Source organism: Phocaeicola fibrisolvens (assembly GCF_025567125.1).
In the GTDB taxonomy this organism is placed as follows: Bacteria; Bacteroidota; Bacteroidia; order Bacteroidales; family Bacteroidaceae; genus Phocaeicola; species Phocaeicola fibrisolvens.
In genome coordinates this window covers 1-42,802 of the sequence record NZ_JAOQJI010000034.1, presented here as the reverse complement: position 1 = coordinate 42,802, position 42,802 = coordinate 1, and the positions used below count along the sequence as shown (strand labels likewise).

The 42,802-nt window shown below is 42.0% G+C and carries 37 protein-coding genes; 5 read left to right on the top strand and 32 right to left on the bottom strand.

Annotated elements, in window-relative coordinates:
- Positions 1 to 134: 134 nt before the first annotated feature.
- The 23 genes from OCV81_RS12785 to OCV81_RS12675 all read right to left on the bottom strand — a co-directional run bounded on the left by OCV81_RS12785 (position 135) and on the right by OCV81_RS12675 (position 24,583).
- Entirely contained in the window at positions 135 to 2,498 is a 2,364-nt protein-coding gene (locus OCV81_RS12785; RefSeq protein ID WP_148330315.1) for a GumC family protein, read from the bottom strand.
- Between the two features lie 31 nt (positions 2,499 to 2,529).
- Positions 2,530 to 3,321, bottom strand: coding sequence for a polysaccharide biosynthesis/export family protein (locus OCV81_RS12780; RefSeq protein WP_148330314.1), 792 nt, complete (start codon positions 3,319 to 3,321; stop codon positions 2,530 to 2,532).
- Between the two features lie 55 nt (positions 3,322 to 3,376).
- Entirely contained in the window at positions 3,377 to 4,246 is an 870-nt protein-coding gene (locus OCV81_RS12775; RefSeq protein WP_262640356.1) for a phosphoenolpyruvate carboxykinase, read from the bottom strand.
- A gap of 20 nt (positions 4,247 to 4,266) precedes the next feature.
- Positions 4,267 to 5,397, bottom strand: coding sequence for a nucleotidyltransferase domain-containing protein (locus OCV81_RS12770; protein ID WP_148330312.1), 1,131 nt, complete (start codon positions 5,395 to 5,397; stop codon positions 4,267 to 4,269).
- Positions 5,370 to 5,645, bottom strand: a complete 276-nt coding sequence (locus OCV81_RS12765; RefSeq protein WP_239464742.1) for a PqqD family protein — start codon at positions 5,643 to 5,645, stop codon at positions 5,370 to 5,372. The genes OCV81_RS12770 and OCV81_RS12765 overlap by 28 nt, the downstream gene beginning before the upstream one ends.
- Before the next feature lie 36 nt (positions 5,646 to 5,681).
- Positions 5,682 to 6,353, bottom strand: a complete 672-nt coding sequence (locus OCV81_RS12760; RefSeq protein ID WP_394802542.1) for a sugar transferase — start codon at positions 6,351 to 6,353, stop codon at positions 5,682 to 5,684.
- The gene (locus OCV81_RS12755) at positions 6,343 to 7,473 is read right to left on the bottom strand and encodes a glycosyltransferase family 4 protein (RefSeq protein WP_148330311.1); all 1,131 of its coding nucleotides are present in this window, start codon (positions 7,471 to 7,473) and stop codon (positions 6,343 to 6,345) included. Before OCV81_RS12755 ends, OCV81_RS12760 begins: the two co-directional genes overlap by 11 nt.
- An 18-nt stretch (positions 7,474 to 7,491) precedes the next feature.
- Entirely contained in the window at positions 7,492 to 8,727 is a 1,236-nt protein-coding gene (locus tag OCV81_RS12750; RefSeq protein WP_148330310.1) for a glycosyltransferase, read from the bottom strand.
- Positions 8,724 to 9,863: a glycosyltransferase family 4 protein gene (locus OCV81_RS12745; protein WP_148330309.1), complete on the bottom strand. Its 1,140-nt coding sequence runs from the start codon at positions 9,861 to 9,863 to the stop codon at positions 8,724 to 8,726. The genes OCV81_RS12750 and OCV81_RS12745 overlap by 4 nt, the downstream gene beginning before the upstream one ends.
- Positions 9,860 to 11,176 (bottom strand): hypothetical protein, encoded by a 1,317-nt coding sequence (locus OCV81_RS12740; protein ID WP_148330308.1) that lies wholly within the window; start codon positions 11,174 to 11,176, stop codon positions 9,860 to 9,862. Before OCV81_RS12740 ends, OCV81_RS12745 begins: the two co-directional genes overlap by 4 nt.
- 11 nt (positions 11,177 to 11,187) lie before the next feature.
- Positions 11,188 to 12,165 carry a glycosyltransferase family 2 protein gene (locus OCV81_RS12735; RefSeq protein ID WP_262640355.1) on the bottom strand — a complete coding sequence of 326 codons (978 nt, stop codon included), beginning with the start codon at positions 12,163 to 12,165 and terminating at the stop codon, positions 11,188 to 11,190.
- A 12-nt stretch (positions 12,166 to 12,177) separates the two neighbouring features.
- Positions 12,178 to 13,050 carry an alpha-1,2-fucosyltransferase gene (locus OCV81_RS12730; RefSeq protein WP_148330306.1) on the bottom strand — a complete coding sequence of 291 codons (873 nt, stop codon included), beginning with the start codon at positions 13,048 to 13,050 and terminating at the stop codon, positions 12,178 to 12,180.
- 14 nt (positions 13,051 to 13,064) lie between these two features.
- Positions 13,065 to 14,009, bottom strand: coding sequence for an acyltransferase family protein (locus tag OCV81_RS12725; protein ID WP_148330305.1), 945 nt, complete (start codon positions 14,007 to 14,009; stop codon positions 13,065 to 13,067).
- Positions 14,010 to 14,029: 20 nt separating this feature from the next.
- Positions 14,030 to 14,962 carry a glycosyltransferase family 2 protein gene (locus OCV81_RS12720; protein WP_148330304.1) on the bottom strand — a complete coding sequence of 311 codons (933 nt, stop codon included), beginning with the start codon at positions 14,960 to 14,962 and terminating at the stop codon, positions 14,030 to 14,032.
- Positions 14,963 to 14,985: 23 nt separating this feature from the next.
- A complete protein-coding gene (locus OCV81_RS12715) occupies positions 14,986 to 16,608 on the bottom strand; it encodes a DUF6056 family protein (RefSeq protein ID WP_148330303.1) in 1,623 nt (540 codons plus the stop codon).
- Positions 16,609 to 16,613: 5 nt separating this feature from the next.
- Positions 16,614 to 17,549 carry a glycosyltransferase family 2 protein gene (locus OCV81_RS12710; RefSeq protein ID WP_148330302.1) on the bottom strand — a complete coding sequence of 312 codons (936 nt, stop codon included), beginning with the start codon at positions 17,547 to 17,549 and terminating at the stop codon, positions 16,614 to 16,616.
- Positions 17,546 to 17,920 (bottom strand): GtrA family protein, encoded by a 375-nt coding sequence (locus tag OCV81_RS12705; protein WP_148330301.1) that lies wholly within the window; start codon positions 17,918 to 17,920, stop codon positions 17,546 to 17,548. The genes OCV81_RS12710 and OCV81_RS12705 overlap by 4 nt, the downstream gene beginning before the upstream one ends.
- Before the next feature lie 303 nt (positions 17,921 to 18,223).
- A complete protein-coding gene (locus tag OCV81_RS12700; RefSeq protein WP_148330300.1) occupies positions 18,224 to 19,216 on the bottom strand; it encodes a glycosyltransferase family 2 protein in 993 nt (330 codons plus the stop codon).
- Between the two features lie 296 nt (positions 19,217 to 19,512).
- Positions 19,513 to 19,611, bottom strand: coding sequence for a hypothetical protein (locus OCV81_RS12695; RefSeq protein ID WP_317259227.1), 99 nt, complete (start codon positions 19,609 to 19,611; stop codon positions 19,513 to 19,515).
- A gap of 52 nt (positions 19,612 to 19,663) precedes the next feature.
- Positions 19,664 to 20,734 (bottom strand): polysaccharide pyruvyl transferase family protein, encoded by a 1,071-nt coding sequence (locus tag OCV81_RS12690; protein ID WP_148330299.1) that lies wholly within the window; start codon positions 20,732 to 20,734, stop codon positions 19,664 to 19,666.
- A gap of 6 nt (positions 20,735 to 20,740) precedes the next feature.
- Complete coding sequence (locus tag OCV81_RS12685; protein ID WP_148330298.1) at positions 20,741 to 21,928, bottom strand: Coenzyme F420 hydrogenase/dehydrogenase, beta subunit C-terminal domain; 1,188 nt, start codon at positions 21,926 to 21,928, stop codon at positions 20,741 to 20,743.
- Positions 21,929 to 21,991: 63 nt separating this feature from the next.
- Positions 21,992 to 23,533, bottom strand: coding sequence for an MATE family efflux transporter (locus OCV81_RS12680; protein ID WP_148330297.1), 1,542 nt, complete (start codon positions 23,531 to 23,533; stop codon positions 21,992 to 21,994).
- A 6-nt stretch (positions 23,534 to 23,539) separates the two neighbouring features.
- The gene (locus tag OCV81_RS12675) at positions 23,540 to 24,583 is read right to left on the bottom strand and encodes a transcriptional regulator (protein ID WP_148330296.1); all 1,044 of its coding nucleotides are present in this window, start codon (positions 24,581 to 24,583) and stop codon (positions 23,540 to 23,542) included.
- An 827-nt stretch (positions 24,584 to 25,410) separates the two neighbouring features.
- On the opposite strand from OCV81_RS12675, the gene OCV81_RS12670 reads away from it, so the two are divergent.
- The 3 genes from OCV81_RS12670 to OCV81_RS12660 are packed head-to-tail and all read left to right on the top strand — an operon-like array spanning position 25,411 to position 29,253.
- On the top strand, positions 25,411 to 26,598 hold the full coding sequence (locus tag OCV81_RS12670) for a DUF3696 domain-containing protein (protein WP_148330295.1): 1,188 nt from the start codon (positions 25,411 to 25,413) through the stop codon (positions 26,596 to 26,598).
- On the top strand, positions 26,595 to 27,683 hold the full coding sequence (locus OCV81_RS12665) for a hypothetical protein (protein ID WP_148330294.1): 1,089 nt from the start codon (positions 26,595 to 26,597) through the stop codon (positions 27,681 to 27,683). The genes OCV81_RS12670 and OCV81_RS12665 overlap by 4 nt, the downstream gene beginning before the upstream one ends.
- Before the next feature lies 1 nt (position 27,684).
- Entirely contained in the window at positions 27,685 to 29,253 is a 1,569-nt protein-coding gene (locus OCV81_RS12660; protein ID WP_262640354.1) for a DUF262 domain-containing protein, read from the top strand.
- Between the two features lie 55 nt (positions 29,254 to 29,308).
- Here OCV81_RS12660 and OCV81_RS12655 read toward each other — a convergent pair whose 3' ends face one another.
- The 9 genes from OCV81_RS12655 to OCV81_RS12615 form a co-directional block, all read right to left on the bottom strand.
- Entirely contained in the window at positions 29,309 to 29,983 is a 675-nt protein-coding gene (locus OCV81_RS12655) for a GNA1162 family protein (RefSeq protein WP_148330292.1), read from the bottom strand.
- On the bottom strand, positions 29,980 to 30,327 hold the full coding sequence (locus OCV81_RS12650; RefSeq protein WP_148330291.1) for a DUF4810 domain-containing protein: 348 nt from the start codon (positions 30,325 to 30,327) through the stop codon (positions 29,980 to 29,982). The genes OCV81_RS12655 and OCV81_RS12650 overlap by 4 nt, the downstream gene beginning before the upstream one ends.
- Positions 30,324 to 30,662: a hypothetical protein gene (locus OCV81_RS12645; RefSeq protein WP_022353747.1), complete on the bottom strand. Its 339-nt coding sequence runs from the start codon at positions 30,660 to 30,662 to the stop codon at positions 30,324 to 30,326. The genes OCV81_RS12650 and OCV81_RS12645 overlap by 4 nt, the downstream gene beginning before the upstream one ends.
- 2 nt (positions 30,663 to 30,664) lie before the next feature.
- Positions 30,665 to 31,603, bottom strand: coding sequence for a CsgG/HfaB family protein (locus tag OCV81_RS12640; protein ID WP_148330290.1), 939 nt, complete (start codon positions 31,601 to 31,603; stop codon positions 30,665 to 30,667).
- Positions 31,604 to 31,750: 147 nt separating this feature from the next.
- Positions 31,751 to 32,782, bottom strand: coding sequence for a BACON domain-containing protein (locus OCV81_RS12635; RefSeq protein ID WP_148330289.1), 1,032 nt, complete (start codon positions 32,780 to 32,782; stop codon positions 31,751 to 31,753).
- 13 nt (positions 32,783 to 32,795) lie between these two features.
- Entirely contained in the window at positions 32,796 to 34,073 is a 1,278-nt protein-coding gene (locus OCV81_RS12630; RefSeq protein WP_148330288.1) for a DUF4302 domain-containing protein, read from the bottom strand.
- 15 nt (positions 34,074 to 34,088) lie between these two features.
- Positions 34,089 to 35,000 carry a zinc-binding metallopeptidase gene (locus tag OCV81_RS12625; RefSeq protein WP_148330287.1) on the bottom strand — a complete coding sequence of 304 codons (912 nt, stop codon included), beginning with the start codon at positions 34,998 to 35,000 and terminating at the stop codon, positions 34,089 to 34,091.
- Between the two features lie 19 nt (positions 35,001 to 35,019).
- On the bottom strand, positions 35,020 to 36,609 hold the full coding sequence (locus tag OCV81_RS12620; RefSeq protein ID WP_148330286.1) for a RagB/SusD family nutrient uptake outer membrane protein: 1,590 nt from the start codon (positions 36,607 to 36,609) through the stop codon (positions 35,020 to 35,022).
- A 17-nt stretch (positions 36,610 to 36,626) separates the two neighbouring features.
- Positions 36,627 to 39,947, bottom strand: coding sequence for a SusC/RagA family TonB-linked outer membrane protein (locus tag OCV81_RS12615; protein ID WP_148330285.1), 3,321 nt, complete (start codon positions 39,945 to 39,947; stop codon positions 36,627 to 36,629).
- Between the two features lie 560 nt (positions 39,948 to 40,507).
- Here OCV81_RS12615 and OCV81_RS12610 point away from each other — a divergent pair.
- Together OCV81_RS12610 and OCV81_RS12605 are read left to right on the top strand one after the other, a co-directional pair.
- The gene (locus OCV81_RS12610) at positions 40,508 to 41,722 is read left to right on the top strand and encodes an AAA family ATPase (protein WP_148330284.1); all 1,215 of its coding nucleotides are present in this window, start codon (positions 40,508 to 40,510) and stop codon (positions 41,720 to 41,722) included.
- 2 nt (positions 41,723 to 41,724) lie between these two features.
- Complete coding sequence (locus tag OCV81_RS12605) at positions 41,725 to 42,351, top strand: RloB family protein (protein ID WP_148330283.1); 627 nt, start codon at positions 41,725 to 41,727, stop codon at positions 42,349 to 42,351.
- The last annotated feature ends 451 nt before the right edge of the window (positions 42,352 to 42,802 follow it).

Below are 42,802 nucleotides of genomic sequence, written 5' to 3'. Positions count from 1 at the left end.
TATGGTGATTCTTATTGCTTGTGGATTACACAACTTCAGAATCACGCACAAAATGAGTCATATAATAAATTAATCTATATAAAGTCTATTCTTTGTTTCTCTCATTTTTTGATTTTTACTCTCTGTTCTTTTCTTTACCTTTTCCATATTGATTTAAAAATTGAACTTTTCTTTTTCTTATGGCCGTAGCCATAACCATAGCCATAGCCGTAACCGTATCCATAGCCGTATCCATAGCCATGGCGTTCCGGATTGGCGCCATTCAATACCAAGGCCATGTTCTTCAGCTTTTTCTCCTCATACAGCTGCTCGATATCCGGAAGCTGCCGGCGATCCAGCTTGCCCGCCCGCACCACAAAGATGGTCAGGTCGGCCACACGGTTGGCAATCGTAGCATCCGCAATCAGTCCCACGGGCACATTGTCGGCAATGATATAGTCATACCGCTTGCGCAGTTCGCTTATCAGTTCGTCCAGGCGTTCATCCATCAGTAGTTCAGCCGGATTCGGAGCAACCGCACCCGAAGAAATAATATCAAATTTTTCTCCTTTCTGAATGATATCATCCACGCGGACCGTATTGTCCGACAGATAATTGGTGACGCCCACCCGGTGATGTCCCAAATGGCGGCTCAACGTACCTTTACGGATATCCAAGTCCACCATAATCACCCGTTTCTTAGTATACGCCAGACTCATAGCCAAGTTTCGTGAAATAAACGTCTTTCCGGCACCCGCATTAAAAGAAGTAAACGTGATTACCTGCATCGGTTTGTCTTTCTTGGCCAGGAAAGCCATGTTGGTACGCAAAATGCGGAAAGCCTCCGACACGATGTCGTCCCCCTGTTCTTTCACCGACATGCTGTCTTTCTTGCGGTTAGCATATTCCTTGTCCAGCGGAATTTCCCCCAAATAAGGCACACTTACCGCACCTTCCAAATCTTTCCGTCCGTGTACACGCGTATCCAGGAAAAGAATCATCAGGAAGGCAGCTCCCGGCAAGGCAATTCCCACCAGCAAGCCCAACAGCAAAATGCGGTTGCGGCTCGGAGCAATTGGTGCATTGCTACCGTCGGCACTGTCAATCACGCGCGCATTGTTGTCGGCCATGGCCTGCGACAATGCATTTTCCTCCCGGCGGTTCAGCAAGAAGAGGTAAAGGGCCTCCTTGATTTTCTGCTGACGCTCAATAGACAACATCTTGCGTTCCTTGGTCGGGATAGAAGATACCCGCACCTGCGCCTGCTGTTCCCGGCTTTGTGCGTCCCGCAGTTTCACATTGATGCTCACAATCATGTTGTCCACCGCCCGGATGATGTTCTGCTTGAGGGCCCGAAGGGAGTTGTTCAATTCTTCCACCACCGGGTTCCGTTCGCTACTGTCCGTAATCAGCTTGTCACGCTTCAGTTTGGCCACATTATATTGGTTAATCTGCGTCTCGATGTTCATGTCGCTGATACCCGTATTGGCCGGAATCAGGTCGGTTTCCTTTTTCGGGTCGGTCAGGTAATCCTTGATGTAACTGGCCAGACGGAGCTGGGTTTCAAGTTCCAGTGCATCGGTGTTGTACTTCTGCGTTTCGCTCATATACATACTAGCCGAAGAAGAGATGTCCACCACCTGGTTGTCACGCTTGAATGTTTCCAGGTTCGATTCCACATCACCGAGCTCCTGCCCGATGATGACCAAACGTTCGTTGATAAACTCGGCCGTATTTACAGCCACCTGGTTCTTGTCCTTGATGGCTTCTTCGTTATACACCGTAATCAGCATGTTCAGCACATCCTCTGCACGGGCCGCCGACGCATCCTTCATCGAGAGCGTCAGAATGGAAGACTCGTCCTCTTCCTGACGGATACCGATATTTCCCTGATAATAAGCCACCATCGCATCAATCGGCAGTTTCCGCACATGCACCTTCTGTCCCTTCCACTTGTCGCCGTAGAAGTTGGTAGCCGTCACCACGATTCTTCCCGTCGAAAGGAGAAGGGTGTCGTTCAACGCCACCGTATAACTTTCCTTGTCTTCTTTCGAGGCAAAGTCTGTAATCACCACTTGCTTTTTATTTTGTGGAATCACCGTAAAGGCCATTCCCTGTTCCTTGGTGGCATCCACAAAACTGACGCTTACTGGGGCCAAGCTGTAAAGTTCGTTCATCCGGAGCCCGTCTTTCACCTGATAGCTCACATCGGCATGCGTCCGCTGAATCACTTCCCGCAGCAGTTCCTTCGAGCGAAACTGAAGGATTTCATTTGCCACGTTCACCTTATTAATATAGTTGTCGTATCGGTCCAAACCCGCCGTACTCGTTTTGTTGGAAGGGTCTTTGATAATCACCGTAGCCGAACGGAAATACACGAAAGGTGCCCGGGCATACTTCAACCACGCCACTCCCACGCATATCACGATGGAAATCAGAAACCATTTCCATTTGGAGACCAAATACATGGTCAAATCTACCACGTTCAGGCTCTGGCTGTTCTTATTCGTTGTCTGCATCTTTTCTTAGTTTAGTTTCACACACCATTCGTTATTTTGTGGCCCACATAATGGAACAGACTGCAGTTACCAACGACAGCAAAGTCGTAACCACCTGCCATCCACGGTCCTCCGTATCTTTCTTGCGGTACTTCGGCTCCACATACACGATGTCGTTCTGCTGCAAATAGAAGCAAGGCGATTCAAACACATCCGTACTGCGCAGGTCGTGCATGAACATCTGCCGTTCGTTGCCCACTTCGCGAATTACAGCCACCCGGTCAATCCGAGCCTTCGAGGTCAAATCGCCCGCATTGGCAATGGCCTCCAGCAGAGTGACACGGTCACCGTCCACACTGAATGTGCCGTTGCGTCCCACGGCTCCCAACACCGTATATTTGAAATTCAGGAATTCAATGGAAATAATCGGGTCCTTGATATAGTTTCCTTGTACAATCCGGTCCCGGATCAGTTTTGTCACTTCGCTCACGGTCAGTCCCTCCACATGGAGTTTTCCCAGAATCGGGAAATCAATTTCTCCGTTCACATCCACACGGTACCCCTTTTCCTTTCCGGAAGCGACTCCCGAAGAAGATACATTACTTTCCGAATCAATCTGGAAGACTCCACCCTGGATGTTGAACGGGATGGCCAGTTCCGGATTCTTACAAGACACCACGATGCCCAACCGGTCGTCACGGTGTACCACCGCCTCGTGCTTCGTATCCATAGGATAACCTTCGCCCATCTGCATATCCTGCAAATAGACAAAGTTCTTGCGTGAAGCACACGAAGACAACAGCAAGGCAAACAGTAAGCTCAAAAATACAAGTTGCTTGTTCATTTCTCTCTTTTTATAATAATTGTTTTGATTTTAGTCAGACAGTTATTTTTCACAGTTATTTTCCACCGTTCCGGATGCCTTCCCGGCACACCTCCGCAGCTTCTTCTTCGGGCAGACATTCCAGTCTTCCCACCGGTACACGCTCTACTATTTGTGACAAAGTGTCATACAATCCGTCGCACAGACGCCCGTCCTGACGAATCACCGCACATCCCGGGAAAAGAGCGACAAACGCATTGACTTCCTTCAGCGGAGTAAACCGGTTGAACGGTGCCTGCACCAGCTTCACCATCCCTCCTACCGGAAAACACAGGTTCTTGTAACAGGGTGTTTTTCCACTCCACGGTGTACCGTAGGCCACGACTTTTCCGCCTTCCACACGCACCGTTGGATTGTCATCGTTCAGCAAGTCTGTCCCCCCAAAATGCTTCATCCACAAAGCCGAATGCGTACTTTTTCCCGTACCGCTTTTCCCTAGAAATAGATAGGCATATCCCTCCTGATATACTGTCGATGCATGAAGCGACACCGCTCCCTGCAGAAGCACCGCCTGCGAATACACGATTCTCAGCAGTGAAGTACAGACACAACTGACGTATGGATCCTCCCACTGAATATAGGCTACGGCAGAGGTAAAGTCACGGCTGGTTTTCATCACGTGCTGCGGACTTTGAGCGGTGTAATGCATATCGATGCGATACCCCTCTTTCTCCCTCCACAGACTCACATGGCCCAGGTCGTTGAAGCTTTCTTCCAGCAAGGCGGTCTTCTCGTCCTTCCCGGGAACCGGTCCCGACACAGCCTGCCATCTGAAAAGTAGCTTGCCCCCTTTGTCTGTTTCGCATCTGAATGGCAGGAACGAAGGCAGCAGCCGTTCAATATCCGTTTCTGCCGGAACCGACACACTGAAAACGAATCCAGCCACACAGAAAAACCATTCAGTACTCATCTCACTTGTCCCCTTACTAAGTCCATAATCGTCCAAAAGGATTCTCTTATTACAAACTTACAAGAAAATTTGACATTCTGCAAGAAAAAAAGAAAAGTTTGTAACTTTCTTTTCCATTTTTTTTGTGAAGAGCAGACTCTTTCCTCCGAATGCCAGCCGAAATTTCCTCCCCTCCACACAATTTCGGACAACGGAGTCGAATTATAATTCACTGATTTACAATATATAAATTCATCCGCTAATCCCAATTGCTCTTTCAGAAAGGCATAAAGCAGGTTGCTCCATTTGCGGATGCCCGCACGGCGGTACATCTCACAAACTTTCTCTGAATCAACCTCTTTTTCCAGCACCCGACAGGCACGCGCCATGTCGCACAACTGCCGCAGACCGACGCCCCATCCCATGGCATGTTTCATGATATGGGCATTCAGCATCAACAAGTTCAACTCCGGCGCAGGGACGGTCACCGTCCCTCCCTGATACAAGCTGACCTCACGGAAACCGGCTGTCTCTTCCAGGTGGCGAAGGTATTTCTGTGCCCACGGATTGCAGATGTCCAGCAGGCGGACGTGGTGTTCCACTTCCACTCCCCGCCATCGATAATGCACGCTGCCGTCGGCAGCCCGCTGTACCTTCACCCCTTTCCGGGCCAGCAACTCCACCGCCCGTTCACTTTCCTGCTTGTCGGGGAAATAGAAATCAATGTCGCCGCATTCCCGCCACAAAGGCTTCTCGTAGAAGAGTGCCACCCCCTGGCCTTTCTGCAGCACCACCCGCAGTCCTTCCCGGCGGAACCAGTCCTGCAGTTCCATCACCACCCGGTTCATCAAACGGTTCTTCCGTTCAATGCCGTCGACCACTGCCACCCAGCGTACCAGCACCTTTCCCGGCGGCATCCACTCGTCGGGTAAGTAACTGATACCCTGCCACACGAGTCCTGTCACCGTCTGCCGGCGGGCCAGCAGATACACCTCCTCCCATTCCGCTTCCGACAAAGGGAAAAGCGAAAGGCCATCGGGCATCTGCTCCCACAGTCCGGCACGCAGCAACGACAGCAAAGCCGCCGGCTCCCTCCGATTCCAGAAAGCTTTTTCCTTTTCTACTGCACCAGTCCGAGCTTCTTCCATTCTTCCAGTTGCCGGGTCACATCCTTCCGTGCCTGTTCCTTTCCCACTTCATATTCCTCACACAACTTGTCGGCCAGCCCTTCCACATCCAGTGCCTGTTCGCCCAGCCACTGCCATATCCGTGCCGCCGTCTCATTCAGTTCAAACACTTTCGTCATGTTCACACTTCCGTGGCAAGTATCCACAATCATATACTGACTGCCAATCTTGCGCAACTGCAAGTCCGGTTTCGGTCTCATTGTCTCCATCTTGTTTTTTGTAATCAAATTAATTCATACTATTTTTCAGAATTTCTTTCCCAGCAAAATATATGCCACCGTCAGAAAGATAATCTTCAAATCCAGCCACAACGAACGCGTAGCCAAATACTTCAAGTCCATCCGCAAGCGTTCCAGCATCTTTTCCATAGTATCCGTATAGCCGTTGTAAAGCGTAGCCGGCGAAAACAATCCCGGCCGCAGCTGATACAACAGCTCATAATCCGGATTGATGGCCCGAATCTGGTCTACGAAATATTTCCGTTCCGGGCGCGGCCCTACAAAGCTCATTTCGCCCTTCAGCACGTTCCACAACTGCGGAAGCTCGTCCAGGTGGTGTTCACGCAGGAAACGTCCCACCCGCGTCAGCCGGTCGTCCTCCTTCTGGCAAAGTTTCGGAATCCCGTCTGCTTCCGACGTCACCTTCATCGAACGGAATTTATACAGCATAAACGTCTTTCCGCGATAACCCACCCGTTCCTGCTTGAAAATGGCAGGTCCATGGTCTTCCAGCTTGATCAACGCCCCGATAACCAATATCACAGGAGAAAAGACAACCAGTCCCATCAGACTCAGCGTCACGTCAAATCCCCTTTTTACCCAACAAGCTACCGGCGACATTGCATCCTTGTAGCCCCCTTTCTTTTCAGTCGCATGGTCATTCGATAATAACATAGCTCTCACTTCTTCATTGCTCATAGTAATTCAAATAAATCTTCAAACAGTTTTCTATCATCTTTTCTTTCGTAAAGTGTTCCTGATAGCGTTTGAATGCCCCTTCCGCAAATGCTTTGTACCGACTTCCCTCGCCGGTCACCTTCCGGATAGCCTCGGCCAGTGCCCTGGCGTCTTCCGGTTCCACGTTGATGCCCGACACTCCGTCCCGGTTTACCCACGACACTCCCGACTGGGGAATCTTCGTAGCCACCACCGGCTTGCCGCACGACATGGCCTCAATCTGCACAATGGCAAAAGCCTCGGTTTTCTGCACGCTGCTCAAGCAAAACACCTCGCAAGCTCCATAATATAAAGGAAGATCTTCTTCACTAACCCTTCCCAAAAGCTCTACCTTTCCCCGTAGTCCGAGATGCTCGATCTCAGCCTCCAGTGTGTCCTTCAACGGTCCTGTTCCCCCAATCAACACCACATAGTCATCGCCCAGGTAACGGGCCGCTTCCACCAAATACTTGTATCCCTTGTAAGGAACCAGTCTTCCCAGCGAAAACACGATTTTCTTTCCTGCGTACCGTTGTTTCATCGCTTCCACTCCTTCTTCCGAGGGGCATATCCGCTCCACTCCGATGGGCAAAGCCACCGTTTTGGTCTGCACCCCCTTCAAGAAGGGAGATTCTGCCAGATACACCGGGGTAGTCCCCACAATCCGGTCCGCTCTCGCAATCAGCCACTGCTGCAACGGCTTGTAGAGTTGCAGCAAAAAGCGCTGTTTCTGGATGTCGCTGTGCCAGTGCAGGACAACCTTTCCTTTGTAGCCGGAAAGAAACAACGCCAGCGCCGCCATCGGGTCCGGATGATGCACGTGGATAATGTCGTATCCGCGGCATATCTTCCGCAGTTTGAAAATCATGGCCGGTGAAATCATCGTAGCCGCCGCTTTCAGCAACGTCTTGCAGCACATCAGCGTGGCATGTCCGTTGACTTGCGTCACACTGTCTTCCCCTTCCCAGGCCGCGCACAGCATGTCGCAGTCCACTCCGCGTTCCGACAGTCCTACCATCAAATCATACATCACTTTTTCCACCCCGCCTCTCACCGGGTAAAACTTACCTAATTGTAGAATTTTCAGTTCTTTGTTCTTCATACCAACCTTTTTGTCATATCATCCTTTTCGGATTTTCCTTTCATATAAATCCAGGTAATCCAAGTATCGGTCTTCTTTCCGGAAATGCTTCAACGCATATTCCCGGCACGGTGCCTGATAAAACGCCTTTCCCCGCCGGGTTATGGCGCGGGCCGCTTCCAGCAGCCCCCTCACGTCACCTTGTTCCACGATGCACCCCGTTTCCACGGTCACCGCTTCCACGCTTCCCCCTGTGCGATACGTCACCACCGGTGTGCCACAGGCAATCGCCTCCAGGTTCACCGTCGGATAATTATCCTGCCAGGTAGGATTGACAAAAGCCTCAGCCGCCGCATACAGCTCTGCCAGCTGACGGATATTCTCCGTCCGTGCTATTCCTACGACGTTTCCCGGCAAAAGCTTCCGCTCCTCCGGTTTCACGCCCACCAGCACAATCACTTCTTCTGCATTCAGCATGTCGGCCATCTGAATAAAGTCGTACAACCCCTTTTCACGGCTCCAGATGCTGGCCATTCCCAAAAAGATGCGCTTCCCTTCCAGCTGATACCGGCGACGGACTTCCCCGGCGTCGTACACCTGGAACACATCCGTATTGATTCCGTTGTGAATCACCTGAAAAGGATACTCCTTCAGGAACGACTGCTGCATCTCCCCCTTTATCCATTCCGAAACCGGCACGATGGTAAGCTGGTCCTTTCCCAGCCGCGTAAAGGCCTCCCGCTTGTCGGCAAAGTTCCGCCGCGAACGGTCGAACAGCCAGCTAGCCGGAAACTCCTTCTTCTGCGGACAGTCGTGACAGCCCGTTTTCCATCGGTCACATCTCGCAAATGAATAATAATAACAATGCCCTGTATACAGCCAACAGTCGTGCACCGTCCAGATTACCGGAACGCCGCTCCCGGCCAGGTAATCGAACAAAATCGGATAATTCAGGAAATACCCATGAATGTTGTGAATATGCACCACATCCGGTTGAATTTCCTCCATCCTTTTCACAAACTGCCGCGTAGCCCCTTTCGATGCCAGCCCGTGACGGTCGAACAAACGGGTTTCCACTCCATGCCAGAGCGTACTCCACTTGTTGCCCACCGGCACAATCTCCGACTGGCACTCCCGGATGCCGTCGCGTCCCTTGCTGTAAGCCATATATGTCTTCCAGCCATGCCGGGCAGCCAATTCCCCAATTTCCTGCATGATGCGGCCTGTCGATGTATTCTGCCGCAACACCGGATTTATCTGTAATAGTTTCTTCATCTTCTTGTCAGTTCTTCGAACAAACGCAGCCACCGGGCCATCACCGCCTGTTCCGAATACGTATCTACCACCGCTTTTGCATTCTCCGAAAGCATTTTCCGATAATCGTCATCCGCCATCACTTCCATCATGGCATCCGCCAATCCGTCCACGTCCCCGTTGTGCACCAACAGACCGTTTTCTCCCTGACGGATGATATCCTTTGGTCCACATTTAAAGTCAAACGACACCACCGGCAATCCGCAAGCCATCGCTTCAATCATCACCATCGGAAACCCTTCGTAGTTCGAACTCATCACCAGCAGGTCACTCTTCACATACTCCTCACCAATCTGTTTTGTAGGACGATTGATTCGTGCGGCGGATTGTAAACCTGCCTTATTTATCATCTGCTGAAGCATCTCCTGCCATTCCCCCTGTCCGAAAATATCCAGTGTCCAGTCCTTGAACCGCCCCGTAGACTGCACCCTCTGCCAGGCCTGAATCAGTCGGTCGAACCCCTTCTGGTAATCCAACCGTCCCACCGCAATGACCCGTTTGTTTTCTACGTCAGAATAACGGTCGCTCACGTGCATGGCCGCATTGGGAATCACCTCGATATTCGGCAGATTTCCCCAGTAGCCCCGGTCCTCATTGGTCAGCACCACAAACTTGTCAAACCGACGGACAATCCGTTCATCCTGTCGGGTACGCCAGCGGTCAATCCAACCAATAATGCCACTACGTCCATACTGCAAACGAAAATATTTGTTGAAGTGCAATTCCAGTACCTTCTTGCTGCCATCCTTTATTTCCGGAATAAAAGACGACTCCGACGGATAAAGCGACACCACGATGTCCGGGCTTTCCCTTTCCAGCAAGGCCGTCAGTTTCCGTTTGTGCTCCTTCCTCTTGCGGAGGTATCCCACAATTTTCTTCCAGGTCCCCTTGTCATTATCCTCCGAATAATTAATCCCCAAATCCGTCATCCGCACCTTTTCCGGAAACGGATAAAAAGGAGGACGCTGATGCTGGTCGGTAGTCACCACAGAGACCTCCCATCCCGGAAGCTGAGAAAAGTACGTTACCTTATTTAAAAGTACACGTTCCATCCCGCCAGGATTGTATGTGGAATGAGTGCAATAAATGATTTTCATACCATACCAATTTTAGACTCTGACAATCTATATTCTTCTGCCTCTTTTTCCTCTTCCAAACTGACGCACAAGAAAATAGCAAAAACAAGGAAAATATCTGTAGAAACCTTAAACCATCCTATATAATTCACCAGCAATATCATTAAAAACATCATCTTATATCCTTTGAAGCGATTTATACAGATTAATGCAGCTTTCAACATAAAACCAATAAATACAAGAGTTCCTGTCACACCAAAATAAAAGATATAACGCAGATAACCAATATCTGTATCCATATAATATCCACCATAAGTAGGTCCTATATAATAAGGATCAGCATAAGAACCTATACTAGGATTTGCAGCATATCCATCCCCAATAATCCATGTATGCCAAGTTTCTGGAAATACGACCATTGATTTCAATAATATATCATTTGAAGAAACTTCCCATTTTCCTGTTTCCCAAAGGGAAAAAAATCCTTCAAATGCAAAACGTAAATTCTTATAAAAGGTTGTATCTGTATTATACAAGTATATAACGAAAGGTAAAACCACACACAATATTCCACCTAGCCAAATCCACAATCTCTTATTTTCTGTGTACTGACGCAGTATAAAACTTGAATAGCACCAATAGATTAATGCTAAAATAACTCCTAATGTTGTTGTACGAGACATCATATTCCCAATAACAGCAATTACCAAAAAAGATAATATATATATTATAACTTTCTTTTCACTCATTTGGCTCGTTTTAGACAATAAATAACCTATCATTACAGATACTGCAGCGAAGCGAAGACCCGCTACATCCAAAGCTGCACCAATTCCATACAGTCGCCCCTCTGTTTTTCCCATAAATCCTTCTCCTCCAAGAAAACCATCTACGAAATCTCGCAAGGGATGATACACGTCCATCATAAAAGCAATTATACATTGGGCTACACAGACCGCAATTAAATGGTTGCATACCAATTCAACAGACACATGAGCATAAACCATTTTCAACCATCTTATGACAGTATATGCTCCCCCCATCCAAACCCACATAGATATAAAATAGGTCAAAAAAGAATCATCTTTTGTTTCATTTACTGTCATAGTTATCAAACTAATTAAAGATATAGCAAATGCCAATAAAGATAAAAAGAAGAAGTCTCGGTCTATCTTTCCCATCCCTTGCTGTGCCAGCCTTTTTCCTAATATAATCAAACCCACCCCAGCTAACATCATTTTTGTATTAATCCCTGGTAAAAAAAGAAATTCAAAAGGGAAAAAATACATGGACGTAATTATGACGGAAAATATATTTATCAAAATTCTATTCATACTACTATAAATTATCTATATAAGATTCCATATACTACACGACATACCAATTGATAATACAACCACACCAACCAATATTGATTCTTCCAAGCAAACCATTGCAGCATACGATTCCGAGAGGATATATTTTTATTCCGCAAAATATACTGATTTGCTTCTGGATACCATTCCTTCCATAGCTTGTATAGCTTTGTATCCCCAATAATCAAGAAAGGAAATTTTGCCTCCAACTTCAGAAAAGCAATTTCTTGGTCCAAAGAACTACCATAAATTGCTTGAAGCATTTCTGTCGTTCTGGTTACATTATGCTTTAATTCTTCCCAATAACGAGTAGAATGAGCCTGACTATAAGACGATGTATTCATCTTTACATAATGATAAAAAGCCTTAGGCACATAGGCAACCTTTTTTGCATAGGCAAAGAGACACATCATCGTCATATCCTCTCCCATTCCATATCCGGCAGGAAACAAAATATGGTTATCCGTGTACAAACTGCGTTTCACCAATTTATTCCAGACATTATATTTCATTCCTCCCCCTAACATGGCTTTTAACGCCGCCTCAGGTGTATCAAAAGAAGGTTGCTTCATGTATCTCTCATTCTTTTCAAACGAAAGATACCAATCACACCATACAATATCCGCTTCTTTCTCCTTCGCTGCACAATACAAAGTCTCTAGCATATCCGGCTCCACAAAATCATCACTGTCACAATGAAAAATATATTCTCCTTGTGCCAAACCTAATCCCGTATTTCTAGCAGCAGGCAATCCCTTGTTTATCTCATGCGTGGCTATTGTCACTTTCTTTTCCGGATGAGAATCTAATACATTCTGAAGCATTTCCATACTATGGTCTGGAGTCGCATCATTCACAAAAATATATTCCACTCCCTCCAATGTCTGTGCCATCAATGATTCAGCACAGCGAGATATAAACTTTTCTACCTTATATATAGGAATAATTACCGATACTTTATATTCCATAGATCTCTTCATTTATACAGCCAACCAATCTCTGCAAAGCGTCCTTTCTGAAGTAAATTCTTCACAACTCCCTGGACTAAACCACACTTTAGGACCAATGACAATTTTCCCAGAATGAGTATTTAAAAACGCACTCCACCAACTGTAGGTACTGTTCGAAATGATATTGTGTTTACACACACTCATCAACTGCATGTCAAAATGACTTCCCCAACCACTGGGCGGGTTTCCTTCCACCAGCGTATATTCCATGTCTTTAAAATTTTCCTTTACCCATTCCGGATTATCCGTAAAGACATAAAATTTCGGATTGCTCACCTTATTCATTATCACCTCCACAGCTTTTTTATAATAATCTACCGGACAAGTATTCCGATACCACACCCGCTGCATATAGTCTTTTCCTTTCCGGACATGTATGGCCACCGACTCACAAGCTTCCATCTCTCTTTCGAGCTTCTGATTCCTTTCATCGACAAAAGGCTGGAATGTGAAACAACGTTTCACCTCCTCTTCCACGTCCTCTACCATCTTCGCATTTTGAAATACACCAATTATATATTGACTTTTTCTGCTATTGACAGGCAACTCTGCATCAAAAGCAGTCGGCATACTTACTACTCCAGAAAGGAACGGTAAATAGTTCCTACGAATTTTCGAAAAAAGATCCGTTCCTCCTCCTAATCTAAAAACCTCTAAAGAGGATGCCTGCACAATCTTAGCTTCAGGAAAGATATCATTCCATGCTACTTTCTCATGAGCCAATTTTGCAGACTGATAAAAATCTACCTGCACATCATATCCCTTTTGTTTCAAAAAAAGATAATAGCTATACTGAAACATCCGATTGGCTAATCCGCAGGCCATATTCACAATCACTTTCATGACAATTACTCCATTTATTTTCCGTACATAATCTTATGTAAAAACGGATAGGTTTCTATCACTTTCTGAATTCCTATACACACTAAGGCAATACTCAAAGATAGAAGCAACAGCCCTACAAATTGAGTTAATAAATTACATTCATTCACTATTCCCGCAACAAAAGGGATATGAATAAGAAAAAAGTGACAAAGGTAAATACCTAATGTATACCTTCCTATAAACCCTAATATAGGAAATATTTTATAACCCTTTAATTCGCACATAGAAAAGAACTTTAACAATGCAAGACTAGCACAAATAGATAAAGGAAATTGTAACCAAACTCTATTTGGATCTCCCATTGTTGTTTCTCCATAATCAAAATAACCAGAGAACAAACAAAATACTAAAAAGAATAACGAATAAAAAATTGGTTTTAGTCTTGTCAAACAATTATACTTCTGAAAATAAAATCCAATCACATACATTAAAAAATATGATATAGGAATACGTTTAACCCCAAAAATAAAAAGAGAAGTAATCCCTATAATCACTAATGGATATAAATATCTGTTTAAATATTTCTTATCATCAATATATAAAACGATATCCCATATAACCACAATGACAAACAACACATTTAGAAACCAATATCCTGAGATTTGAGTAAGTCCTAGCTCATACTTACGTGAAAAGAAATATGGTATTATTACTGTCCACGCAATAGAAGGCACAATTAATGAACAAAATCTACAATATATTTTTTTACAGAACTCAAACACCGTCGAAGAATTTTTGTTATGAATTCCTCTAGCACATCCACTAATAAAGAAGAATAACGGCATATGAAAACTATAAATAATATCAAACAATCTATTATTTAATCCAGACTGGAAATTAAACTGTATCAAATGCCCGACAATGACCAATAATATAGCAAAGCCTCTTGTATAATCTAAATATACTATTCTAGACATCAATATGATTTACAATAAATTTACCTAAACTTATTAATTAACCATCTACCTTTCCCTTTTATAAATTTCTCTAGAATCAAGAACAAACGTAAAAATGGAATATGAATAGCATTCATTATCATAGAATCTTTTCCAGACAAAGAATAATTTCTACATTCATTTTCCAGTTCTATCACCCATTTACTCTTATAATCTACCGAATAGCATAAACCTATCATACCTCCTAAATAAACTATTCTCCATTTTAAATAAGCGATTTTTGCCTGCTCATCAACTAAATTCATTTTATCCATAATATCTGCCACCTCACTTAACATAGCCATTTCATATTCATATGACTTTCGATGAGATTTCTGAACACTAGCAGGATTATTTTCATTATAAATGTATTTCCTTTCAGAACAAAGCCGTATCTTACTTTTTACCATACATAATATACGCAACTGACATATAAAGTCTTCTCCCACCTTGAATTGAGCTGGTACAGACAGTGCATAATCATTCAGTAAATTACGCCTATAAAGCTTCCCCCATAATGCTAAAAGTTGAAATTTAAATAATAACTGTATATATTCCTGCGCATTATAACTTGCATTTATTGGGCTCTCAAATACTACAATATCAATATCATTCGCAATATATGAATACATACATTCCAATGCATCTGGAGCTACCATATCATCTGCATCTATAAAACAAACCCACTCACCATTAGCTACACGTACTCCTTCAGCTCGCGCTTTCATTACACCACTATTTTTTTGATGTATTACATTTATCCTTTTATCTTGTTTCTGATAATCATCACATATCTTTCCAGAGTTATCCTTACTTCCATCATCTACAAGAATTATTTGAATATCGTTTAAAGTTTGCGCTAATATACTATTTACACAAGAAGGTAAGTATTTTTCAGCATTATAGACAGGTACTACAATTGATATTTTAGGCATACTTCTTATAATTTTAAAAGTAATTATTCATTAAGAGAAACGCGTTGGATTTTGTAAGAACGCTCATTTAGAAGATAATATCTAAAAGAATGATTATCAAAATAAGATGAAATCTGTGTCTCTCTAGTATTTATTTTATCATGATTTAATACCAATCGCTTTATTTTCCCTAATACAGTAGATGGCATATAATATTCTTTAAAGGAGTCAACCGCTGTATCTATAGAATCCCTTACCACAAAATATTTATATTGTTTACTATAATAATACCCATCAACATTGTATTTCTCATAGTTCTCCACAATCTTCTTTTTATTTTCACATAAAACAGCTGTTACCAATCGACTATTCTCTCCATTTGATAAATAATTCGAAAATGAAAGGTACATCCATTTTTCACTAAAATCTAATCTTTGCGTAAACCTACTTCCAAAATAATTCCCATTCAACTTCCGAATATGATCCCAATATTCTGGAAATACAATAGTTTTTTCAATTACAGGCTGCTTATATAAAGCTTCAAGTGTATCATAAGCAAATGCTCTGTTATTATAAATAGGTACATAAAAAGCACAAAACAAAATGATAAAAAACGAATTTATCCATCTATAACGATGTTCTATAAAGTTAGAGCAGCACTTATAAAGTAATTTAATTATTAAAATCAAAGAGAACAATTCAATGCACGTAACTTGACGCTCCCCTGAAAATATAACCAAAGAAACCATTACACAAAAAAGAATTGTTAAGACATAGATTTTATTTCGTGAAATAAATTTTATAAAATCAGATTTACTTTTAATCAATAATACCAACAATGAAAAACACAATATTACAAATAATTTAGCATTAAAAATAACCTGTGAAAAATGTGACAACAGTTTTAACAGAGTAAATCCACCTTCTAAATTATTAACCTCCCCTAACCTTACAAAATTTCCAGGCGCAAAAGTAACAATCAATGTTCCTAACCAAAATCCTACGACAACATAAAACACAGAATTTTTGAACTCTTTAATGTGAAAACAATAATAAAAAAATAAAGCGGCACTTATACCTAATGAGAAACTCTCTTGTAAACTACCAACAAATAAACCGACAAAAAAAATCAGCATCTTTGTTGTTATATTGTAAGCTTTCTTGTTGTTTACAATAATTTTAAATAATATCATAAAATAAATTATGGCACATGCAGTCCACAAGTAATTAATACACATAGCAATGGACCCCAACCATATCATACCGGGACAAGGCATAAACAAAAACAACACAAAAGCAATCAAATACTTATCAATATTTCTTCTTCCCGATTCATTCCTTATCAATTTTAATACACCATAAACAAACAAAACAAATATCAAAGCATTTATAACTCTAAACCATTCTACTCCTAATTTTCCACAGAAATAAGCCGTCAAAGTATGGACTATAAATCTACCATTATGCGTCATATAATCATGAGCTTGAAAAACAATCGCATCTTTCAAAGAATTGACGACTTTTAGTTTCCCAATGCCTTCATCATAAAAGAATCTATAAGAATAGTCATCTGCTATAAAAGGACTAAATCTATCTAACAGATAAAAAGCTATAAATACAATAATAAAAAACACTAAGTCTTGACGCGCAATCTTTACATTATTCATCTTTATCATTTTTTTTCACCATTATATTCTCGAACTATGTAAACAGGGCGATGCTTTGACTCATTAAATACCCTCCCTAAATATTCACCTAAGATTCCTATGGACAATAGCTGAATACCACCTAGAAAAAGTATTAATACTACCAATGTTGGAAATCCCTGGATTGGATCACCCCAAATCAACGCTTTAATAAAATGAAAAAGCATTAATACAAAAGAAAAAATTGCAATTATAAATCCTAATATTGAAGAAAAGCGTAAAGGTGTCGTCGTAAAAGACGTTATACCTTCTATTGCTAAATTAAAAAGACTCCAATAATTCCAAGTTGATTTACCAGCCACCCTATCCTTCTGTTCAAAATCCACAGATGTTTTTTTAAAGCCAATCCAACAAAACATTCCTTTTGTATATCTTTCAGATTCTCTTAAAGACTTAAGTGCTTCAATACAGCATCTATCTAATAATCTAAAATCTCCAACATTTTGTAGAATTTCAATTCTCGTCGTTTTCTGCAATAATGAATAAAACAATAATGACGCTCTTTTCCTAATCCATGATTCCTTTCCTCGTGTTATCCTTTTAGCATAAACATCCTCATATCCTTCTTCCCATTTTTCCAACATCTTCAAGATTACGTGTGGTGGATGTTGCAAGTCTGCATCCATAATCACCATACAATCTCCCGTAACATAATCAAAACCTGCTAACATGGCATTTTCTTTTCCAAAATTTCTAGATAAATCCACGTACGATATTCTCATGTCTTTTCGACGTAAATCTTTGATAACAGATAGAGTATTATCACAGGATCCATCATTTATGAATAGAACTTCCCAGTCATAAGAATCACACAAATTCATGACTTTTACCAATTCTGAGTAAAGCATCGGTAATGAAGCCTCTTCATTGTAACAAGGTACTAATATAGATATTTTCTTCATAATTTTTTTGTCTTAAATACGAATCGAACTAACAAAAAATTAATCGGTATTACGATTAAATATACAGGAATAGGTGCATAATTTTTTCCAACTCCCATCCATATAAAAAAGGAAAGGAAAAAAAGATGCAAAATATAATTAACCAAGTGACAAAAAATAAAACCTATACCTTTTTTTATTGTCGCTTTTGATTTAAAAGTAAATACACTCGTTAAATAAAAATTAAATATAAAACTTACAACATATCCAATAGAATAAGCAAGCCACACCAAAATTAATTGGTTCAACAATAAATATACCCCATAGTGAATGCCTGTAGCTAAAGTACCTACTATGCAGAAACGTATAATTTCTTGATACTTGTGTAACATCTTTTCAAAATATTATAGACCTTCAATATCGCCAAATAACAATGTCAACATAAAAGTGATTAATAAAAAACAGCTAAGTAATTAATATTACACCATTTACAATATAATAAATAATACCGTAAAAATGTTAACATAAAAAATTCTTTATAATAAAGAACAATTTACTTTCTATCAATGACAACCTGATAATAATATCATAAAAACAACAAAAATAAAAGTATAGCAATATAACAGAAAGCGACAACATGACCACCATCCACAAATAAATAACTAGTGTGTATAAAATAAAAAATGTTACATAAACTACTTACCAAAGACCTTATAATACAACCTTACAACTAGCCAATAATGTAACCAAATTATCCAATATTGCTTTTTGGAAGCGCACAATTCTAATACTTTTATTCTGCCGCTAACAGACTGTCGGGTTATATATTCATTGGCTTCAGGAAACCACTTATTCCATCTTTTATAAACTTCTATTTTATCTGTAGAAATAAGAAAAGGCCATTTCAAATTCAATTTAAGGGTTGCTATTTCTAGCATTAATGAATTACCATATTTCCTACACAAATAACTCTCAACCATTGCAACATTGTGCGTCAAAACATTCTGTTTTTCTTCAGACATAGAATATGTCATGGCATTTTGATTGGTTCTATCATAATGATATAAAACTATAGGAACATGAACAACCTTTTGAGAATTCACAAATAGCATTATCATAGTTAAATCCTCTCCCATCGGATAACCTTTAGGAAATTCTATATTATTTTTTATATACAAATCATGCTTTACTAACTTATTCCATACATTATATTCCATTTTTCCTGTGAGCATACCCTTTACAGCCTCCATTGAGGAATCAAATGAAGGTTGTTTTTTATTTCTCTCAGCGTTCGGATAAAGTTCTGAATAATCACACCATACTATATCTGCATTATTCTTAACTGCAACTTTATAAAGGCATTCCAACGCATCATATTCAACATAATCATCGCTATCGCAATGATAAATATATTTTCCTTTAGCTAATGCTAAGCCTGTATTCCGGGCTGCAGGTAAACCCTGATTATATTTATGAGAAACAATTTTTATTTGCCCCTTCCTTAAAGGATACTTTTCTAGAACCGATTGAAGGACTGCTATACTGTTATCTTTAGTGGCATCATTCACAAAAATGTATTCAATTCCTTCTTTTAAAGTTTGTTTCATCAATGTTTCTGCACAACGAGCAATATAAACTTCCACATTATATATCGGTATTATTACTGATATTTTAATATCTTCAAACATAATTATGAATAAAAAACAATTATTAATATTCTGTTAAATTCAGGATATCAAGAAAAATACAACCCTAATTAATTTAACTATATAATTTCAATACACAAGCAGTCCTTCTATAACTATATAAAGGATTTCTTTATTCTTATAACTTTATGACTATAAAGAACAACACATAAAATGAAATCAAAACAGTTAGATTCTCAGGATATATTATAGCATTTACCAAATCTTTTTACACCCCATGCGACACGTAACCAAGAATAAACTAAATAATTACGAAAAGATTCTTCTTTGTCAACATCTCATGAATAAGTTTTAAATAAAACTTTAATCCGTAAATCCTTTTGTACCCATTCATCACAAATTAAACCTAATCTATCTGTACTCCCCATATCTATCAATAATAGTTCCCAATTATCACAAGTCGGATTAATAATATTCCTAATACATTCATTAATCTAAGAAATCCTGTGACTGTTTCCTATAAGTCTCCAATTTCTTTTTTACTATCGTAAAATCGATATCAAGAGAAGTAGGAACAAAATCAATATCAACAATTTCTTTTTCCAAGCCGATATTCTTTAAAAAATCAACATAACGAACATCCAATCCATCTCCTAAACAAACGGCATAACATGGAGTTTCCATTAACATAGAAAACACTACAGCATGAAATGAAGTCGTAAATACACACTTTGCATATTTTATAGATGAAATGAAATCTTCCACAGAATATGTCATTGAACTCAAATCTATAATTTCTGTGTCATCTTTTTGCAAAGCCATTATAGAAGCTTTATCATATAAATAAGTAGGATTACCTGCAACCGGACGAGCTTGATAAGTAACAATATAATCACGCTTGCTCCATTTTTCGGAATTTATCATAGAACTCCAAATACTTTCATCTGCCAATAATGTAGGATCTATGGTTATTGGTAATGAAACACCTGTTAATTGTTCAACTATCTTTGAATTGCTTTTTTCACGTAATGAGATTTTATCAAAGTTAGCCAATACATGCTTTAATTTTTTTCCTCCCATCTTATAAAGTGAATTCGTACTAGAACTTATCGCATACCCAATTAGTTTACTGTTCTTAGGGCGTTTAAATTTGCCCAAATAGATTTTATCCTCCCCACCAACACATTGATATGACCAGAGTTGATCACTTCCGATAATATATGCATCAAAATTTTGTGGGATCTTACGCCTACAGGAAGATGTTAGATGCAAATTTTTAGAGCAAAATGAACGAAAGATTTTATTTGCAGTATTACAGTAATTACGCCTTCCCCTTCTCCCTCTCCAATAACCGATGACGGCATGAATATCATGTCGTTTAATAAGTTGCCAGATATAATATAGACTGAATGGTTTATATACAGCTTCGGTCCACCGTTGGCGATAGTCTATCACCCAAACATCATGACCTAAACGCTTTAAATATTCTTGTAAAGCATAACACTGCAAAACAGAGCCATAGTTGTATGCTCTATGGACAGTAATAATTCCAATCCTCATTTATACTTATTTTTTTATATAAAGAATCCTCAATATTTTTCTAAATATTCGTTTAGGTAAGTGACATACCCAAAGCAGGGAGTCCCTATATTTTGATATCCTATAAACGTATTGAGTAACATTCACAAAATCACCGTTATATTTTTTTTCCCATAACAGACGTGAAAATGATTTTACTGAAGGATGACGTAGTTGGGAGTCGCCTTTAATTGGTTCTTCAATCGGACGATTTTCAGCTTCAATTAACTTATTCTCAATTAATCTATCAATATACTTCTTGCCTTTTTCAGTATTAACCAATATGCAACTCACCTTTTCGTTTGAAAAAGTACACGGAGCACACACACCTAACCCTTTATAATCTCCTAATGTAATATCAGAAATTCGTCTATTATTAGCATAATAACAATGATAACAATTCTCTCGATAAGCCACCATACGATGAAATGCAAATTGATATGAATCGTTTAATTTATTACTGGAATAGAAACATTTTTTTTCTTGATCGTATAATGATAAAAAGTAATTTTGTGTTCCACCTTCTGGATCCCTGAATGTAAGCCTTTTTACTTTTTTATGGTACAACTTCTCCATATAACTTATGTACTGCTTTAAATATACATAAGGCATAATGCCGTGACAAACCAAATCCACCAATAAAAGATTATCTAAATCCTTATGAAATATTTTCCGAATTGCAGCTATCTGACACGGCAAAGCAATAACAATAATTTTACCACCGGATTTTAAATTCTGAGCTATTTTCGGTAACACATCAGCTACAGAACTAAACACATACTTAGAATTCTTGAATTCCTTGATCGAATCCTTATTATTAGCTAATTTCAAACAAACTTTAAAATCCTCGCAAAAAGCAGCTCCAACAATGCTCCATCCAGCTTCAAGAGCATATTTATAAATTTCTGTGGCAATTCCTCCCGAAGCGCTGGTACGCCTCTCTTTTTGATCTAAACTCCATGCTGCATAAGCTCCCAAAGGTATAACACCTTCTAACGGATTTAACGCAGGGCAAACTTTCCGACATTTTCCACAATTAATGCACTGACTCTGATCAATTATAGGATATGTTATATCATAAGTTTTATCACTTTTAAATGAAATACATCCTTTAGGACATACATAAGCACAAGCACTACATCCTGTACAAACTTCTTTACTAGCTAATTCCACCATATTAAATTCTACTTACAGAATAATATTACCTTACACCATAAATACAGAATAAACCCACAAATTCTAAAAGATTTTTCTCTTAAACAAGGAAATTTTCTCTCTTATAAATATCTGCTCATTCTTACTACATCCTATAAAATAAATGGAAACAAACGAACATAAAGTTGTAAGGATGCACATAAACAAAAATCGCACAATGCCATCAGACATATGTAAATACAGTAATGCAGGTATAATAGCAGCAACTAAAGTTACCCCCAACACATTTCCACAAACTTTATATAAATAACGTTTTATTGAAAATCCTGCAACTTTACGTAAAAAGAAAAGTCGCAAAAATAAGCATAAAACAGCAACCAGTAAAGCTATAACCAAAGTTGATTCAGGGGGACAACCTAGTTTCAAACAAAAATACGACAAAGGAAAATTCATCAAAAGCATACCTCCAACAACAATCTGGTAATTACGTATATTTCCAGTTGCAGACTTTAAATTAATCAATGTATTTGACAATATATCGCACATGGTTACTATCAGGATAAGCCGCACAAAATCAACGGTATGCTCGGGATAGTGTTTTAACCATAAAGTCAATACAAACTCGGCTTCAAACAGCATGGGCAAGGCAAACAGCAGAAGTATATAATAGGAAAACCTAGAGCCTCGTTCCACTAGCGAAAACATGTAATCATAATTACCCGCCGCATAGGATTTCGTAATCTGCGGATTCAAAGCTGTCATAAAGTTACCTGCAAAAGAAGCTAGTACATTATTCACTGTATTGGCTATTCCACGAGCCGCATTGACAATCGGTCCCATAAACAAGTTTAGCAAGATGTTTACTCCATGCTCTTTCAGTAACCCCGCCGTACAGCCAATAAAATTCCATCCGGCGAAAGAACTCATGTCTTTCCAATAACTGACATCAAAACTTAATTTGAACCTGCACTCCTCAAAATTCCTCGTACAGTAACTCCAATAGATTGCCTGCATGATACCAACTACTCCCACCAAAAGTAAGGCATATACAATCAGACGATCGAATGCCAGACCTGAATAAGCAATGAACAATACAATCAATAGCCGAAGAATTATGTCTAATATGCCGATATAAGCAAACGCACTCATCCGTTCATGGGATACAATAGACGCACTGAACGGTACGCTCAGAAGGTTTATGACAAACGTAAAGATTGATGCCTGAAATACCCAGTTCGCAGCATACAAACGATTCTCAGGGATGGTCATGTGGGTGTTTAGAAACCAAAGTCCAATGGTTTCTCCCAACAGCACAATGACAAGCGCCAACACTACATGAATGCTCAATGAAGTGGAAAAGACTCTTTTCAGACCTTCCCTGTTTCCTTTTCCCAATTCGAACGTTAAAAAACGACTTACCGACGATGACAGAGAGCTAGAAATCATGGAGAACATCGCCACCACACCCCCTACTACATTGTATATACCGTAATCTTCCACGCCCAATGCCTGCAGCACCACACGGGAAGTATACAGTGATACCAGCATGCCAAACAGCATGCGGACATACAGCATCAGGGTGTTCTTGGCAATCCGCTTTGTATTTTCTTTTTGAGACAACTCCATCTTTTCTTACTCTTCCATCGGCAAAAACGAATAGCGAAGTACCAGCGACTGGCGTTCTGCCGCAATAAAACACATCAAGTCTTCCGGCACATTGGCATGCGCAGCAATCTCTCCCAATATCCGGTCGGCTTCCGCACACACTGCCGTCATCTCCTTCAGGTTTCCGGCGGCCAGACTGCCGTATGCAGACTGAAAACGGGAACCAATCTCTTCGAGGATGAAAAGCACAATCTCCGTGGCCTCAGCAAACTGTTCCTTCCGAAGAAGCAAGCGCGACTTTTCCAGCCACTGATCAAGACTGCTGGCTATGGAAATCACATCCAGACGGTTCTCGGGAGAGAAAAAACACTTGTCTATCTCCTGCTGCACGACCGTCAGGTTCGCGTCGAGCGACCCGCTTTCCTCACGCAACTGAACCCTGCGCTGGCGGATGTACTCGTCCACGTCTTCGAAGGTTTCCTTCGACACGCCACCGATGGCTACCGTCATGCCGCCAAGGGTGGTCACAAAACATTTGTCGCGGGAGATACGTACCTGATAGCCTTCCATGCCGGCCAGTACACCCGAGGTCATCTTGACCAGCGTATGCCCCTCTGCATAGTAGTCGAAGGAATGAGGCATGAAACGAATGCGGTGGGAATCAAGCTGGGACACCTGTATGAACGACTGCATGACACGGTCGGAAATTACGGCCACCGTCTTCGTGCTGCAATCTTTCACCAAATGCAGACCGATGAAACGGCTGTTCAGGAAAGACTGTATCTTCAGGATATCCCCCTGCACGAATATCAGGCCGGTAATGGTGGGTACTTCCTTGCTCTCCACATGCGATTTACCCCGCTTGTATATAATGGTACGGTGAATAAATGTACGAAATTGTTCCCTTAGAATCTTGTCTACCACATCGACTTTTGAGTAGTAAACGAACAGATAGCACCAGGAAGAGTTTTCTACAGCGCGTTTTTCTAGTTCCGGACCAAATAGATTTAATCCGTTATCAAGATTGCCTCCCCCGGCTTTAGAAGGAACGTCTGAACTATACAGTGACATCGATATTGCTTCTAATTTATGTTGGTCTGGCGTACGTTCTCACTTGGTGAGTTGCATGCCATTTGCTGTTTTTCATGCGCTAAGGCATCGCCTTTATTTTTCATAGATAAAAAAGTTTAAACGAGTTAAACTATCTTATTTTCTTCATCTTTTCCCCATGAATATGCGTTTTCATAGGAATGAATCTAGATACAAAGATAAGCAAAGAAACAATACCACAAAACTCTTTTCAGGCAAAATTGTGTTCTTCCAACTAGTGAAACTAACACAAATTTGCTAGAACGTCAAACAACGTTTTTTAATGGATTGATTTTCAAAAGGAAGAGAAAAACATAAAATAATCAAAAAAAAAGAGGCATATTTCATTCATGTAAAACAGAATTTATCTTTTTTCTTGCAGATATCACAAATTCGGTATTATATCTCCCCATATCACTGCCTCAGAGCCCATAAAAAAACGCCGAAACGTTTGCACTGAAACGCCGAAACGTTTTAGTCAAAACGTCGAAGCGTTTTATCTAAAACGCTTAGGCGTTTGAAGGAAAACGTAAGGGCGTTTGAAACAAAACGCTTCGGCGTTTTTTACAAGTCTGCAAAAGACTTCTTATCTCTTCAAATGTCGACAGGAACTTTTCTTATTTTCTGCTTTTTCCGAAGAAAAACAAAATATGCACTAATATCAGGAGTATTTCATGGAACGGATTTATCATTTTTTTATCGCCCATTATGGTCTTATTTGGATTTTAATGAATATATTTGTATATTATTTAAGGTAATTGGGGTTCAAACCTTAAAATATAAATCGATTATATGAATAGTTTTTTAATATGATAAATAGCATCTCTTTTGTCAATTATAGGATTTTTGCCAATCGGCAGACCTTGACACTTGCCCCAATGACTGTGTTGTTTGGAAAAAACAACACGGGAAAAAGTGCAGTGTTAAAATTGCCATTGCTAGTGGAAAGTGCCTTGAAATGTAAAACACAAGAGGTTTTTTCCAGAATTTGCAACGAGGTGACCCTCTGTGACGAGTTTCGTGACATAGTATATAACAAAGGTAATCGGGCCCCAACAATTGACGTAACTTCTACAGAGGGAGACGAATTGTCATTCTCTTTCTTTGTGGATATGCTGGATAAACAAAAAAAGACACACCTGGAAAGTTGGTCACTGAAAGATACAAACGGAAACAATGTTTCTTACCAATGCAACGATGATCACAAAATGACCGATGAGAAAGGAAATGAAATTGCCTTCATGGGAATAACCCCCAAAAACATTTCTGAAAATTGGATGGTTGAGGCATTAGCACACTTTCAAACAGCAAATGATTATATCGGCCATGTAAGACAGTTACCATTACGTGATTATCGGCTGAATGATGGGGTTTATACTCTGATGGGAACAAAAGGAGAAAATGCTTATGAGTTCTTAATCTCAGATGTGGTGTCTGGGAATGGAAACCTGCTAACCAAAGTCTCCAATTGGTATAAAAAGGTCTTTGACGGATGGGCTGTGGTAGTAGACCAGTCCCGAGCTCCAAGCTATTCTGTGGAGTTGCAAAATAAGAATGTCAGAAACAATATACTGGACACAGGAGCTGGTATCGGACAATCATTACCCGAAATTGTAGCAATAGCCAAGGCATGTGAAAAACCATGGCAATACATATTGGAGGAGCCTGAAACTCACCTACATCCTGCAGCTCATGCGGAAATGGCTGAATTTATGGCCAATGAGGTATCTTTGGACAAAAATAAACAGATATTAGTTGAAACCCATTCGTTAAACTTTATATTGAGACTCCGCACATTAGTAGCCACAAACAAGTTACATCCTAAAGATTTAGCTTTATACTACGTGAAATATGATGAAGATACAGGTGCAAGTTCTCTGGAAAAGGTGGAGGTCAGAGAAGATGGAAGCGTAAGTGATTGGCCTGATGACGTATTTAATGAATCGTATAAAGAGGCTGTATTGTTACATAATGCTCAAAAGAATCGTCAGGTATGAAGGTGCTTATCTCAAAAGATGTCTTTGAGGAGTCGAAAGATGACCGAGGGAGACTTGAACTGAACTTCTTGGTATACCTAATCACAATTAAGCAGAGCTATGAACTGCTTATAGATGATTCGGAGGTTCTGTCGTCTGAGTTCGTAAGAGGATTGAACGATAACGAGACTCGGATTTTTGAATTGGCCTTTACCCAGTCAATGACTTCATCAGCTCAATGCGATTGCCAAATCAGTAAAAGCGGCAAGGATGAAACAAAGAAAAAAATTTTTACTCGTGAAGAAGCTATCATGTATCTTTTACAGCCGCTTTCTTTGCTGGTAGAAAACAGCGTGAATGACGCTCACTTCTTGCGGGCATTGTTCAGAGCTTACGCAACCAAAGAAAGCTTAAAGACTGCAGAAGAAAACAATGAGCTGCAATTTGTCAATGCGGGTGGATGTACAAATGTGGAAAAGTTCATTAAAGCACAAGTAGCTCATTATAAAGAGAAAACGAAGTTCCTAAAATATTGGGTACTACTGGATGGCGATAAACGTTATCCAACAGATATAGTCTCCAAATATCAAACGGTGGTGGCTAAACTAAAAGAATGGAATGTAGAATATCATATCCTCGACAAACGGTCGATGGAAAATTATATGCCCGATGATGCCATCGAATTAATGCAAACAGAAGCTAATATAAACTGGATCAATGCATATAAATCCTTGTCTGACGAACAGAAAGACTACCTGAATATTGCGGGTGGATTTTATGGAGATTTATCTAAAGACAACAAAGCAAAAGCGGATAAGAATGAGAAAGGACATAGCAATAAAGACAAAAACAAGAAAAAGCATTCTTTTGTAAGACCTCTTTTGCCGCCTGCACAGAAGAACTTATATCGCGACGTAACTCCAGCACATTTCAAAGCTCTTGAAAAATGCATTCAACTATCCAAAAAAGGATCTTTTAAAGAGGTGTTTCCTACTTACTTCAGCAACCCAATTGTAACAAGAAAAAGATTGGACGACCGAGTTAGCAGACAAAATAACCCGAATGAATTGCAAGAAATTGTGGAATCCATACAAAAGCTATTGTAATATGAACTATAATATTGGCATTGAAACCCAAATCCGAAGCTTGGCAAAACTCTTGGATGACTTACAGCAAGGAGCATTGCAAGTTCCTCCTTTCCAAAGAGATTTTGTATGGACAAGAGATGATGTCAAGGATTTGTTTGAAAGCATTAAGAATAATTATCCTATAGGTTCACTACTTATCTGGAAACCCAAAAACAATTATAACTGGGATAAACTAAAATCTGTAGGAGGCTTTAAATTACCAAAGAATTATTCCCAGCAAGTATTTCTTCTGGATGGCTATCAAAGGCTATCTTCCTTATTTGGCTGTTTGACTAATGCTCAAAAGGCTAATCTTGAAATTGACGAAACAATCGACAGGGACTCTCTTTACAACTTGTATTTCGATCTTGAAGAGGAAAATTTTGTCTATTTGCGCTATACCCCAAAGCCTTATCAAGTACCAGTCCATATATTGATGAGTACAAGCGATTTCAGACAGTATTCTCGAAAATATATAGAACCATATTGTAAGGATGAGCAACTTGATATGTATTTGGATAGAGCTGATGCATTTTCGCGTACGCTGATTGACTATAAACTGGCTGTCGTGGAAATTTCAGAAGCAAGTTTATCGGATGCTGTAAACATTTTTTCCCGCGTGAATTCCAAAGGTACTGACATCTCGTATGATTATATGGTTAATGCACTAAGTTACAGTTCGGATTTCAGTTTCTCTGTCGAAATAGATAATTTAAAAGAACAATTATCCCAATATCACTTTGAAGGGATTACACGTAACAATCTGTTCAGATGCTATCAAAGTGCGTTCGATGAAAAAATGTATTTCGACCAGTCGAATATTGAAAAGTTGGCAGTACGACCGGATTTTAAAAACGTGGTAAAAAAAACTACACCTTATATCTTGAAAGCTGCAAAGTTTTTGTACAAGGAGTTGAATGTAGTGGATTACAAATTATTACCGTACAATATTCAACTTGTATTTGTAATGAAGTTCTTTAGCAAACTTCACACCCCCAACAAGATGCAGATACAAGAGTTAAAACGGTGGTTTTGGATAACGACCTATTCAAACTATTTTACAATTTATTCCTTGTCCAATCAACGTAAGGCTTTCGAATATTTCCTTAGCTTTCTGAATGGAGAGGTGGACAATAGTGTGTATTCGGACAATCCTTCTGTCCTCTTCAGGACACTGCCCTTCCCCAAAACCGTATCTCTTTCTGGCGTCAGAAGTAAGGCACTGATTCTTTTCGAACTGCAATTGTTGCGCGAAAGATCAAAAAAAATTCCAACCGCATACGGATTGACATTGGGAAAGTTAGACTCAAAACTACCATCAAGTCCAGAAAACATTGTTCCTACTTATATGGCTAAAAACTATCGTTCCTTCAATCCAAATTTAAAATCATTTAATCATGCGGAAGGAATTTCTTATAATTATCTCCACCTTATTCCTCCAATCAATCAGGTTGAGGATTTAAAGGACTGCTTGAAAAGGCGCAAGAAGTTGATAATTGAAGAAGAACAGAACTTTGTGAGTAAGTTGGGGATGGATTACATAAAATAAAAGCAGATCTCCATTCAAAAAATAGGAATTAGGATGCACGTAAATCCGTCCCACATTATCTCACAACGGCTTCTATGTAGCTTTTCCCCGCCTCCAGATGCTGGTCTTTTCCATAATTCGGACTGTATTTTCCCACCGGCATATCGCTCAGCACAAAGGCATTGCATTTCCGTCCTGCCACCACCTTGTCCGTCATGGCTGTGTTTATGGCCGTGGCGGCCATATTGACAACGAAACCCAGCAGTCCTCCGCCTTCGGAATAAAGACTGGTATCCACACTGATCAGCCCTTCCCGGTGATATAGCGTTTCGCCCGTGGAGGTAGAACGCAGGATGTATTCCACACCTGCCGTCAGCATCCCGGTGATGGGCTTCCGGTCCCATGACTTGATGATGGTGAACATGGCGGCATCTGCTCCCAGCACTTTCTTGAAAATCTGGATGTCGCGTTCCAGAAACAGTTCACCGTCGTAGGCGCTTTCTGTCTGAAACATCTCCATCGTCAGGTAGGGAGAATAGACATAGTATCCTTTTTCGCACAACGGCATGTACATGGTGGTATAAAAGAAGTCTTTCGCCTCCACCGAATTAGTCTGGTTGACAGGAGGCATAATCACGATGGATACGGGTTTTTCTTCATATAGCTTGGCATACTGCTGTCCGCGCGTAAGGGTCTCCGCACAGGAGGACAGCAAGACAACGGCCAGGCAAGCAAGGATGTAGTTCTTCATTTTTCAAGCTGTTTGATGATTCGTGAGATGTATTTTTCCGACTCCGGATAGGTCTTTATTTCTGTTCTCAAGAACGACAGGCCTTCTTCCTTCTTGCCTGTGCGATACAGCATATAGCCGTATTCCGCATACAGGCCGGGAGGCACCACGCCTCTCGAACCTCTCTGCTGTTCAATGATTTTCTGGTATTGCTCCAAGACTTTCGCTTGAAGTTCTTCCGTGCTTTTCTTGCTGTATTGATAGGTGGTATCCTCATAGTCGTACCATGAATACAGCGAGTCTGTCGTGCCACAAGAAGACAGGGCCAGCAGACATGTACCTATAAACAGGATTCTTTTCGTCATGGCAAAGTAATGATCTGAGTTTCCTGTGTTGATAGAAAGATTTCCTTTCCGTAAAGAGACTTTCCGCCGTAGGTCACACGGAGGTGCTTCCGCCCGACGGGAACGGCATACGATGTCCCCTTCCGGTTCGCATTCCTGGATTTCACGACTTTTGCCTCAAAGGGCTTCCGGCCATCCAGTGTCACGGTCACTTCTTTTCCTGCATATTCGCCCGAACTGGTAAAAAGCAGGTAGGCCATATCTTCTTTTCCGCTTTCCTGGGCTACAGGATAATGGGCCTTGCATCCGCACAGCAATGCTGCCAGCCCGGCAATCATCCATAATCTTGCTTTCATACTTATTTGGATTCTTCGATATAATACTCACTTAACTTACCTGTATCAATCGGAGTTGCAGCCGAAACTTCCACGAAAGAATATTCGGTTTCGGGGGTATCTCCTCCGGTAGACAAAACTTTCACCGTGCCTATCTGCTTTCCGGGCAGTTCAATCATCAGGCCGGTCTGCGGGTTCTTCACTTTCTTGCCTTTGGCCTTGACGACAAAGACATCTCCTTTCGCAATACCCTGGCTCTTTCCTCCTGCAATCAGTACGGCATCGGAGTCGTAGGAAAGGAAATAGGTCCGCCACGGCTTGTCCGTGCATTTGTTAATGATGTTTTCTACCAGCTGGCCAATGGCTTCGGAAATGGCCTTGTCGCTCAATGTGGCATCAAAGTCGGCACGTCCGCCTACTCCCAGCGTGGTCTTGGTCGTCAAATCGGCTGTTCCCTTGGCCTCATCCGAATAAATAATCAGGCCCGTAGCCACGTCTACCAGTCGGATAGCCACTGCAGCTTCTACGGTCTGTGTCTTTGTAGAGGTGAAAACGCCCGACTTTCCGGTATTTTTCCGGCCAAACTCGGTGATGGAACCGATTATCATGTAATCTGCACCGACTGTCGACAATTCTTTTTCTCCTTTCTGGGCTTCTTCCAGCAAGGTAGACAAATCGCTGCGTTCCAGCAGAAGGAATTTCCCGGAGGCGGCCAGTTTGGCCGAAAGGATATCCAGTGCCTGCTTGCCCATGGGGTCATTCTCCTTGTCATAAAATATGCCTTTCGCATATTGCGTTTCGTTGGAGAAACGTCCGATGGCCACTTTTCGCTTAATCACTTTCTCGCTGGCAGCTGCCTGCGTTCCCTGCGGGGCTTCTACCACTTCGACTTTTCTTTGTGCATAGCTGAAGTCGGCAAGCAAACCTGCACAGAATATCAATACACATACTCTTTTTATCATAGCTTGATGTGGTTAAATTCATACTCTGGCAAATATAGGGATTTTATGCAATAATCCATATTTTGAGGGTATTTATATATCTAGGGGCTACCCCTATCACTAGGAATAGCCCCCCAAAATAATGAATTTAAAGAGAGAAAATAACCTTTAATTCAAAGGTTTGCTTATTTCCAAATCTACATAACACTCCAACCATCCGGCTGCAGATGAACCCACAAATGCGTATACCATCGGATACTCTACAGCCGCTCCGTCGGTATAGGCACTGCAATATCCAAAATGATAAATCAGTTTTCCATCTTTTACCTTAGGCACAGCTACACACGGCACAGACAGTGAATAATATCCACCGCTCAGGGACGTAGCCGATTTCAGCGTATAACTGCCATAAGTACCTATTTCTACATTTGCCGGAACAATCAAGATTCCGTTATCACCGATTTCCAGCGGCAAATAGTACTCCTTCAGAGCATCCAGGAGAACCAGATTGTCCGAAAGCATACCCACCTGACCGGTTCCCGAAACTTCCTGTCCATACGCCCCACTATAATAGGACATGTCCCAGTTGCCTCCAATCATACTGAGCGATACTTCAATCTGAGAAAGGCTGAGGACCAGTTCCTTTGCTCCTGACGAAACCTTAACTTCCGCACCACGGGGAGTCTTGTCGGCCGACGCAGCTACGTCAAACCGCAACACGTTGTTGTCCGTATCGTAAGTATAGGTCAACCATCCGGCAGCTTCTTCCGGCACGTCCACACTATAAGAGGTGTTGGTCTTGAAACTGAAATTGAACTGACCGCCCTCGTATCCGCAGCAGTAATACAGGTTATGTTCATCCAGAATGGTGACCGCTCCAGCCTGTACCACCGGCACATCGACAGAGCTTGTTCCTGTAGAAATGGTAACCAGGGCAATACGGCTGGTCACTTCCGAAGAGGTGGTTACCGCCACATGTACCACATTGCCTTCCACAGTGGTTGTACACCATTCCTTGTTTGATTCAGCAGTTACGGGTTCCGTGGCACTCACGGTGATGGTACCTTCTCCGCTGGCCGCAGAGAAATCAATGCCGTCGGTCGCAACGACCTGCAATGAGCTGGTGACGGCTTCCTCATCGCTACATGACACCCACAAGGTGCATAAGCATAACGTGATAATAGAAAATATCTTTTTCATAAGCTATTCTTTTTTAATCAGAAACTTTAGTGAATACCGGATTTTCCCAAGCGGTCATCATTCTGTATCCACCCGAATTATAGATGAACAACCAGTCATTCATTTCGAGTTGACTATACGGATTGTTTTTGAATGTAATCGTCATCTGACCGTCTTGCTCGGTGGTTGTTCCTTCAAAGACTGTTTCCAGTGTAGAATAGAAATTACCTCCCGATCTGAGGCCCGGATACAAACCTACGGCTGCTCCATCCATATATCCTACCACCTGACCGTTGGCAGAGATGTCGTCGCGTTCTGTGTCGTAGTAGAATTCAACGTTCATCGTCCATGTGCTGCCGCCACTCAGGTAATACGTCTTCGTGGCCTGATAAGACTTACCGTCTTTCTTCACCTCCAGTGTCAGGCTGAAGCTAGAGCTTCCACTCTGTACATGGTAGGTACCCAGGTACTTTTCATAATTGGCGGGACGCTCGAATACCAGTTTCACATTGCTTCCCTCGTCGGTACAAGTGAACGTACTGGTTGCATTATCCCAGGTGAAGTTCTGCATCGATATGCCGTTGCAAACCATGGGTTCCACTGTTTTTACACCGTTTTCGGTACAAACGAACGGGTAATAAGCATAAGAGGATGTGCCATTCTCGTCTACACTTCCCAACAGGAAAGCACGGCCTTCTCGCATGACAGAAGCTACTTTCTGGTCGCCCTGCATCAGATTAAACAGGTTGTAGTCTGAATCCTCGCTGATCTGTGCGGCAGCAGCCAGATAGGTGGTCCAGTCTAACGTATCGTCCAGCCGGGTCATCACCATTTCCACACCATGCTTCTTTCCGGTGAGGCGAATCTCGTTTTCAGAAGTCGAACGTACGATGAATTCATAGTCACCCATCAGACCCGGGTCGTTATACCCGTTGGGCTCACAAAACGCATGCAGAATCTCGTTGTACGAGTCGAAGCTGATTTCTGTTCCGTTATACGACTGTACGGTATAGAGGGAGGTTGCGGTCTGCCCGGGAGTGTACGAAGACGTCGCATAATCGGAAGCGATGGTCACCTCGTTGGCATCAAACTTAAAGAACAAGTTGGCAGCTCCACCCATACCTTCGCTGCCGTAACGGTATTCCAGTTTCCACCCGTTGGGGGCACTGGTCAACAAACTCTTCAATTCAAGGACGGAGGCATTTTCCCGGTCGGCAGATGACTGTTCGAACAAGTCCTCCTCACTGAACAAGCACGACTGCATGGAAACCGTCGCACATGCCAATAAACTATATAAAATTAATTTCTTCATAATTCCGGTGTTTTATTAGTTGAACAAGGTATTGATTTCTCCCTGCCGACGCTGAACCACGTCGCGCAATTCATACAAATCTACCCCCCATGAATCTTTCATGTACTTGTACACAATGTCGAACTTCTGTTCCAGGATGGCCCGTCCGTTGACATCCGGGTTATAGTACGGACTGTTGGGATCCGGTTCGGCTGTCTCCAGAAACGACTCCCAGGTGTCTGCCGAATTGGTCACAAAGATAGACAGCATCTCGGCAAAGTCTTCCGAACCGCGGTCCATGGCATACGGAGAGATGAATCCCATCTGCAACGCCTGGTCATCGTAAATCTGGTACCAGTCGGAACCCACATAGCTCGATTCGGTGATACGGTCGTAGTTGGTGTCGTAAGGCTTACGCTGGTTCAGGATGTGCGTAAACTCATGGTGCATGGTCTTGAAGTAATACTCATTCAGGGTATTGACGTCCAGGTTGTTCAGGTCCAGGTCGTTAATCTTGAAGAGGGTTACCTTCATACCCTGTTCGGCCTGACCCAGAATCATACCCGATTCGGTGTAGGCCACGTTGCCAATCATCTGAATCAGTTTCGGCACATAGGTACGTGTGGTTTCAATGCCCCATACCTCATCGTACGCTTCCATCCATACAAACTTCACGATTTTTGCCAGGGCGAAAGCTTTTTCGTAATCGGCCGGAACCAAGTCGTATTCCACGTCGGTTTCGTTGTCGTCCAGACGATATTTCACCTGAATATTATAGGTATAGACATAGTTTTCAAGCAGCCACTTGTCAAATTCATTCGGCTCTTCGGCTTCCGTTCCGTCCGACCCGAATATACTGTGCGAGGTATCTATCTCATCCTCGTTGTTGCAGGAAACAAACCCCAGCGACAGTAAACACATTGATGCATATATAAAGTATTTTTTCATAATTGTTCCTCCTTGGCGATTAGTTATTTCTAGGATTAGGCTCCATACCTGCGCTGATTACATCACTCGGAATCTGAATGGCACGACGTGCGTCGTTAGCTTCCATCTGGTCGGTCACTTCGATGCTGCCGTCGTCTTTCATGTAGCGGCGATATACCGTGATGCCGAAACGTTTGATATCCAGCCAGCGGAGTCCCTCATGCAAGGTAGTGATACGGCGGGCCTGCAGGATGGCGTGAATCAGATTCTCCTGTGTGCCTTTCTCGATGGTGAATTCCGGATGCAACTCTTTCTTCACCGTAGGTTCGGTGGGTGTGTAATATGCCAGGCCGTCGTAGAAAGCGTTGATTTCCTCTTCCGTCATGGCCTGCGAACGGGTGGTATAGGCAGCCATCCAGCTGTTCAGGTCGGCCAGCGCATGTGTGTAATCTTTCTTCATGGCATAGGCCTCGGCACGGCTCAGCAGCAGTTCATCGGCTGTAAACGCGGCATTGACACAATATCCGTTGATGGTTCCGGCTACCACGTCGACATACTCCTTATACTGTGCCACCTTCATGGAAATGATCTTGGTAGGCAGTGCAGAAGAGTTGCTCCATACGCCCACACGGTAAATCGTAGTATTCGGACTAGATGTATAATTTCCCCACGGACCATTCGAGCGGTTAGTTTCATACGACACTTCGGGACCGTGCGCATAGCGTTCTCCCAATCCGTAAGGGCCACTCACATATCCCCAGTAAGAATGGAAGCAGACCAGCATCAGGTTGGCCGCTCTCTCTGCATCCACGTATTCGTTCGGCTGGATTTCACCGTTCAGTGACAAAGCGCCCAGTGCTTCCCAGTCACGCAGCATCAGCGAAGGGTTGTCGCCCAGGACAGCTGTCGCATATTCTATCACTTTGTCGTAGTTCGACAGGTCCGGCTGGGTATAGTTCAGGTAGAAACGGGCCGCAAATGCATTGGCCGCATTCTTGTTGAAATGGTACTTGGGCACTGAATACTTGCTGTCGCTGATCAGAGGAAGTCCCTCCAGCAAATCCTTTTCTATCCCCTTGTACAACTCTTCCAGTGTACCGCGGTCGTAGTTCGGACTCACCGTATTTTCCAGTGAGGTCATGTAAGGCACACCCAAATCGGTCGCTGCAGTGGATGAATAGGCCTTGCAGAATACCGTAGCCAAGATAAAGTGATTGTAGGCACGGCACAGCAGTGCTTCACCCCGGGTGGCATCCATCGTAGAAGGATTGCCCTGCTCGGCAATCATCGTCAGCACCTGATTGGCTGTGGCAATTGCCTTGTAGCATCCTTCCCACACGGCAGCAGGAGAATCATCTTCGTTCTGGGAGGTATCTTCCCATTTGTACAGGTCTTCCTGCAAACGGCTCCACGCTGCATAACGGTTGGGGAAGGCATCGGTATTGTCGCTATACATTTCAAACATTTCCAGAGGCATGCTGTTGGGATAAGCCGTCACCAGCAGATAATCGGCGTTTTCTGATGTCACTTCCGTACGCTGGTCTGGCATCTCATCCAGAAAATCACTACAGGAAGCCAATCCCATTGAACTTCCTACAATGGCTGCGAATAATATGTATTTCTTGTTCATAATGTCTTATTTTTTTGTTATAACCCTAATCTCAGTGTAAATGTAAACTGACGTGGCACCGGAGAAGCCACACCACCTGCATTGAAGAATTCAGGATCCTGTCCGTTCAACTTCTTGTCGGCATAGAACAGGAACAGGTTCGTGGCCTGTACCTTCAGTGAAAGGTTCGACAGTTTCAGCGGAGCAATCCATGCTTTCGGGAACTCGTAGGCCAGTGAAATCTCCTTCATACGGATGAAGTCGCCTTTGGCCACACGTACATCCGAATAGTTGTAGGCATTGTACGCGTATCTGTAGTCGGTGTTCTCATTGTACATTCTGGCAGAAATGATGGCAGGGATGTTGGTCACATTCTCATCGCCCGGCAAGGTCCAGCGGTTCTTGAACTCACGTGTCATGGCACTCAGGTCGGAATACTGGGCACTGAATACCGGATTCAGACGAACCACGTTGCCAAACGAATAAGTCATGAAGATGTTCAGACGGAAACCTTTGTACGTAAAGATGTTACCCAAGCTACCGGTAATGGTGGGGTCGGTAGGGCCTTCGTAAATCAGGAAGTCTGTGTTGTCACGTTCCTGGAAGTTGATGCTGGTGCTGGTAATCTCTCCCTTTTCGTTTTCAATCAAAGGAATACCGTTTTCATCCAGTCCTTTGAACGGAATAGAGAACAAACCTCTTACCGGATAGCCTTGTTTGGCGAAACCTGTACCCGAAATCAAATCCATGATATTGGCGTTCTGCTGCAGGTCGGTTACTTCATTCTGCGCATTCGAGAAGATAAAATCGGTATTCCAGTTAAAGTCCTTGGTCTTGATGTTATGGGTAGACAAGGTAAATTCCACACCGTGTGACTTCATGGAAGCTACGTTGGCCAGTTTCAGAATCGTACCACCTACACCCTGTGTATTGACGGCACCAATCAAGTCGTAGTTGTTACGGGTATACCAGTCGAGTGCAAAGTTGATGCGGTTGTCGAGAAATCCCATATCTATTCCGATATTCAACTCATGTTTCTTTTCGTACGTCAGTTCACTGTTTTCCAGGTCTACCAGCTGCAAGCCTGATTCCTGAATGTTGGTAAACGGACGGTAAGGAATGTAACTGTTGATGATTGCCTTCGAGTTGGTCACGTCGGCCGGACCCCGGTCGGCAGTCAGTGAGTAAGAAGCCTTCAGTGTCAAGTGTGACATGGCAGGTTCCAAGGCATCGAAGAATTTCTCTTCGTGCACATTCCATGCACCTGAGATATTCCACGTAGGCAACCAGCGTGCGCTACGGCTCTTACCCATGCGGTTGGTACCTTCGTAACGGATGGTACCGTTGATGGAGTATCTTCCGGCATACGAATAGTTGGCATTGGCGAAGAAAGCCACGCTGCGCACCTTCGTATTGTTCAGGCTGAAATACTGGTCGCCGTCTTCAATGCCTTTCTTAAAGTACTGGTAAATGTAATAAGGTGTCTCACCGTTTGCATACTGCATACCCCAACCCTGGAAATTGGATTTCGTACGGTCGATGGCATTCACTTCCATACCTCCGAACCAGTTGGTCAGGTGTACCTCATTGAATACCTTGTTATAGTTCACCGTTCCACGGAAGTCGTAGCTCAGCATCTTATAATCGGTACGGCGGTAAATACCCCCTTCCGGCAGTACGGAGATAGGCAGTGCATACGGGTTGTCGGGGTCGGTATACAGGAAGGGGTTCTTGTCCATGATGGTCTTGTCGTCCAGTCCGGCACGGTAAGCCTCCGCCTGATTTGAGTCATCCTTAATCTTGTGTTCCTGCGAAGTACCCTGATACTTTACGGCACCCAGCGCACTGAATTCCAGTCCCGCAACCGGTTTCCATTTCAGTTCACCCTGGAATTTCACATCTACGATGTTCAGATCCATATAGTTGTTTTCCAGCTCGTTCAAGATATTAAACGGTGCATAGTTGCTGGTATAATACTCATTCGGGTCGAGCGTACGTGACGTATTCAGCGCGTAAGAGTACGGGTTGATATCGAAGTCACGCTTCACCTCACCGGAAACCACATCCACATCCTGTCCGAGGGTACCCGGAGCCTCCTGATTACGGTAAGAGGCATTGGCAATCATGTTAAAGCTCAACCATTTCGAAATGTTGTAAGAAGTATTCACATTCGCCGTATAACGTTCCACCGAACTGCGTTTGTACCATCCCGGATCGTACATGGCACTCAGAGAAGCATAGAACGACGACTTGTCCGTACCACTACTGATGCTCACGGAGTGGTTCTGGCTCAAGCTCGGTGAGAAAAGCACGTCGAACCAGTCCGTATTGCGGAACTCGGCTGCCTGCAGATAGCTGTTGCGGGCACTTTCCGTGTTCTGCAACATCGGCAGTCCCGTACTTGGGTTGAACGTATTCATCAGCTGATACATCTTACCATAGACACCGCTTTCTGCCGCACGTATGGTTTCCGAGAAATTCAGCCAACCCTTCTGCTCCATCTGCTTGTAGATACCCATCTGCTCCTGTGAGTTCATGATGTTGAAATCATTGTAACTCGGTACCAGACGCGTGGTAAACTCACCCGTATAGTTCACTCTGCTGGAACCGGCCTTACCTTTCTTAGTGGTCACGACAATCACACCGGCCATGGCACGTGCACCATAGATAGAAGTGGCCGAACCATCCTTCAGAATCTGGAAGCTCTCGATATCGTCGGCGTTCAATCCTGCAATGGCCGAGCTGATCAATGTTTCGGCATCACCTGATGAAAGCTGGTCGGCACTCACCTCCACCGCATCTTCCATGATCACACCATCCACAACCCACAGCGGCTTGGAGCTACCGTAGATGGAAGTCGCACCACGCACACGGATTTTCGGAGCCGTACCGAATGTACCGGAAACGTTCTGCACCGATACACCGGCTGCCTTACCTTCCAGACCGCGGCTGATATCGGCCAGACCATCCATCTTCACGTCCTCACCCGAAATCTGCGTGGCAGCCCCACTGAACAGTCGCTTGTCCATGCGCTGCATACCGGTTACCACCACTTCATCCAGTACTTCCGTATCCGATTCCAGCACTATCTTCATATTATTCCTGGCCGTAACCGTCTGCGATTTCATACCGATATAACTAATCACGAGCTTCGCCCCTTTATTGACTTTCAACGTAAATTTTCCGTCGATATCCGTAATTGTACCGTTAGAAGTTCCTTTTACTAAAATAGAAGCTCCCACCACAGGTAAGTCGTCCTCCGAAGATACCACCACACCTGTCACTTGTACAGCCTGCGCTATCGCCAGGCTTATGCCTATTAACAAAAAGGCACAAAAAAGTGTAATTTTCTTTCTCATATCTCGACATTTTTTTGATAACAGCAACAAATTTATACATATTATTTTATACTATGAAACAAAAAGAGAGGAAAAATACAATTTTTTGTACAAATTTCTTTCATCGAAATAGAATGAACGTCAATTTGAGTATAAAAATGCAGAATAAATACCATATTATTTATTTAACTATATCCAAAAAGAAGCCATACCATACTGGTTTACAAGCAATTAAACGACTACAAACTGGCATTTTTGTCACTATTTAGCGCAATTTGGCACATCATTCTGCTATTTACAGAAATAAATTTCTAAACTAATATTTATTTATATTTCAAAAAAAGCTTACATTGATTATTTAATAGCGAGCTGGACCTCTTTCATATACAGTTATTATTCAAATGGGTTCGCCAAATAATTATTTGCAATTATCCTTCTGGACTCTTACCACATGACAGGCTTTATCACCTGCAATCATTTTTAAATATAATCACGTAAGCAATTATTTACAGTTAAGTTTTGGAATTCCAAAACTTAACTCTTATTTTTGTAAAAATCTCGCAAAAATAAGAGTTAAGTTTATGATTTTAGAGTTTTGTGTTAGTAATTACCTGTCAATAAAGGATGAGTTAAAAATATCCTTTGTTGCAACTGCCCTTAAAGATGTTCTTACCGAGTCAAATGATATGATAACTGTACCCGATACCGGATTATCTGTATTACGGAGTGCAGTGATTTATGGTGCAAACGCTTCAGGAAAATCAAATGTTCTGAAGGCTATTGCTTTTTACAGGCGTTTTATCACAGACTCTTTCAAAAACAGTCAGGCCGGAGAAGCAATTGATATAGAGAACTTCCGGTTGAATACCACTTCAATGAATGAACCGACTACAATGGAAGCAACCTTTATTGTTGAAGGTTTCACTTACCGTTATGGGTTTGAAGTTGACAGCAAAGCTGTACGTGCAGAATGGCTATACCAGCGCACAAACAAGAAGAGAGCCAAAGAAGTCGAAATATTCTACAGAACAGAAGAAGGAACCACTGTTCATCAGAAAAGCTCTTTATTGATGGAGCTTGTAAACAAGAAAATGGTGCGTAACAATGCTTTACTGCTGTCTACCGGAGCACAGTTCAATGAGCCTATAGCAGTCAGTATCCTGCAATGGCTGAATGATATGCAGGTGATATTTGGCAATGATGAGGAAAGACTGTGGAAACTGGCTATAAAGTCTATGGATGATGAGAACATCCGTTTGCGTATTACGAACTTTGCAAAATATGCAGATTTGGGAATAGACAACATTGTAAAAACAGATAACCGTATCGTTAGTACCCACAGGCAATATAATGATGAGGGAAAAGAAACCAATAGTGTAGCTTTTTCATTCAGCAGTAATGAATCGGAAGGTACAATAAAATATTTTTCTTTGTCGTATCCCATCATTGATGCTTTGGACAATGGAAAGTTTTTGGTTATTGATGAACTTAACTCAAAACTTCACCCTTTGTTGGTTCGTAAAATCATCAGCCTTTTCAACTCGGCAAAAACAAACCCCAAAGGTGCACAACTACTTTTTACAACTCATGACACCTTCCTGTTAAGTGCCGGAATATTTCGCCGTGACCAGATATGGTTTACTCAGAAAAACAGTTTCGGTTCTACTGAAGCATATTCACTGGTTGAATATAAGGTACGCAGCAATACTCCATTTGAAAGAGATTATCTGTTAGGCAAATACGGTGCAACTCCCATTATCGGTGAAATGGAGAGGGTCTTTAATAGGGAGGAGTGAGTATGGGAAGACAAACAAAAAAGGACCATCGTACAAGCAGTCTGACCAGAAAGCAGGGAACAAGAAATGTAAAACAATCGTTTCTCATTGTATGTGAAGGAGTACGTACAGAACCAGACTACTTTAAGGCTTTCCGTATGACAACCGCCACAGTCAAAGCCATAGGCCAGGCAATGAATACTATAAGTCTTGTCAATAAGGCAATCAGCATACGTGATACCGAACAAAAGAAGAAGCATTGTTATGACCAGTGTTGGGTCGTTTTTGACAAAGATGATTTTCCTGCTAAGGATTTCAATCAGGCAATAGCTTTGGCTCAAAAGAACGGTTTCCGTGTTGCTTACAGTAACCAGGCATTTGAGTATTGGTTCTTGTTACATTTTAATCTATATCGGGGTCCTCTTCATCGCCAGAATTATGCAGATATGCTGTCAAAACTTATAGGATTACCATATTCAAAAAATGAAGGATTTGGCGCTGTCATGTATAACAGGCTTTATCACCTGCAATTACAGGCAATAAAAAACGCAGCCCTTGTGCTTAATGAGGTTTCAAATGGAAATCCTGCTATGGAAGAATCCTCAACGACCGTGCATCTACTCGTGGAGGAATTAAATAAATACATCTAATGACTCATTTTATGATGTACTATACTAATATTTCTGTAAACCTTCTATTTTTATCTAAATACAAGAGTATCAAAAGATTTATATTCAATGGAAAAAGCGCATTCTGCATATCTACCAACAATTAAATATCACATTTTACCCTCAACAAACAATAATTATTTCTCTTTAGCCAATAAATTTGATAAATGGAAAGAAACCCTAAAGAACTGAGATAATCTAAAGCTTGATATAGAGCAACAACAAATACGTTTATTTGACTCATTTCTTGCAAACAAATGCACGAACCGCCTAAAAACAACTTAGGCTGTAACGCCTGATAAACAGCTCGTTACAGCCTAAATCAAATATTATCCTATATTGCTTATGCTTCTTCTATTGCAGCCTGCGCCACTTTCAGATGGGATTGAAAATCAGAATCTTATGCAACTTTAGCAAGTGATTTGTAAGTTTG

What these genes read in the sequence shown, in the direction of transcription:
- OCV81_RS12785 (WP_148330315.1), bottom strand. Translation starts at nt 2,498, where the DNA reads ATGCAGACAACGAATAAGAACAGCCAGAGCCTGAACGTGGTAGATTTG.
- OCV81_RS12780 (WP_148330314.1), bottom strand. Translation starts at nt 3,321, where the DNA reads ATGAACAAGCAACTTGTATTTTTGAGCTTACTGTTTGCCTTGCTGTTG.
- OCV81_RS12770 (WP_148330312.1), bottom strand. Translation starts at nt 5,397, where the DNA reads ATGGAAGAAGCTCGGACTGGTGCAGTAGAAAAGGAAAAAGCTTTCTGG.
- OCV81_RS12765 (WP_239464742.1), bottom strand. Translation starts at nt 5,645, where the DNA reads ATGGAGACAATGAGACCGAAACCGGACTTGCAGTTGCGCAAGATTGGC.
- OCV81_RS12760 (WP_394802542.1), bottom strand. Translation starts at nt 6,353, where the DNA reads ATGAGCAATGAAGAAGTGAGAGCTATGTTATTATCGAATGACCATGCG.
- OCV81_RS12755 (WP_148330311.1), bottom strand. Translation starts at nt 7,473, where the DNA reads ATGAAGAACAAAGAACTGAAAATTCTACAATTAGGTAAGTTTTACCCG.
- OCV81_RS12750 (WP_148330310.1), bottom strand. Translation starts at nt 8,727, where the DNA reads ATGAAGAAACTATTACAGATAAATCCGGTGTTGCGGCAGAATACATCG.
- OCV81_RS12745 (WP_148330309.1), bottom strand. Translation starts at nt 9,863, where the DNA reads ATGAAAATCATTTATTGCACTCATTCCACATACAATCCTGGCGGGATG.
- OCV81_RS12740 (WP_148330308.1), bottom strand. Translation starts at nt 11,176, where the DNA reads ATGAATAGAATTTTGATAAATATATTTTCCGTCATAATTACGTCCATG.
- OCV81_RS12735 (WP_262640355.1), bottom strand. Translation starts at nt 12,165, where the DNA reads ATGGAATATAAAGTATCGGTAATTATTCCTATATATAAGGTAGAAAAG.
- OCV81_RS12730 (WP_148330306.1), bottom strand. Translation starts at nt 13,050, where the DNA reads ATGAAAGTGATTGTGAATATGGCCTGCGGATTAGCCAATCGGATGTTT.
- OCV81_RS12725 (WP_148330305.1), bottom strand. Translation starts at nt 14,009, where the DNA reads ATGTCTAGAATAGTATATTTAGATTATACAAGAGGCTTTGCTATATTA.
- OCV81_RS12720 (WP_148330304.1), bottom strand. Translation starts at nt 14,962, where the DNA reads ATGCCTAAAATATCAATTGTAGTACCTGTCTATAATGCTGAAAAATAC.
- OCV81_RS12715 (WP_148330303.1), bottom strand. Translation starts at nt 16,608, where the DNA reads ATGAATAATGTAAAGATTGCGCGTCAAGACTTAGTGTTTTTTATTATT.
- OCV81_RS12710 (WP_148330302.1), bottom strand. Translation starts at nt 17,549, where the DNA reads ATGAAGAAAATATCTATATTAGTACCTTGTTACAATGAAGAGGCTTCA.
- OCV81_RS12705 (WP_148330301.1), bottom strand. Translation starts at nt 17,920, where the DNA reads ATGTTACACAAGTATCAAGAAATTATACGTTTCTGCATAGTAGGTACT.
- OCV81_RS12700 (WP_148330300.1), bottom strand. Translation starts at nt 19,216, where the DNA reads ATGTTTGAAGATATTAAAATATCAGTAATAATACCGATATATAATGTG.
- OCV81_RS12690 (WP_148330299.1), bottom strand. Translation starts at nt 20,734, where the DNA reads ATGAGGATTGGAATTATTACTGTCCATAGAGCATACAACTATGGCTCT.
- OCV81_RS12685 (WP_148330298.1), bottom strand. Translation starts at nt 21,928, where the DNA reads ATGGTGGAATTAGCTAGTAAAGAAGTTTGTACAGGATGTAGTGCTTGT.
- OCV81_RS12680 (WP_148330297.1), bottom strand. Translation starts at nt 23,533, where the DNA reads ATGGAGTTGTCTCAAAAAGAAAATACAAAGCGGATTGCCAAGAACACC.
- OCV81_RS12675 (WP_148330296.1), bottom strand. Translation starts at nt 24,583, where the DNA reads ATGTCACTGTATAGTTCAGACGTTCCTTCTAAAGCCGGGGGAGGCAAT.
- OCV81_RS12670 (WP_148330295.1), top strand. Translation starts at nt 25,411, where the DNA reads ATGATAAATAGCATCTCTTTTGTCAATTATAGGATTTTTGCCAATCGG.
- OCV81_RS12665 (WP_148330294.1), top strand. Translation starts at nt 26,595, where the DNA reads ATGAAGGTGCTTATCTCAAAAGATGTCTTTGAGGAGTCGAAAGATGAC.
- OCV81_RS12660 (WP_262640354.1), top strand. Translation starts at nt 27,685, where the DNA reads ATGAACTATAATATTGGCATTGAAACCCAAATCCGAAGCTTGGCAAAA.
- OCV81_RS12655 (WP_148330292.1), bottom strand. Translation starts at nt 29,983, where the DNA reads ATGAAGAACTACATCCTTGCTTGCCTGGCCGTTGTCTTGCTGTCCTCC.
- OCV81_RS12650 (WP_148330291.1), bottom strand. Translation starts at nt 30,327, where the DNA reads ATGACGAAAAGAATCCTGTTTATAGGTACATGTCTGCTGGCCCTGTCT.
- OCV81_RS12645 (WP_022353747.1), bottom strand. Translation starts at nt 30,662, where the DNA reads ATGAAAGCAAGATTATGGATGATTGCCGGGCTGGCAGCATTGCTGTGC.
- OCV81_RS12640 (WP_148330290.1), bottom strand. Translation starts at nt 31,603, where the DNA reads ATGATAAAAAGAGTATGTGTATTGATATTCTGTGCAGGTTTGCTTGCC.
- OCV81_RS12635 (WP_148330289.1), bottom strand. Translation starts at nt 32,782, where the DNA reads ATGAAAAAGATATTTTCTATTATCACGTTATGCTTATGCACCTTGTGG.
- OCV81_RS12630 (WP_148330288.1), bottom strand. Translation starts at nt 34,073, where the DNA reads ATGAAGAAATTAATTTTATATAGTTTATTGGCATGTGCGACGGTTTCC.
- OCV81_RS12625 (WP_148330287.1), bottom strand. Translation starts at nt 35,000, where the DNA reads ATGAAAAAATACTTTATATATGCATCAATGTGTTTACTGTCGCTGGGG.
- OCV81_RS12620 (WP_148330286.1), bottom strand. Translation starts at nt 36,609, where the DNA reads ATGAACAAGAAATACATATTATTCGCAGCCATTGTAGGAAGTTCAATG.
- OCV81_RS12615 (WP_148330285.1), bottom strand. Translation starts at nt 39,947, where the DNA reads ATGAGAAAGAAAATTACACTTTTTTGTGCCTTTTTGTTAATAGGCATA.
- OCV81_RS12610 (WP_148330284.1), top strand. Translation starts at nt 40,508, where the DNA reads ATGATTTTAGAGTTTTGTGTTAGTAATTACCTGTCAATAAAGGATGAG.
- OCV81_RS12605 (WP_148330283.1), top strand. Translation starts at nt 41,725, where the DNA reads ATGGGAAGACAAACAAAAAAGGACCATCGTACAAGCAGTCTGACCAGA.